The organism is Streptomyces sp. NPDC046870 (genome assembly GCF_040704595.1).
GTDB classification, from domain to species: Bacteria; Actinomycetota; Actinomycetes; order Streptomycetales; family Streptomycetaceae; genus Streptomyces; species Streptomyces argyrophylli.
The window spans coordinates 1-55985 of the sequence record NZ_JBEYXM010000011.1 but is presented as its reverse complement, the minus strand read 5'-3'; the positions used below and the strand labels follow the sequence as shown (position 1 = coordinate 55985).

The 55985-nt window shown below is 72.4% G+C and carries 51 protein-coding genes and 5 pseudogenes (1 of these 56 running past the window's edge); 28 read left to right on the top strand and 28 right to left on the bottom strand.

What is annotated here, in order from left to right; translation table 11 throughout:
- Both AB0946_RS23575 and AB0946_RS23570 read left to right on the top strand, forming a co-directional pair.
- Nucleotides 1–542: the final stretch of a LacI family DNA-binding transcriptional regulator gene (locus AB0946_RS23575; RefSeq protein ID WP_366762612.1), read on the top strand. Its footprint begins 610 nt before the window's first position; only the last 542 of its 1152 coding nucleotides appear in the window; its start codon lies beyond the left edge, outside the window; the stop codon is at nt 540–542.
- A complete protein-coding gene (locus tag AB0946_RS23570; protein ID WP_366762611.1) occupies nt 539–1459 on the top strand; it encodes a carbohydrate kinase in 921 nt (306 codons plus the stop codon). The genes AB0946_RS23575 and AB0946_RS23570 overlap by 4 nt, the downstream gene beginning before the upstream one ends.
- A gap of 159 nt (nt 1460–1618) precedes the next feature.
- On the opposite strand, the gene uvrA is transcribed toward AB0946_RS23570, so the two are convergent.
- Entirely contained in the window at nt 1619–4645 is a 3027-nt protein-coding gene (uvrA, locus tag AB0946_RS23565; protein WP_366762610.1) for an excinuclease ABC subunit UvrA, read from the bottom strand.
- A gap of 224 nt (nt 4646–4869) precedes the next feature.
- Here uvrA and AB0946_RS23560 point away from each other — a divergent pair, with 224 nt between their 5' ends.
- From AB0946_RS23560 to AB0946_RS23540, 5 genes are all read left to right on the top strand, one after another.
- Nucleotides 4870–5556 carry a maleylpyruvate isomerase family mycothiol-dependent enzyme gene (locus tag AB0946_RS23560; RefSeq protein WP_366762609.1) on the top strand — a complete coding sequence of 229 codons (687 nt, stop codon included), beginning with the start codon at nt 4870–4872 and terminating at the stop codon, nt 5554–5556.
- 73 nt (nt 5557–5629) lie between these two features.
- Complete coding sequence (locus AB0946_RS23555) at nt 5630–6286, top strand: MBL fold metallo-hydrolase (protein ID WP_366762608.1); 657 nt, start codon at nt 5630–5632, stop codon at nt 6284–6286.
- 458 nt (nt 6287–6744) lie between these two features.
- A complete protein-coding gene (locus AB0946_RS23550; protein WP_366762607.1) occupies nt 6745–7629 on the top strand; it encodes an ABC transporter substrate-binding protein in 885 nt (294 codons plus the stop codon).
- Entirely contained in the window at nt 7626–8561 is a 936-nt protein-coding gene (locus tag AB0946_RS23545) for an amino acid ABC transporter permease (RefSeq protein ID WP_366762606.1), read from the top strand. The genes AB0946_RS23550 and AB0946_RS23545 overlap by 4 nt, the downstream gene beginning before the upstream one ends.
- A 79-nt stretch (nt 8562–8640) precedes the next feature.
- On the top strand, nt 8641–9369 hold the full coding sequence (locus tag AB0946_RS23540) for an amino acid ABC transporter ATP-binding protein (RefSeq protein ID WP_366762770.1): 729 nt from the start codon (nt 8641–8643) through the stop codon (nt 9367–9369).
- Between the two features lie 11 nt (nt 9370–9380).
- On the opposite strand, the gene aroQ is transcribed toward AB0946_RS23540, so the two are convergent.
- Nucleotides 9381–9854 carry a type II 3-dehydroquinate dehydratase gene (gene aroQ, locus AB0946_RS23535; RefSeq protein WP_366762605.1) on the bottom strand — a complete coding sequence of 158 codons (474 nt, stop codon included), beginning with the start codon at nt 9852–9854 and terminating at the stop codon, nt 9381–9383.
- Nucleotides 9855–10064: 210 nt separating this feature from the next.
- On the opposite strand from aroQ, the gene AB0946_RS23530 reads away from it, so the two are divergent.
- The gene (locus AB0946_RS23530; protein WP_366762604.1) at nt 10065–11336 is read left to right on the top strand and encodes an MFS transporter; all 1272 of its coding nucleotides are present in this window, start codon (nt 10065–10067) and stop codon (nt 11334–11336) included.
- A gap of 30 nt (nt 11337–11366) precedes the next feature.
- Here the strand turns inward: AB0946_RS23530 and AB0946_RS23525 are convergent, their stop codons facing one another.
- From AB0946_RS23525 to AB0946_RS23500, 6 genes are all read right to left on the bottom strand, one after another.
- On the bottom strand, nt 11367–12467 hold the full coding sequence (locus AB0946_RS23525) for an ionic transporter y4hA (protein WP_366762603.1): 1101 nt from the start codon (nt 12465–12467) through the stop codon (nt 11367–11369).
- Nucleotides 12468–12753: 286 nt separating this feature from the next.
- Nucleotides 12754–13755: a TerC family protein gene (locus AB0946_RS23520; RefSeq protein WP_366762602.1), complete on the bottom strand. Its 1002-nt coding sequence runs from the start codon at nt 13753–13755 to the stop codon at nt 12754–12756.
- 225 nt (nt 13756–13980) lie between these two features.
- Entirely contained in the window at nt 13981–16008 is a 2028-nt protein-coding gene (locus AB0946_RS23515) for a TerD family protein (RefSeq protein ID WP_366762601.1), read from the bottom strand.
- 30 nt (nt 16009–16038) lie between these two features.
- Nucleotides 16039–16617 carry a TerD family protein gene (locus AB0946_RS23510; protein WP_366762600.1) on the bottom strand — a complete coding sequence of 193 codons (579 nt, stop codon included), beginning with the start codon at nt 16615–16617 and terminating at the stop codon, nt 16039–16041.
- Between the two features lie 171 nt (nt 16618–16788).
- Nucleotides 16789–18936: an excinuclease ABC subunit UvrB gene (gene uvrB, locus AB0946_RS23505; protein WP_366762599.1), complete on the bottom strand. Its 2148-nt coding sequence runs from the start codon at nt 18934–18936 to the stop codon at nt 16789–16791.
- A 40-nt stretch (nt 18937–18976) separates the two neighbouring features.
- Nucleotides 18977–19855 carry an MHYT domain-containing protein gene (locus AB0946_RS23500; RefSeq protein ID WP_366762598.1) on the bottom strand — a complete coding sequence of 293 codons (879 nt, stop codon included), beginning with the start codon at nt 19853–19855 and terminating at the stop codon, nt 18977–18979.
- 276 nt (nt 19856–20131) lie between these two features.
- Here AB0946_RS23500 and AB0946_RS23495 point away from each other — a divergent pair, with 276 nt between their 5' ends.
- Together AB0946_RS23495 and AB0946_RS23490 are read left to right on the top strand one after the other, a co-directional pair.
- Complete coding sequence (locus tag AB0946_RS23495) at nt 20132–21004, top strand: glycerophosphodiester phosphodiesterase family protein (RefSeq protein ID WP_366762597.1); 873 nt, start codon at nt 20132–20134, stop codon at nt 21002–21004.
- 40 nt (nt 21005–21044) lie between these two features.
- Nucleotides 21045–21599, top strand: coding sequence for a methylated-DNA--[protein]-cysteine S-methyltransferase (locus tag AB0946_RS23490; protein WP_366762596.1), 555 nt, complete (start codon nt 21045–21047; stop codon nt 21597–21599).
- 16 nt (nt 21600–21615) lie between these two features.
- Here AB0946_RS23490 and AB0946_RS23485 read toward each other — a convergent pair whose 3' ends face one another.
- The gene (locus AB0946_RS23485) at nt 21616–22047 is read right to left on the bottom strand and encodes a VOC family protein (protein WP_366762595.1); all 432 of its coding nucleotides are present in this window, start codon (nt 22045–22047) and stop codon (nt 21616–21618) included.
- A 99-nt stretch (nt 22048–22146) separates the two neighbouring features.
- On the opposite strand from AB0946_RS23485, the gene AB0946_RS23480 reads away from it, so the two are divergent.
- Both AB0946_RS23480 and AB0946_RS23475 read left to right on the top strand, forming a co-directional pair.
- Nucleotides 22147–23055, top strand: a complete 909-nt coding sequence (locus tag AB0946_RS23480) for a pseudouridine-5'-phosphate glycosidase (RefSeq protein ID WP_366762594.1) — start codon at nt 22147–22149, stop codon at nt 23053–23055.
- Nucleotides 23052–23975: a PfkB family carbohydrate kinase gene (locus tag AB0946_RS23475; RefSeq protein ID WP_366762593.1), complete on the top strand. Its 924-nt coding sequence runs from the start codon at nt 23052–23054 to the stop codon at nt 23973–23975. The genes AB0946_RS23480 and AB0946_RS23475 overlap by 4 nt, the downstream gene beginning before the upstream one ends.
- A 231-nt stretch (nt 23976–24206) precedes the next feature.
- Here AB0946_RS23475 and AB0946_RS23470 read toward each other — a convergent pair whose 3' ends face one another.
- A complete protein-coding gene (locus AB0946_RS23470; protein ID WP_366762592.1) occupies nt 24207–25001 on the bottom strand; it encodes a methyltransferase domain-containing protein in 795 nt (264 codons plus the stop codon).
- Between the two features lie 177 nt (nt 25002–25178).
- On the opposite strand from AB0946_RS23470, the gene AB0946_RS23465 reads away from it, so the two are divergent.
- Nucleotides 25179–26306, top strand: coding sequence for a magnesium and cobalt transport protein CorA (locus AB0946_RS23465; protein WP_366762591.1), 1128 nt, complete (start codon nt 25179–25181; stop codon nt 26304–26306).
- A gap of 175 nt (nt 26307–26481) precedes the next feature.
- On the opposite strand, the gene AB0946_RS23460 is transcribed toward AB0946_RS23465, so the two are convergent.
- Together AB0946_RS23460 and AB0946_RS23455 are read right to left on the bottom strand one after the other, a co-directional pair.
- The gene (locus AB0946_RS23460; protein ID WP_366762590.1) at nt 26482–27114 is read right to left on the bottom strand and encodes a uridine kinase; all 633 of its coding nucleotides are present in this window, start codon (nt 27112–27114) and stop codon (nt 26482–26484) included.
- A gap of 47 nt (nt 27115–27161) precedes the next feature.
- Nucleotides 27162–27554 (bottom strand): helix-turn-helix domain-containing protein, encoded by a 393-nt coding sequence (locus tag AB0946_RS23455; protein ID WP_366762589.1) that lies wholly within the window; start codon nt 27552–27554, stop codon nt 27162–27164.
- Between the two features lie 98 nt (nt 27555–27652).
- On the opposite strand from AB0946_RS23455, the gene AB0946_RS23450 reads away from it, so the two are divergent.
- The 4 genes and pseudogenes from AB0946_RS23450 to AB0946_RS23435 all read left to right on the top strand — a co-directional run bounded on the left by AB0946_RS23450 (nt 27653) and on the right by AB0946_RS23435 (nt 31560).
- On the top strand, nt 27653–28381 hold the full coding sequence (locus AB0946_RS23450; protein WP_366762588.1) for an NAD(P)H-binding protein: 729 nt from the start codon (nt 27653–27655) through the stop codon (nt 28379–28381).
- Between the two features lie 63 nt (nt 28382–28444).
- Nucleotides 28445–29143, top strand: coding sequence for a DUF2293 domain-containing protein (locus AB0946_RS23445; protein ID WP_366762587.1), 699 nt, complete (start codon nt 28445–28447; stop codon nt 29141–29143).
- 299 nt (nt 29144–29442) lie between these two features.
- Nucleotides 29443–29917: pseudogene (locus AB0946_RS23440) on the top strand (anthrone oxygenase family protein); the annotation flags it as partial.
- A gap of 155 nt (nt 29918–30072) precedes the next feature.
- Nucleotides 30073–31560 (top strand): glutamate synthase subunit beta, encoded by a 1488-nt coding sequence (locus AB0946_RS23435; protein ID WP_366762586.1) that lies wholly within the window; start codon nt 30073–30075, stop codon nt 31558–31560.
- Between the two features lie 74 nt (nt 31561–31634).
- On the opposite strand, the gene AB0946_RS23430 is transcribed toward AB0946_RS23435, so the two are convergent.
- Nucleotides 31635–32165, bottom strand: a complete 531-nt coding sequence (locus tag AB0946_RS23430) for a carboxymuconolactone decarboxylase family protein (protein WP_366762585.1) — start codon at nt 32163–32165, stop codon at nt 31635–31637.
- 46 nt (nt 32166–32211) lie between these two features.
- On the opposite strand from AB0946_RS23430, the gene AB0946_RS23425 reads away from it, so the two are divergent.
- Complete coding sequence (locus tag AB0946_RS23425) at nt 32212–33651, top strand: PLP-dependent aminotransferase family protein (protein WP_366762584.1); 1440 nt, start codon at nt 32212–32214, stop codon at nt 33649–33651.
- A gap of 42 nt (nt 33652–33693) precedes the next feature.
- Here the strand turns inward: AB0946_RS23425 and AB0946_RS23420 are convergent.
- The 3 genes and pseudogenes from AB0946_RS23420 to AB0946_RS23410 form a co-directional block, all read right to left on the bottom strand.
- Nucleotides 33694–34507, bottom strand: a pseudogene (locus tag AB0946_RS23420) (SAM-dependent methyltransferase); the annotation flags it as partial.
- Between the two features lie 86 nt (nt 34508–34593).
- Nucleotides 34594–34848, bottom strand: coding sequence for a DUF397 domain-containing protein (locus tag AB0946_RS23415; protein ID WP_171157330.1), 255 nt, complete (start codon nt 34846–34848; stop codon nt 34594–34596).
- A complete protein-coding gene (locus AB0946_RS23410) occupies nt 34849–35709 on the bottom strand; it encodes a helix-turn-helix transcriptional regulator (protein WP_366762583.1) in 861 nt (286 codons plus the stop codon).
- Nucleotides 35710–35913: 204 nt separating this feature from the next.
- Between AB0946_RS23410 and AB0946_RS23405 the strand changes: the two are divergent.
- From AB0946_RS23405 to AB0946_RS23395, 3 genes and pseudogenes are all read left to right on the top strand, one after another.
- A pseudogene (locus tag AB0946_RS23405) lies at nt 35914–36516 on the top strand (ATP-binding protein); the annotation flags it as partial.
- A 509-nt stretch (nt 36517–37025) separates the two neighbouring features.
- Nucleotides 37026–37472: a hypothetical protein gene (locus AB0946_RS23400; protein ID WP_366762582.1), complete on the top strand. Its 447-nt coding sequence runs from the start codon at nt 37026–37028 to the stop codon at nt 37470–37472.
- Nucleotides 37473–37746: 274 nt separating this feature from the next.
- Complete coding sequence (locus tag AB0946_RS23395) at nt 37747–39933, top strand: ABC transporter ATP-binding protein (protein ID WP_366762581.1); 2187 nt, start codon at nt 37747–37749, stop codon at nt 39931–39933.
- 19 nt (nt 39934–39952) lie between these two features.
- Here AB0946_RS23395 and AB0946_RS23390 read toward each other — a convergent pair whose 3' ends face one another.
- From AB0946_RS23390 to AB0946_RS23375, 4 genes and pseudogenes are all read right to left on the bottom strand, one after another.
- The gene (locus AB0946_RS23390) at nt 39953–40129 is read right to left on the bottom strand and encodes a hypothetical protein (RefSeq protein WP_366762580.1); all 177 of its coding nucleotides are present in this window, start codon (nt 40127–40129) and stop codon (nt 39953–39955) included.
- A 206-nt stretch (nt 40130–40335) separates the two neighbouring features.
- Nucleotides 40336–41022: a DUF899 domain-containing protein gene (locus AB0946_RS23385; RefSeq protein WP_366762579.1), complete on the bottom strand. Its 687-nt coding sequence runs from the start codon at nt 41020–41022 to the stop codon at nt 40336–40338.
- A 276-nt stretch (nt 41023–41298) separates the two neighbouring features.
- On the bottom strand, nt 41299–43068 hold the full coding sequence (locus AB0946_RS23380) for an FUSC family protein (RefSeq protein ID WP_366762578.1): 1770 nt from the start codon (nt 43066–43068) through the stop codon (nt 41299–41301).
- 217 nt (nt 43069–43285) lie between these two features.
- Nucleotides 43286–44054, bottom strand: a pseudogene (locus AB0946_RS23375) (nucleotidyltransferase domain-containing protein).
- Nucleotides 44055–44232: 178 nt separating this feature from the next.
- Between AB0946_RS23375 and AB0946_RS23370 the strand changes: the two are divergent.
- The 3 genes and pseudogenes from AB0946_RS23370 to AB0946_RS23360 all read left to right on the top strand — a co-directional run.
- Entirely contained in the window at nt 44233–44652 is a 420-nt protein-coding gene (locus tag AB0946_RS23370) for a RidA family protein (RefSeq protein WP_366762577.1), read from the top strand.
- Nucleotides 44649–45104, top strand: a complete 456-nt coding sequence (locus AB0946_RS23365) for a GNAT family N-acetyltransferase (RefSeq protein ID WP_366762576.1) — start codon at nt 44649–44651, stop codon at nt 45102–45104. Before AB0946_RS23370 ends, AB0946_RS23365 begins: the two co-directional genes overlap by 4 nt.
- A gap of 80 nt (nt 45105–45184) precedes the next feature.
- Nucleotides 45185–45379, top strand: a pseudogene (locus tag AB0946_RS23360) (GntR family transcriptional regulator); the annotation flags it as partial.
- A gap of 72 nt (nt 45380–45451) precedes the next feature.
- On the opposite strand, the gene AB0946_RS23355 reads toward AB0946_RS23360, so the two are convergent.
- Nucleotides 45452–46147, bottom strand: a complete 696-nt coding sequence (locus AB0946_RS23355) for a uracil-DNA glycosylase (RefSeq protein ID WP_366762575.1) — start codon at nt 46145–46147, stop codon at nt 45452–45454.
- Between the two features lie 221 nt (nt 46148–46368).
- On the opposite strand from AB0946_RS23355, the gene AB0946_RS23350 reads away from it, so the two are divergent.
- On the top strand, nt 46369–47040 hold the full coding sequence (locus tag AB0946_RS23350; protein WP_366762574.1) for an RNA-binding S4 domain-containing protein: 672 nt from the start codon (nt 46369–46371) through the stop codon (nt 47038–47040).
- 79 nt (nt 47041–47119) lie between these two features.
- Here AB0946_RS23350 and AB0946_RS23345 read toward each other — a convergent pair whose 3' ends face one another.
- From AB0946_RS23345 to AB0946_RS23335, 3 genes are all read right to left on the bottom strand, one after another.
- Nucleotides 47120–47578, bottom strand: coding sequence for a DoxX family protein (locus AB0946_RS23345; RefSeq protein WP_366762573.1), 459 nt, complete (start codon nt 47576–47578; stop codon nt 47120–47122).
- A gap of 141 nt (nt 47579–47719) precedes the next feature.
- Complete coding sequence (locus tag AB0946_RS23340; protein ID WP_366762572.1) at nt 47720–48412, bottom strand: class I SAM-dependent methyltransferase; 693 nt, start codon at nt 48410–48412, stop codon at nt 47720–47722.
- A gap of 62 nt (nt 48413–48474) precedes the next feature.
- Nucleotides 48475–49386, bottom strand: a complete 912-nt coding sequence (locus AB0946_RS23335) for an acyltransferase domain-containing protein (protein WP_366762769.1) — start codon at nt 49384–49386, stop codon at nt 48475–48477.
- 128 nt (nt 49387–49514) lie between these two features.
- On the opposite strand from AB0946_RS23335, the gene AB0946_RS23330 reads away from it, so the two are divergent.
- The gene (locus AB0946_RS23330) at nt 49515–49838 is read left to right on the top strand and encodes a DUF6343 family protein (protein ID WP_366762571.1); all 324 of its coding nucleotides are present in this window, start codon (nt 49515–49517) and stop codon (nt 49836–49838) included.
- Between the two features lie 48 nt (nt 49839–49886).
- On the opposite strand, the gene AB0946_RS23325 is transcribed toward AB0946_RS23330, so the two are convergent.
- The 3 genes from AB0946_RS23325 to AB0946_RS23315 form a co-directional block, all read right to left on the bottom strand.
- Complete coding sequence (locus AB0946_RS23325) at nt 49887–50267, bottom strand: tetratricopeptide repeat protein (RefSeq protein WP_014672069.1); 381 nt, start codon at nt 50265–50267, stop codon at nt 49887–49889.
- A 90-nt stretch (nt 50268–50357) separates the two neighbouring features.
- Entirely contained in the window at nt 50358–51011 is a 654-nt protein-coding gene (gene coaE / locus AB0946_RS23320; RefSeq protein WP_366762570.1) for a dephospho-CoA kinase, read from the bottom strand.
- Between the two features lie 45 nt (nt 51012–51056).
- A complete protein-coding gene (locus AB0946_RS23315) occupies nt 51057–51995 on the bottom strand; it encodes a PAC2 family protein (protein WP_132783950.1) in 939 nt (312 codons plus the stop codon).
- Nucleotides 51996–52192: 197 nt separating this feature from the next.
- On the opposite strand from AB0946_RS23315, the gene AB0946_RS23310 reads away from it, so the two are divergent.
- Nucleotides 52193–53155 carry a right-handed parallel beta-helix repeat-containing protein gene (locus AB0946_RS23310; RefSeq protein WP_366762569.1) on the top strand — a complete coding sequence of 321 codons (963 nt, stop codon included), beginning with the start codon at nt 52193–52195 and terminating at the stop codon, nt 53153–53155.
- Nucleotides 53156–53225: 70 nt separating this feature from the next.
- Here the strand turns inward: AB0946_RS23310 and rpsA are convergent, their stop codons facing one another.
- A complete protein-coding gene (rpsA, locus tag AB0946_RS23305) occupies nt 53226–54716 on the bottom strand; it encodes a 30S ribosomal protein S1 (RefSeq protein ID WP_046426488.1) in 1491 nt (496 codons plus the stop codon).
- Between the two features lie 370 nt (nt 54717–55086).
- Between rpsA and AB0946_RS23300 the strand changes: the two genes are divergently transcribed.
- Nucleotides 55087–55923: a class I SAM-dependent methyltransferase gene (locus AB0946_RS23300; protein WP_366762768.1), complete on the top strand. Its 837-nt coding sequence runs from the start codon at nt 55087–55089 to the stop codon at nt 55921–55923.
- Nucleotides 55924–55985 lie beyond the last annotated feature (62 nt).

Sequence of the window (55985 nt, the reverse complement as noted above, 5' to 3'; positions counted from 1 at the left end):
GGATCGCCCTGGTCGCGGGCCTGCCCGGGCTCAGTACCACCGGTGAGCGCGTCTCCGGCTACCGGGAGGGCCTCACCGCGGCCGGTCTGGCACACGACGAGCGTCTCCTCGTGTCCGGCAACTCGGAGTCCGCCGGGGCCGAACGTGCCACGGCCGGCCTGCTCGCCCTGCCCGATCCGCCCACGGCACTCGTCACCGCCAACAACGCGATGACCATCGGTGCGCTGCGCGCGCTGCGCCGGCACGGCCGGTCCGTACCGGACGACCTCGCCCTGTGCTGCTTCGACGACTTCGCCTGGGCCGACCTGTTCTCACCCCGGCTGACGGCCATCGCCCAGCCCAGCCGCGAGGTGGGCGCCCGAGCCGTCCGCGTGCTCCTGGACCGCCTGGCCGAGCCGGACCGGCCGGCCCGGACGGTCCGGCTGCCGTGCACGTTCGTCCACCGCACGTCCTGCGGCTGCCCGGAGGAGCCTGGCAGCGGCACCGGAGCCGCCGGGGCCACCGCAGTGTCCACGCTCGCCGAGAAGGGAACCACCTCGTGATCGTCGTCGCCGGTGAGGCACTGATCGACCTGGTACCGCAGGGCCCCGGTGCCCTCGCGGACCTGAAGCCGGCGCTCGGCGGCGGCCCGTACAACACCGCCGTGGCGCTGGGCAGGCTCGGCTCCCGCACCGCCTTCTGCTCCCGGACGTCGGACGACGCCTTCGGCGAGGCCCTGCTTGACGGGCTGCGGCGGGCCGGCGTCGATGTGTCCGGTGTCCAGCGGGGGCCGGAACCGACGACCCTCGCGGTGGCCACGCTCGACGCCGCCGGTTCGGCCGCCTACTCCTTCTATGTCGACGGCACCGCCGACCGTCTGTTCACCGATCCCGGCACGCTCCCCGCGGGTACGCGCGCGGTGTCCTTCGGCACCTGCTCGCTCGTCCTGGAGCCGGGGGCGAGCGCCTACGAGGAGCTGATGCGGACCGCCGCGGGGCAGGGGGTGTTCACCGCTCTGGATCCCAACATCCGGGCGGGGCTCATCCCGGACGCGGACGCCTACCGGGCGCGCTTCAGGAGCTGGCTGCCGTCGGTGACGCTGCTGAAGCTGTCCGCGGAGGACGCGGCGTGGCTCGGCGGCACCCCGCGCGAGTGGCTGGCCGCGGGACCGGCGGCCGTGGTGGTCACGCGGGGCGGCGACGGTCTGACCGTGTTCACCCGGGACGGTGGTGAGCATTCGGTGCCGGGCGAGAAGGTCGATGTCGCGGACACCATCGGCGCCGGTGACACGGTGAACGCGGCCTTGCTGCACGGGCTGGCCGCCCGGGACGCGCTGTCCGCGGAAGCGCTCGCCGCCCTCGGGACGGAGGGCTGGACACGGCTGCTGCGCTTCGCGGCACGGGCGGCGGCGATCACCTGCTCGCGGGCGGGGGCCGAGCCGCCGTACGCGGCGGAGCTGGGCGGTTCGGCCGCGCTGTGAGCGGTCTGCTTTCCCTGTGCTGTTGACAAGGTACGGCCGGGCCTGCGGTGTGGCGGGGGTCTGCCGACCGCCGGACCGGGCTGGCTGATGGTGGAACGAACGGTGCCCCGCGGGAAGTTCCCGCGGGGCACCGGACTTTTGATGGCGTGTCAGAACAGGTCAGGCCTTGCGGGCCCGTGTCGTCTTCTTCGCCGGCGTCGCCTTCTTCGTGGCCGTGGCCGCCTTCCTGGTCGCGGTGCCGTCGGCCTTGGCCGTCACCGTCCTCCTCGTCGACGACTTGGCCGCGGCGGTCCTCCGCGCCGTACCGCCCCGCTGGGCCTTCACCGGCTCGGCGTCACTGATCCGGTCGGCGCCGAGGATCTCGCGCAGGAACTTGCCCGTGTGGCTCGCCGGAACCCCGGCGACCTCCTCGGGCGTGCCCTCGGCGACCACCAGACCACCGCCGGCACCGCCCTCCGGGCCCATGTCCACGATCCAGTCGGCGGTCTTGATCACGTCGAGGTTGTGCTCGATGACGATGACCGTGTTGCCCTTGTCGACCAGTCCTCCGAGCACCGTCAGCAGCTTGCTGATGTCCTCGAAGTGCAGGCCCGTGGTCGGCTCGTCCAGGACGTAGACCGTGCGTCCGGTGGACCGCTTCTGCAGTTCGCTGGCAAGCTTGACGCGCTGCGCCTCGCCACCGGAGAGTGTGGTGGCGGCCTGGCCGAGGCGGACGTAACCGAGACCGACGTCGTTCAGCGTCCGGAGGTGACGGGAGATCGCCGGGACCGCCTCGAAGAAGTGCATGGCCTCCTCGATCGGCATGTTCAGCACCTCGGCGATGGACTTGCCCTTGTAGTGGACCTCCAGGGTCTCCCGGTTGTACCGGGCGCCATGGCAGACCTCACACGGGACGTAGACGTCCGGGAGGAAGTTCATCTCGATCTTGATGGTGCCGTCGCCCGCGCAGTTCTCGCAGCGGCCGCCCTTGACGTTGAAGGAGAAGCGGCCGGGCAGGTAGCCCCGGACCTTCGCCTCGGTGGTCTCGGCGAACAGCTTGCGGATGTGGTCGAAGACGCCTGTGTACGTCGCCGGGTTGGACCGCGGGGTGCGCCCGATCGGTGACTGGTCGACGTGCACGACCTTGTCGACCTGGTCGTCGCCGTCCACGCGTGTGTGCCGTCCGGGGACGGTCCGGGCGCCGTTCAGCTCGCGCGCCAGGTGCGTGTAGAGGATGTCGTTGACCAGGGTCGACTTGCCGGACCCGGAGACACCGGTGACGGCCGTGAAGACTCCCAGCGGGAAGGACACGTCGATGTCCTGGAGGTTGTTCTCACGGGCGCCGTGCACGGTGAGCTGCCGGGACGGGTCGCGGGGGCGCCGTACGTCCGGGAGCGGGATCGACTTGCGGCCCGAGAGGTACGCGCCGGTCTGCGACTCGGTGTTGGCGAGCAGCTCCTTCAGGGAACCGCTGTGCACGACCTTGCCGCCGTGCTCACCGGCGCCGGGGCCGATGTCCACGATCCAGTCGGCGACCTTGATGGTGTCCTCGTCGTGCTCCACCACGATGAGCGTGTTGCCCATGTCGCGCAGACGGACCAGGGTCTCGATCAGACGGTGGTTGTCCCGCTGGTGCAGGCCGATGGACGGCTCGTCCAGGACGTAGAGCACGCCGACGAGGCCGGAGCCGATCTGGGTGGCGAGGCGGATGCGCTGGGCCTCGCCGCCGGAGAGCGTGCCGGCCGCCCGGTTGAGCGAGAGGTAGTCCAGGCCGACGTCGACCAGGAAGCGGAGCCGCTCGTTGACCTCCTTCAGGACCCGCTCGGCGATCTTCTTGTCGCGGGCGTTCAGCTTCAGCTCGCCCAGGAAGTCCGCGCAGTCGCTGATCGACATCGCGGAGACCTCGGCGATCGACTTCCCCATGATCGTGACGGCGAGGACGATCGGCTTCAGACGCGTGCCCTCACACGAGGGGCAGGGCACCTCGCGCATGTAGCCCTCGAAGCGCTCGCGGCTGGCGTCGCTCTCGGCCTCGCTGTGGCGGCGCTTGACGAAGGGCACCGCGCCCTCGAAGGGGGTCGTGTAGACCCGCTCGCGGCCGTACCGGTTGCGGTAGCGCACCTCGATCTGGGTCTTGTGGCCGTAGAGCAGGGCCTTCTTGGCCCGCTGGGGCAGGCCCGCGAAGGGGATGTCCGTGCGGAAGCCCAGAGCGTCCGCGAGGGCACCGATCAGGCGGCCGAAGTAGTCCTTGGTGTGGCCGTGCGACCACGGGTGGATGGCGCCCTCGTCCAGGGACTTGTCCTCGTCCGGGACGATCAGCTCCGGGTCGACCTCCATGCGCGTACCGATGCCGGTGCACTCCGGGCAGGCGCCGAAGGGCGAGTTGAAGGAGAAGGAGCGCGGCTCGAGCTCCTCGAAGGACAGGTCGTCGTACGGGCAGTACAGGTGCTCCGAGAACATGCGCTCGCGCTCGGGGTCGTCCTCGGGGAGATCCACGAAGTCGAGCACGACCATGCCGCCGGACAGGCCGAGCGCGGTCTCCACGGAGTCGGTGAGGCGGCGCTTGGCGGAGTCCTTCACCGTGAGGCGGTCCACGACCACCTCGATGGTGTGCTTCTCCTGCTTCTTCAGGACCGGCGGCTCGGTCAGCTGGACGGTCTGGCCGTCCACGCGCGCGCGGGAGTAGCCCTTGGTCTGGAGGTCGGCGAAGAGGTCGACGAACTCGCCCTTGCGCTCGCGCACCAGCGGTGACAGCACCTGGAAGCGGCTTCCCTCCGGCAGCTCCAGGACCTTGTCCACGATGGCCTGCGGCGACTGGCGGGAGATCGGGCGGCCGCACTGGGGGCAGTGCGGCTTGCCGATGCGCGCGAAGAGCAGCCGAAGGTAGTCGTAGACCTCGGTGATCGTGCCGACCGTCGAGCGCGGATTGCGCGAGGTCGACTTCTGGTCGATGGAGACGGCCGGGGAGAGGCCCTCGATGAAGTCGACGTCGGGCTTGTCCATCTGGCCGAGGAACTGCCGTGCGTACGAGGAGAGCGACTCCACGTAACGACGCTGGCCCTCCGCGAAGATCGTGTCGAAGGCCAGGGAGGACTTGCCCGACCCGGACAGGCCCGTGAAGACGATGAGCGAGTCACGAGGCAGGTCGAGCGAGACATTCTTCAGGTTGTGCTCGCGCGCGCCACGGACGATGAGACGGTCGGCCACGCCGGTCCGCACCTTTCTTGAGAGAAGTGACAGGGGCGGGGCCCCCGTGCTTCTTCAGACTAGGGGGAGCCACTGACAACGCCGGTCGGATTGCCCGGTTGCATAACAACCCCCGACCCTCCAGCATGCCCGACGCCGCTATCGACCATATAGCACGTGCATTCGATTCATGGGCGGCGTTCGTCACCTTCACCCGAAGGGGTGGCCGGACTAGGGTCGGCGTCATGATGGATCACGCTCATGACCTGGCCTGTGTACGGGAAGCGACGGATCGGCTCCTCAGCGCGGTCACCACCATGGACAACGCCTCACTCGCCAAGCCGTCACGGCTTCCGGGCTGGAGCCGCGGGCATGTCCTGGCTCACCTCGCCCGCAACGCGGACGCGCTCGTGAACGTCCTCCAGGGCCGTCCCATGTACGTGAGCGCCGAGGCGCGGGACGCCGACATCGAGCGGGACGCCCCGCGCCCCTTGGAGGTGCAGGCCGCCGACGTCCGGGAGAGCGCGGCCCGCTTCCAGGCGGCCGGGGCAGCGCCCGCGGACTGGACGCGCACGGTGGAGCTGCGCAACGGGGTCACCGACTCCGCCTCCCGGGTGCCGTTCCGCCGGTGGGTGGAGGTGGAGCTGCACCACGTCGACCTCGGGATCGGGTACGAGCTGGAGGATCTCCCGGCCGAGTTCCTGGAGCGGGAGACCGGCTTTCTCACCGAGCGGTTCTCCGGCTGTCCGGACATCCCCGCGACCCGTGTCACGGACGGCACGCGCGCGTGGACGACCGGGGGCGCGGCGGACGAGCCCGGGATCACGGTCACCGGCCGGCCGGCGGACCTGGTGGGCTGGCTCGCCGGGCGCCGCGACGGTACGGCGCTGGAAGTACGGGGCGGGGCGCTGCCGAAACTGCCTCCGCTGTAGGACGGGACCGGACGCACCGGGCGCGGCCCGACCCGGCCGTCCACCAGGACTGCCGCGCTATAGGCTGACCTTCATGACGTACTCCGGAGAGGTCAGGGTCGGCGGACCGGCGGATGTGCACGAGCTGAAAGACCTGATGATCACCAAGATCGCGGTCGGCCCGATGGACAACAACGCCTATCTGCTGCGCTGCCGGGCCACCGACGAGCAGCTCCTGATCGACGCCGCCAACGAGGCGGGGACGCTCCTCGGCATGATCGGTGACGACGGCATCGCGTCCGTCGTCACCACGCACCAGCACGGCGACCACTGGCAGGCGCTCGCCGAGGTCGTCGCGGCCACGGGCGCGCGTACGTACGCCGGCCGCGACGACGCCCCCGGCATCCCCGTGCCCACCGACGTCCTCGTCGACGACGGCGACGTCATCAGGGTGGGCCGTGTGGAGCTCACCGCACGCCATCTGGTCGGGCACACCCCCGGATCGATCGCGCTGGTCTACGACGATCCGCACGGCCATCCGCACGTCTTCACCGGCGACTGCCTCTTCCCCGGCGGTGTCGGCAACACGCGCAAGGACCCGAAGGCGTTCGCCAGCCTGATCCACGACGTGGAGACGAAGCTCTTCGACGTGCTGCCGGACGAGACGTGGGTCTATCCGGGGCACGGCAACGACACCACGCTGGGCGCGGAACGGCCGCATCTGCCGGAGTGGCACGCGCGCGGGTGGTGACCGGGGGCGCCGGCCGGCCCGTTCCGGCCGACCCGCGTCCCGATCAGCCCGCATTCCCGACCGGCTCACGTCCCAGGGCGCGCCCCGGCGCAACTTTCGTACGCGCGCCCAGGCACGGGAGCTCAGCACGAGCCGAGCATGCGCCGTGCACGCGCCCGGCGTGCGCGACCCCTTCGCGCGCCCCGTGTGAACCTTTCGCACGCACCGGACCCCCGTGCGCACTCCCGGAGACCGGCCGACCGCAGTCAACTGGTAGGGCCCCGCGCAGGACGACGGCTCCTGGGCGGTAGGGGCCGCCGGTCTACAACCCCGCCCTCGGCCGGCGGCCCGGGCTCATCCCGCACGCGCGTGTGCACTGCGGGCAGCCGCGTTCACACGGCTGCAACACCCGTTCCCAGCATGCGGACATCCACCGCCGTGACCTGGACAGACGCCGCGTTCGCTGCCAGTCTCCCGCCATGCATCCTGCCCCTCGCGCCCTGCGCCGCGCGGTCGCCGCCGTCACCGTAGCCCTGCTCGCCACCGCCGTCGGCTGCGCTCCGCAGCCCGAGGAGAAGGCGTCGGCCGCCCCGTCCGGGTCGGCCGCGAAGAGCTGCGCCAAGGGCGCGCTCGCCACCAAGACGGCCGGGAAGCTGACGATCGCGACGGACGAACCGGCGTACGAGCCCTGGTTCAAGGACGACAAGCCCGCCAACGGCAAGGGGTTCGAGTCGGCCGTCGCCTACGCCGTGGCGAAGCGACTGGGGTACGACAAGAGCGCGGTCGTCTGGCAGAGCGTGCCCTTCAACAAGGCGTTCGCGCCCGGGGTGAAGACGTTCGACTTCGACATCAACCAGGTCTCGATCAGCGCCGAGCGCAAGAAGGCCGTGGACTTCTCCTCCGGTTACTACGACGTGCGCCAGGCGGTCATCGCCCTGAAGGGCGGCAAGGCCGCCGGGGCGAAGAGCATCGCGGACCTCAGGAAGCTGAAGCTGGGCGCGCAGGTCGGCACAACGAGCCTCGACTACATCACCGACGTCGTGAAGCCGGCCCAGGACGCGGCCGTCTACGCCAAGAACGACCAGGCGAAGTCCGCGCTGAAGAACGGCCAGGTCGACGCCATCGTCACGGACCTGCCGACCGCGTTCTACATCACGGCCGCCGAGGTGACGAACGCCAAGATCGTCGGCCAGTTCGAGAACCAGACCGGCACACCCGAGCAGTTCGGGCTCGTCCTGGACAAGGGCAGTGCGCTGACCTCCTGCGTGAGCGGCGCCGTCGACGCCCTCCGCAAGGACGGCACGCTGGCCGGGATCGAGAAGCAGTGGCTCTCGGACGCCGTCGACGCCCCGGTGCTCAAGTGACGGTCACCAAGGGAGAGTCGGCCCGGGAAGGGGCGGACGACGAGGGGGACATGAGCGGCGGCACCGGTGACGGTGTCCCGGACGACGGCTACGCGCCCTCCGAGCGGCGTCTGGCGCGCGAGCGCTACAGACGCACGCGTGCCCGACGCGCCACGGCCGTCGCGGCCCTCTCCACGCTCGTCACGGCCGCCCTGCTCTACCTGGTCGTCGTCAACGCGCCGGGCTGGCCGCGCACCAAGGAGACCTTCTTCAGCGCGCACTACGCGCGCGAGGCGTTGCCGAAGGTCCTCGAAGGGCTGTGGCTGAACGTCCGCCTGCTGCTGATCTGCGGCGTCGCCGTCCTGGTCCTGGGCATGCTGATCGCCGTCGCGCGGACCCTGCGCGGTCCGGTCTTCTTCCCGCTGCGGGTGCTGGCGGCGGCCTACACCGACTTCTTCCGCGGCCTGCCGCTGATCATCAACCTGATGATCGTGGTCCTGGGGGTGCCGGCGCTGCGGTTGCAGGGCGTGACGGTCGATCCGGTGCTGCTCGGCGGTACGGCCCTGACGCTGACGTACTCGGCGTACGTGGCGGAGGTGTTCCGGGCCGGCATCGAGTCGATCCACCCCTCACAGCGTGCCGCGGCGCGTTCGCTCGGGCTCACCAACCGGCAGGCCCTGCGCCACGTCGTCCTGCCGCAGGCGGTGCGCCGCCAGGTGCCGCCGCTGCTCAACGACCTGGTGTCGTTGCAGAAGGACACCGGCCTGGTGTCCATCGGGGGCGCGGTGGACGCCGTGCGGGCGGCCGACATCATCGTGGGCCGCAGTCTGAACTACACGCCGTACATCGTCGCGGGGCTGGTGTTCGTGGCGCTGACGATTCCGATGACCCGGTTCACGGACTGGGTGACGGCCCGGATGGACCGGCGGCGGGCCCAGGGAGGGTCCCTGTGAAGACCCGGGAAGGAGTGCTGTGAGCACGCCCGAGAACACGCCTGAGACCACGGCCGTGAGCGGCACGCCGGTGCTGCGGATGGAGTCGGTCCGCAAGACCTTCGGCGGCTCGGTCGTCCTGCGGGACGTCGCTCTGGAGGTCGCCCCGCACACGGTGACCGCCCTGATCGGCGCCTCCGGCTCGGGCAAGTCCACACTGCTGCGCTGCGCCAACCTGCTGGAGGAGATCGACGACGGCGCCATCTGGCTGGACGGCGAGGAGATCACCGACCCGCGCGTGGACCAGGACGCGGTACGGCGCCGGATCGGCGTCGTCTTCCAGGCGTACAACCTCTTCCCGCACATGACGGTGCTGGACAACATCACGCTCGCGCCGCGCCGGGTGCACGGCGTCCCTCGTACCGAGGCCGAGGAACGGGCCAGGGGGCTGCTGGAGCGCCTGGGGCTGGGCGGCAAGGCCGACGCCTACCCGGACCGGCTCAGCGGCGGTCAGCAGCAGCGCGTGGCGATCGTACGGGCCCTCGCGGTGCGGCCCCGGCTGTTGCTGCTGGACGAGATCACGGCCGCGCTCGACCCCGAGCTGGTGGGCGAGGTACTGGACGTGGTGCGCGGCCTGAAGGACGAGGGCATGACCATGGTGCTGGCCACGCACGAGATGGGCTTCGCGCGGGACGTCGCGGACCAGGTGTGCTTCCTGGACGGCGGGGTCGTGCTGGAGCGCGGCACCGCCGAGCAGGTCTTCGGCGCCCCGCGGCAGGAGCGCACACGGCGTTTCCTGCGGCGGATCGTGGAGGCGGGCAGGCTGTAGTACCGCGCGGGTCACGCGTCCGCTCGTGCCGCCCCGACCAGCGCCGCGACCCGCTCCACGCCGAACGCATAGCCCTGCACTCCGCATCCCGCGATCACACCGTCGGCGCGCAGCGAGACGTAGGAGTGGTGCCGGAACGATTCCCGCCGGTGGATGTTGGAGATGTGCACTTCCAGCACGGGCATGCCGTCACAGGTGTTGAGCGCGTCCAGGATGGCGACCGACGTGTGCGAGTAGGCGCCGGGGTTGATGACGATCCCGCAGTGGCTCAGCCGCGCCTCGTGGATCCAGTCGACCAGCTCGCCCTCGTGGTTGGACTGCCGGAAGTCGACCGTGCCGCCGTGCGCGGCCGCCGCCTTGGCGCACAGCGCCTCCACGTCGGCCAGCGTCTCGTGGCCGTAGATCTCGGGCTGGCGCTGGCCGAGGAGGTTCAGGTTGGGCCCGTTGAGGATCATGATCGGGGCGTTGGCCAGGGTGCGGGGCACGGTTCCTCCGGTCCGTTCGGGGCGGTCCGTCCACGACCGCTGCTCGCACCCGGTGTATCACGCCGGTCGGCGCGGAAAGCGGGCCCCGTGCGCCGGTCGCCGCGGCGCGCACCCAGGCCCCGTGATCACCTCCGCGCGCCCCCGTAACCCATGGTCACTGTGGGTAGTTGACGCGGCATGCACGATGTACGCACCGTAAGAGCCCCGTCCATGCCACGGCTCGCCGCCGCCTCGCTCGCCGGGACCGCGATCGAGTTCTACGACTTCTTCGTCTACGGGACCGCGGCGGCCCTGGTGCTGGGGCCGCTGTTCTTCCCGACGTTCTCGCCGGTCGCCGGGACGCTCGCGGCCTTCGGGACGTTCGGGGTGGGGTTCGTGGCCCGGCCGCTCGGATCGGTGATCTTCGGGCACCTCGGGGACCGGCGCGGCCGGCGTCCGGTGCTCGTCGTCTCGCTGCTGCTCACCGGCGCCTCGACGGTCGCGGTCGGCTGCGTGCCGTCCTACGGCACCATCGGCGTGGCCGCGCCCGTGCTGTTGCTCGTGCTGCGTTTCCTGCAGGGGCTGGGGCTCGGCGGTGAGTGGGGCGGGGCGGTACTGCTGACCGCCGAACACGCTCCCGCCGGACGGCGTGCCCTGTGGTCGAGCTTCCCCCAGATCGGGCCGGCGCTCGGCTTCGTCCTGGCCAACGGGGTGGTGCTCGCGCTGTCGGCGGGGCTGTCCGACGCGGAGTTCGCCCGGTGGGGCTGGCGCGTGCCGTTCTGGGCGGCCGGCGCCCTCGCCCTGGCCGGCCTGTGGCTGCGCTCCTCCCTCAGGGAGAGTCCACGCTTCCTGGAGATCGACGACCACGCGCGCGTGCCGCTCGTGGAGGTCGTACGGCACCACGGGCGGCTGGTGCTGCTGACGGCCGGCGCGCTCGCGGTCGGTTACGCGGTCTTCTACGCGGTGACGACCTGGTCGCTGGCGTACGCGACGGAACGGCTCGGCGTGAGCCGTACGGTCATGCTGGTGTGCGTCATGGGCGCGGTGCTGGTGAAGGGCGCCTGCACGCCGGTCGTGGCGCTGCTCGGCGACCGGTACGGGCGCCGGCCGCTGTGCCTGACGGGGTGCACGGCCTGCGTCCTGTGGATGCTCCCGATGGTCGCCCTCCTGGCGACCGGCGAGCCGCTGCTGATGTTCGTCGCCATCCTGGGCGCCCTGCTCGCCTTCGTCACCATGTTCGCGGTGATCGCCGCGTACCTGCCGGAACTGTACGAGGCCCGGGTGCGGTGCACGGGCGCCGCCGTGGGCTACAACCTCGGCGGGGTCTTCGGCGGCGCACTCACCCCGATCGTGGCCACGGCGCTCGCTGAGCGGGGCGGGCGGATTCCCTGGGGCGTGGGGGCCTATCTGACGGGTATCGCGCTGATCAGCCTGGTCTGTTTCGCCTTGCTGCCGGAGACGCGGCCGGTGCCCGTGCCGGCCGTCGAGCCGGTCACGGGCTGACCGGACGCGCCGGGGCCGCCTCCGTTCCCGCTACGGGTTGATCGCCAGTTCCAGGTAGGCGGCGAACAGCACCAGGTGCACGCCTCCCTGGAGGGGTGTGGCCCGGCCCGGCACCACGGTCAGGGAACTGACCACCACGGTCAGCGCGAGCAGCAGCATGTGGGTCGCGCCGAGGCCCAGGACGAGCGGCCCGCGCAGCCACACGGACGCGAGCGCCACGGCCGGGATGGTCAGGCCGATGCTGGCCATCGCGGAGCCGAGCGCCAGGTTGAGGCTGGTCTGCACCCGGTCGCGGCGAGCGGAGCGCAGCGCGGCGATGGTTTCGGGCAGCAGGACGAGCAAGGCGATGATCACACCGACGACGGCGTGATGCAGGCCCGCCGCGGCCACGCCCGACTCGATCGTGGGGGACACGCCCTTGGCCAGACCGACCACGCCGATCAGCGCCAGCCCGAGCAGGCCGAGGCTGGTCCAGGCGGTGCGCGCGGACGGGGGCCGGGCATGGTCCTCGGCGGTGATGACCTCGCCCTGCCGGGTGATGGGCAGGAAGTAGTCGCGGTGGCGCACGGTCTGGGTGGCCACGAACAGCCCGTAGAGGATCAGTGAGGACAGCGCTGCGAAGGTCAGCTGGATGGTGGAGAACTCTGGTCCGGGCTTGCTGGTGGTGAAGGTCGGCAGCACCAGGCTGAGTGTGGCCAGAGTCGCCACGGTCGCCAGCGCCGCGCCGGTGCCCTCGGGGTTGAAGACGGCTGTGCCGTGCCGCAGGGACGCGACGAGCAGGCAGATCCCGACGACGCCGTTGCAGGTGATCATCACCGCGGCGAAGACGGTGTCCCGGGCCAGGGTGGCACTTTTGTCGCCGCCGTCGGCCATGAGGGTGACGATCAAGGCCACCTCGATGATCGTGACGGCGATGGCGAGCACGAGGGAACCGAAGGGCTCGCCGACCCGGTGGGCGACCACCTCGGCGTGGTGCACGGCCGCAAGGACGGCACCGGCGAGAACGAGGGTCACCAGGCCGACGACCGCGCCGGGCAGGCCCCGGCCCCAGGTGAAGACCAGCAGGACGACCGCGAGCACCGGCACGAGGATCGTCCATTGTCGGGTGAGCGACCGGAGCCGAGTGATCATGCGGCGATGGTCGCAGAGGCGTACAAGATTCGCATTCCGTTCTTTCCGGATACCTCTCATCCTTTCCGGTGCGGGGCCCGGTGCCGGTGGGACCGGGCCTCCGCCTCGCTGTGGGCTGCCGAGGGGCGACAGGACCCCGCGGTGGGGCGACGGGAACCCGCGAAGGGGCGACAGCGACCCCGGAGGGCTGAGAGGCCTCGCCGGGGGCTCATGCTCCCCCGGCGAGAACCGACGCCCCCGTTCGCTGTGCGGCTATGCGGGATCGTGGGCGTCCGCCACACCCGGGTCAGACATCGACGCTGCTCTTGCGAGCACCCTCGCCGTCGGCGTGCGCCCCCTCGACGGCCGCCTGCTTCCTGGAGGCCAGCAGGCTGGTGACCGTGGTGACGGCCAGGACCGCGCAGATCACGCCGAGCGAGACCGGGATGCTGATCTCGGGCACGTGGACACCTGACTCGTGCAGGGCGTGCAGCACCAGCTTGACGCCGATGAAGCCGAGGATGATCGACAGTCCGTACGAGAGATGGACCAGCTTCCTGAGCAGCCCGCCGATGAGGAAGTACAGCTGACGCAGACCCATCAGGGCGAACGCGTTCGCGGTGAAGACGATGTACGGGTCCTGCGTGAGGCCGAAGATCGCGGGGATGGAGTCCAGGGCGAACAGCACGTCCGTGGTGCCGATGGCGAGCATCACGACCAGCATCGGGGTCATGACGCGCTTGCCGTTCTGCCGGATCCACAGCTTGGTGCCGTGGTACCGGTCGGCCACGCCGAACTTGCGCTCCGCGGCCTTCAGCAGCTTGTTCTCCTCGAACTCCTCGTCGGCCTCGTCCGTACGGGCCTCCTGGATGAGCTTCCAGGCGGTCCAGATCAGGAAGGCGCCGAAGAGGTAGAACACCCAGGAGAAGCTGGCGAGGATCGCGGCGCCGGCGGCGATGAAGACGGCCCGCAGGACCAGGGCTATGAGGACGCCGACGAGCAGGACGCGCTGCTGGTACTGCGCGGGCACCGCGAACTTCGCCATGATCAGGACGAAGACGAAGAGGTTGTCGACGCTCAGCGACTTCTCGGTGATGAAGCCCGCGAAGAACTCACCGGCCGGCTGCCCGCCGCCGAAGACGAGGAGACCGAGACCGAAGAGACCGGCCAGGGCGATCCAGACGGCTGTCCAGATGCCCGCTTCCTTGATCGACACCTCGTGCGGCTTGCGACCGATGAAGAAGTCGACCGAGATCAGGGCGGCGAGACCCGCGATGGTGAGGGCCCACAGGCCCATGGAGACTTCCATTGCACCTCCGGCATTACGTGACTACGGCAAACACATCAGCGTTGTCGCTGCCGGAGGTCTCTTCCACCCGTGATGGGCCGGCGCCCCGGGACCGGACCGGTCCGTACTGACGGGTGCGCCGCAGTCAGGGAGTACTCCCCTCCGTACGGAAGACTGTACCCCAATCACCAAGGAAAGGTAAAGTGATAGGTAAAGAAAACACCAAGTTAGCAGGTCAGATGGATTTTACCAGCGCTTGGCACGTGCTCTGACGACCTCGGTGAGCACGTCGTGCAGGATCTCGTCGGCGGCCGGGGCCGGTGAGGGTTCGTAGGTCCACGCGTGACCGATCCAGGGATCGGCGAGGTGGTCGTCGGGCAGCGGGGTGAGTCGCAGCAGCGAACGCCACAGGGGATCGAGCAGGGGGCCGTACGCGGTGGCCTCCTCACGGTCGGCGACGAGCAGGAGGTGGACGCCCACGGCCGGGCCCTCGTCGGCGAGGTAGCGCAGCCGGGTCACCGAACGGTCGTCGAACCCGTGCGGGAAGTCGTTGACGATCAGGAGCTGCTGGGCGATGTCCACATCCGACGGCAGCGACTCGGCCGCCCCGCCGCGCACCGCCATCTGCACCAGGTCGACACGCCGGGTGAGCCCCTCCAGTGTCTGTGCGACACCCGCCGCCCCGGTCGCGGGCGGCGCCGCCAGAGCCCCGGTCCGCGTCAGCGGCAGCAGCGCACGGGCCCCGGCACCGGCAGGGTCGAGGACGCGCACGGCGAACTCGCCGGCCGGGTGTACGGCGAGCAGACGCGCCGCGAGAGCGACGGCCACGGACATGGCCAGGTTCCGCAGCTCGGCGGAGTCCGTGAGGTGAGCGGCGCCGCCCGCGGACGGACCGCTGTCGATCCACAGACCCCTCTCCAGAGGCAGTCTGACCAGCAGGGGAATGCGCAGGAGCGCGCTGTCGGGCAGGTGCAGATCGCCGAGCCGCAGCGCCATCGGCGGCTCGGCGGGGACCCGGTAGGCGTGCCAGACGGGGCTGTCCCAGCGGGCGCAGGCGGGCGGGAGCGCGGGCTCGACCACCTCCGCCTCGGCGACGAGCTGGGCGAGGTCGCGATCGAAGGCCGCCCGTACCTGGCCGGCCAGCTGGGTCCTGCGGGCGTGCGCCGCCTCACGCGCGGCACCACCCCCCGTGCCGAGTCGCGTGCGGGGGTCGGCGAGGGCCTGGTCCAGCTCCTTCTCCAGGCGGGAGTCGGCGAAGTCGATGGCGCTCCGGTAGGCGGCCGTGGTGCGGGCGAGGTCCTCGAACATGCCCCAGACCTGGTTGTACAGCCGTTCCTCCATCGACCAGCCCACGGCGTCTCCGGCTACGGGCCGGGCGGGCTCTCCGTCGGCGACCGAGGAGACCGGGGGCGGGGACGCAAGGGCGCGGCTGCGGCGCGGGTGTGTGTAGTCGACCGGGCCGCCGGGCTCGTCCGGATCGGGGCCGCCATCCCCGTCGGGGGTCTGCGGGTCGTACGGACGCGGCGGCCTCGCCGGCCCCGATGCGGACGACTCGGACGCGGCGGCGGGCTCAGAAGCCGCCGCGGGCTGAGAAGCGGTGGGGGGCTGAGAGGTGGCGGGCTGAGAGGCGGACGCCTGTCGACGGGTGGACGAGGTCTGCGGCGCCGAAGCGGAGGTGGTCCGGGGACCGGGGTCGGTCGGCGGCACCGATGCCGTACCGGGCAGGGACCGGCCCGCCGCCTGCTGGATGGCCGTCGCGAGGTCGTCCGCGTCGGGCAGTCCCCGGTCGGCGAGGAGCGCGGGGAGGCCGCTCGCATAGCCCTGCCCCATCGCGCGCACTTTCCAGGCACCCTGCCTGCGGTACAGCTCCAGGGCGATCACGGCCGTCTCGGTGTGCAGGCCGGTGAGGGCGTAACAGGCCAGTTCGGTGCCGTCGGGTCCGCTCACCGTGGTGTGCGGCGCCGGGACGGCACCGAAGCCGAGGGGGCCTGCCGTGCCGGTCGGCAGGGCGAGGAACACATCGACGCGGTGCACGGCCTCGGGCAGGGCGTCCAGGTCGACGGCCAGGCGGTGCCCGGCGGCGGCCTGCCGGGGCACCTCGACGCCCGGCAGGACGGGGGCGCCGGAGTGGGCCACCCACTGGGGGCCGTGCACCGTGCCGTGCTCGTCGCCGAGTGTGAGGCCGGCCACGACCGGTACCCCGGCCGAGATCCGGATCTCCAGCCGGACATGGGACAGCGGGTGGTTCTGCCCCCGCACCAGCTCTGCCCCCATCGCCGCCACCCCCCCTGCTGACGACGGGCCCTACAGGTGCGGCAGGATCGCCGGCATCAGGTCCTGGAAGGTACGGCCCCTGGCCGGGGCGCCGATGGCCGTCATCGTCCAGCCGGAGCCGGCCCGGTGCACCTTGGCCATGATCTGGGCGGTGTACTCGCCGCCGCCGGCCAGGGTGTAGCGGGCGAGTTCCTGGCCGTTGGTCTCGTCCACGAGACGGCAGAAGGCGTTCTGCACCTCCTGGAAGGTCTGGCCGGTGAAGGAATTGACCGTGAAGACGATCTGGTCGATGTGGACCGGAACGCGCTGCAGGTCCACCAGGATGGCCTCGTCGTCCCCGCCTTGGCCGGCACCGCCGATGAGGTTGTCACCGGTGTGACGCACGGAACCGTCGTCGCTGACCAGGTGGCGGAAGAAGACGACGTCCTGGGGTTCCGCACCGGCGAAGAGGACCGCGGAGGCGTCCAGGTCGATCTCGCGGGTGCGGGAGCCGAACAGGCCGCGCCGCTTGGCCGCCTGCCAGCCGAGGCCCATGCGGACCGCCGTCAGGGTGGCCCCGTCCTTCTTCTCCAGGCTGATGGCCTGACCCTTGGACAAGTTGACGGACACGGCTGAATCCCCTCTCGACGGTCCCCTGTTGCCGCGCCGAGCCGTTGCTGCCCACCGCGCGGTTGTTCAGAACCCTACGCAGGGCCCCGGACGGTGCCGACCCCCGGCCCGGGCTTTGTGTCGGGGTTGCAACACTTGGCGTTCGGGCCGAAGGCCGGTACCGGGCGAGACTCAGGCCAGACCGGCCTCCCGCATCTGGCGCAGCTCCTTCTTCATCTCGGAGACCTCGTCGCGCAGCCGGGCCGCGATCTCGAACTGCAGCTCCGCGGCGGCGGCACGCATGCGCTCGGTCATCTCCTCGATCTGCTCCGCCAGCTCGGCCGCGGGACGGTCCGTGGGCACCGTCTTGCCCTTGGCGTTCCTGGCGGCCTTTCCGCCCTTCGCGCCCTTGGCCGCCTTGTCGCCGAGCGCCGGAACGGGGGCCTTCGCTCCCTTGCCGTCCTTCGTCTTGCGGTACCCGGAGCCGAGGAGCTGTTCGGTGTCGACCTCCTCGCGGGCGATCTGGGCGACGATGTCGTTGATCTTCTTGCGCAGTGGCTGGGGGTCGATGCCGTTCGCCTTGTTGTAGGCGACCTGCTTCTCCCGGCGGCGGTTGGTCTCCTCGATGGCCTTCTCCATCGCCGGGGTGATCTTGTCGGCGTACATGTGGACCTGGCCGGAGACGTTGCGCGCCGCTCGGCCGATGGTCTGGATCAGCGAGGTGCCCGACCGCAGGAAGCCCTCCTTGTCGGCGTCCAGGATCGCCACCAGGGACACCTCGGGCAGGTCGAGGCCCTCACGGAGCAGGTTGATGCCGACCAGGACGTCGTACTCACCGGCGCGCAGTTCGCGCAGCAGCTCTACGCGGCGCAGGGTGTCGACGTCGCTGTGCAGGTAGCGCACCTGGATGCCGAGTTCCAGGAAGTAGTCGGTGAGGTCCTCGGCCATCTTCTTGGTCAGCGTGGTGACGAGGACCCGCTCGTCCTTCTCGGTGCGCTTGCGGATCTCGTGCACCAGGTCGTCGATCTGGCCCTCGGTGGGCTTGACCACGACCTCCGGGTCGATCAGGCCGGTCGGACGGATGATCTGCTCGACGAAGCCGTCCGAACGCGACAGCTCGTAGGGGCCGGGGGTGGCCGACAGGTAGACGGTCTGCCCGATGCGCTCCTGGAACTCCTCCCACTTCAGCGGACGGTTGTCCAGGGCGGAGGGCAGGCGGAAGCCGTGGTCCACGAGGGTGCGCTTGCGGGAGGCGTCGCCCTCGTACATCGCGCCGATCTGCGGGACGGTGACGTGCGACTCGTCGATGACGAGCAGGAAGTCGTCCGGGAAGTAGTCCAGCAGCGTGTTGGGCGGGGAGCCCGGCAAGCGGCCGTCGAAGTGCATCGAGTAGTTCTCCACGCCGGAGCAGGTGCCGATCTGGCGGAGCATCTCGATGTCGTACGTGGTGCGCATCCGCAGGCGCTGGGCCTCCAGGAGCTTGCCCTGCTTCTCCAGCTCGCCCAGGCGCTCGCCCAGTTCCTTCTCGATGTCGTTGACGGCCCGCTCCATGCGCTCGGGCCCGGCGACGTAGTGGGAGGCGGGGAAGACGTAGAGCTGCCGGTCGTCGCTGATGATCTCGCCGGTGAGCGGGTGCAGCGTGGACAGCGCCTCGATCTCGTCGCCGAACATCTCGATGCGGACGGCCAGCTCCTCGTAGACCGGGAAGATCTCGATGGTGTCGCCGCGGACCCGGAAGGTGCCGCGGGTGAACGCCAGGTCGTTGCGCGTGTACTGGATGTCGACGAAGCGGCGCAGCAGCTCGTCCCGGTCGATCTCGTCGCCGACCCGGAGGGTGACCATGCGGTCCACGTACTCCTGCGGAGTACCGAGGCCGTAGATGCAGGACACCGAGGCGACCACGACGACGTCACGCCGGGTGAGCAGCGAGTTGGTGGCCGAGTGGCGCAGGCGCTCGACCTCCTCGTTGATCGACGAGTCCTTCTCGATGTACGTGTCCGACTGCGGGACGTAGGCCTCGGGCTGGTAGTAGTCGTAGTACGAGACGAAGTACTCGACGGCGTTGTTCGGCAGCAGCTCGCGGAACTCGTTGGCCAGCTGCGCGGCCAGAGTCTTGTTCGGCGCCATCACGAGGGTGGGGCGCTGGAGCTTCTCGATCATCCACGCGGTGGTGGCGGACTTGCCGGTGCCGGTCGCGCCCAGGAGGACGACGTCCTTCTCGCCGGCCTCGATGCGCTTGGCCAGCTCGGCGATGGCCGCCGGCTGGTCGCCGCTGGGCTGGTAGGGGCTGACGACCTCGAAGGGCGCCACCGTGCGTTCGATGTGGGAAACGGGCCGCATGACATCAACCGTACGACCCCGCACTGACAACGGGTTCCGATCAGCGGTTCTGCGGGGTGCGGGAGGCGTGGTGCTCCGGCCGCCGCACGGGGCGGTGCCCGTCGTGGACGGCGGGGCGGCGCTCGGCGTGGGGGGCGACGGCGGCGGCCGGAACGCCCGGTTTCTGCTCGACGGCCCTCCAGTCGGGGCGGCCCACGAGCATCAGCGGGTCGAAGATCACGACGACGCCCGCGAGGAGCAGGAAGGCGAGCGGTCCGATCAGCATCGGGGCCAGCGCGGACGCGGCGGGCGCGCCCCCGGCGGTGCGGGAGGCGCCGTCGAGGTGGACGCTCAGGGCGGCCATGCCGGTGTAGTGCATGCCGCTGACCGCGAGACCCATGACGAGGCTGGCTCCGACGCTCCACAGGAAGCCGCGCACCTGTCCGGCGGCCCACAGGGCGGCGGTGGCGGCCACGACCGCTATGACGACGGAGGCGGCGACGGTGAAGGTGTTGTAGGTGAACCGTCCGTGGAAGTGGACGCCCGCCATACCGAGGTAGTGCATCGAGGCGACACCCAGACCGGTGATCGTGCCGCCGGTGAACAGGGAGGTGCCGGTGGCCCCCCGGTAGCCGACGATGAAGATCCCGACGCCGACCATGACGATGGCGAGGCCGAGGCTCGCGTAGGTCATCGGCTTGTCGTAGTGGAGCGGTGCCTCCTTGACGCTGAAGCCCATCATGGCGACGAAGTGCATGGTCCAGATGCCGGATCCGATCGCCGCCGAGCCGAGGGCCAGCCAGGCGGGTCGCCGTGCGTGCGTGACCAGCAGGGACCGTGTGGTGCAGCGCAGGCCGAGGGCGCCGCCGAGGCACGCCATCAGGTAGGCCACCAACGGGGTGACGGCCCCGTAGCTGAATCCGTCGACCGTGCCTTGCATCCGCGGCTGCCCTTCCCGCCTTCTTCTGTCCCGGTGAACCCGAATACGCCCCCGTCCCAGGACCGCACGGGGGCAGGGTTGTCGCTGAGAGTATGACCCCCATCGGATGGGTCGAACGATTTTCCGGCAAAGAAACACGGCCTTGCCGCAGTTGTGCGGCATCGGTGAGTGGACTTGGACATCTCCATGCATTGTGTGGCCGCCGTGCGCCGGGTGTCGTTGACTCAGTGCTGTCAGTCTGTTGCTGTGGGTATCCGCTCGATGCGAGGAGTACGCATGTACGCGCGCGTAGTCGCCGCCCCGGTAGCCGCGGCCCTGGGGACGGTGACCGCCCTGCTGAGCCCCCCGTCCGACGCCCGGGCGGGCGAGCACGGCGTGCCCGCGGTGATCGCCCACCGGGGCGCCTCCACCTACGCACCCGAGAACACGCTGCCGGCCGTCGACAAGGCCGCCGAACTGGGCTTCTCGTGGGTCGAGAACGACGTCCAGCGCACCAAGGACGGCGAACTGGTCGTCCTGCACGACGAGACCCTGCGGCGCACCACCAACGCCGAGGAGGTCTTCCCCGGCCGGGCGCCGTGGAAGGTGCGGGACTTCACCGCCGCCGAGATCGCCCGGCTGGACGCGGGCAGCTGGTTCTCCCCCGTCTACGCGGGCGTACGCGTGCCGACACTGAAGGAGTACATGCGCCGGATCGAGCACAACCACGAGAAACTCCTCCTCGAGATCAAGAATCCGGAGCTGTACCCGGGCATCGAGCAGCAGACGCTGAAGCTGCTGGGCAACGAGGGCTGGCTGGACCGTGGACACCTGGGACGGCTGATCGTGCAGAGCTTCAGCGCCGAGAGCGTCCGGACCGTGCACGAGCTGAAACCGGCGGTCGTCACCGGCTACCTCGGTACGCCCACCGTGGCGCAGCTGCACGGGTTCACGCGCTTCACGGATCTGATCAATCCCTCGTACGGGTCACTCTCCCGGGAGTACGTGGCCTCCGTGCACGCCCTGGACGGACCCCACGGCCGGCCGCTGGAGGTCCTCGCCTGGACGGTGGACGACGCGGCCACCGCACGTGAAGTCGCCGGCTACGGGGTCGACGGGATCATCAGCAACAAGCCCGACGTGGTGCGGGCGGCGCTGGGCTCCGACTGACCCGGGCGGCGTTGTCAGTGGCGGGTCGTACCGTAGGCGCATGGACAGCCTTGGGCAGGATGAGCAGCGGGTCGTGTGGGCCGTCGTCGGCACGGACATCGGCCCGCTGATGCTGGCGGCGACCCGCGACGGCCTGGTCAACGTCGTCTTCCACGCCTCGGACGCGGTGCGTGACCGGGCGCTGGAGCGGCTGGCCGCACGGCTGGGTTCCGAGCCCGTGCAGGACCCGGACTCGCCGCTGCTGAGCGAGGCCGCAAGCCAGCTGCGGGCGTACTTCGCGGGCCGGCGGCACGACTTCGACCTGCCGCTGGACTGGTCGCTGATCTCCGGCTTCAACCGGCAGGTCCTGCGGGAACTGGCCTCCGGTGTGCCGTACGGCACCGTGGTGGGGTACGGCGATCTGGCGGGCCGCGTCGGCCAGCCCGGCGGGGCCCAGGCGGTCGGCGCGGCGATGGGTGCCAATCCGCTGCCGGTGGTCGTCCCGTGCCACCGGGTGGTGGAGAGCGGCGGCGGCATCGGTGGTTTCGGGGGCGGACTGGAGACCAAGCGGAAGCTGCTCGCCCTGGAGGGCGTGCTGCCGGAGCCGCTGTTCTGACCGGTTTGGGGCGCCGCTAGTCGTCGTAGTGCCGGGCCTCGAAGACGTTGCCGTCCGGGTCGCGGAAGTAGAAGCTGCGCGTGGCGTCGCCGCGGGCACCGGACAGACCGTGGTCGATGCCCGACACGGGGACGCCGTGTTCCTCCAGGCGGTCCTTCAGGGCGTCGAAGTCCTCGGCCGGCAGCGACAGGCAGACGTGGTTGACGGGGTGGCCCGCGCTGTCCGCGGAACCGGGCAGCATCCTCATCTGCCCGGCGAAGCCGTGCGGGGCGAGGTCGAGGATCGTGTCCTCGTTGACGCGTACGGAAGGGAAGGCCACCGTGCCCTCCGCGAAGTCGGCGACCCTGACCGGCTCCAGACCGACGGCCGTCTCGTAGAAGGCGGCCGCGGCGACCGGGTCGGCAACCCACAGGACGACGTGGTCGAGGCGCGTGGTGTTGTTCCTCATGCCCACCAGGCTGGTGGCCCCCGTGACGGGTCACAAGCGTTTATCCGTGCTCGCCGCCCGCCAGAGACTAGGAAGGACCGACGGACGGGAGGCGGGCACGTGGTGCTGGTGGTGTCGGAAGAAGTCCGGGAGGCGATCGACGCGGGGCGGCCGGTGGTGGCTCTGGAGTCCACGATCATCGCGCACGGCCTGCCCCGCCCGCGCAACATGCAGGTGGCGTTGGAGCTGGAGGAGGCGGTGCGGCGGGAGGGTGCCGTGCCGGCGACCATCGCCGTGCTGGACGGGCGGCCCCGGGTCGGCCTGGACAAGGACCAGCTGGAGCGGGTCGCCAACGAGGACGGCATCCGCAAGCTGGGCCATCGTGACCTGCCGCTCGCCGTGGCGGCGGGGGCGAGCGGGGCGACCACCGTGTCGGCGACGGCGCGGCTGGCCTCCCTCGCGGGGGTGCGGGTGTTCGCCACCGGTGGGCTCGGCGGGGTGCACCGGGAGTGGACCGTGACGCAGGACGAGTCCGCGGACCTGGGGCTGCTGGCACGGACCCGGATCACGGTGGTGTGCGCGGGCGTGAAGTCGATCCTGGACGTACCAGCGACGCTGCAGCGGCTGGAGACACTGGGCGTGGCCGTCGCCGGGTACGGCACCGACCGGTTCCCCGGCTTCTACCTGTCGGACTCGGGGCATCCGGTCGACTGGAGGCTGGACACTCCGGAGCAGGTCGCCGCTGTCATGCGCGCCCAGGACGCGCTGGACGCCCCGGACTCGGCGCTGATCGTCGCCCATCCGGTCCCGGAGACGGAACAGCTGGATCCCGAGTTGCACGCGCGTGTGCTCGCCGACGCGCTGCGCGTCTGCGCGGAGCAGGGTGTCACCGGGCAGGCGGTGACCCCGTTCCTGCTGGACCACCTGGTCCGGCACACGGACGGTGCCTCGCTGAGCGCCAACCTGGCGGCGGTGCGCGGGAACGTCCGGCTCGCGGCGCGGATCTCCACGGCCTGGGCCAGGGGGTGACCGCGGGGCGGAACGGCGCGCTGCTGGTCGTCGGCGACGTGGTCACGGACGTGATCGCCCGGCATCGGGGGCCTCTCGCGGCCGGCACCGACACGGCCGCCGCGATCCGGAGGCTGCCGGGCGGCGCGGGCGCCAACGTGGCCTGCTGGGCCGCCCACGCGGGCTGCCCGGACGTGCGGCTGCTGGGGCGGGTGGGCACGGACGCCGTCGCGTGGCACGAGCGGGAGCTGGTCGCGGCCGGGGTACGGCCCCGCCTCGTGGTGGACCGGGAGGCAGCGACCGGCACCGTGATCTGCCTCGTCGACACGGGTGCGGCGGCCGAGCGGACGTTCCTGACGGACAGCGGGGCATCGCTGCGGCTCGGCCCCGCCGACTGGTCGGACACGCTGCTCGACGGGGTGGCCCGGTTGCATCTGTCGGGCTATCTGCTGTTCACCGGGTCGAGCCGGGCGCTCGCGGAGACGGCGCTCGCGGCGGCACGCGCGCGTGGTGTACCGGTCAGCCTGGACCCGGCTTCGGCCGGCTTCCTGGTCGAGCTGGGGGTGGACCGCTTCCTGGCGTTCGCCGAGGGGCTGGACGTGCTGCTGCCCAGCCGGGACGAGGCATGCCTGCTGACCGGGCTGCCGGATCCGGCGGACGCGGCGGCGAAGCTGAGCCGTCTCGTGCCGCTGGTGGTGGCCAAGGCGGGTCCGGAGGGAGCGCTGGTGGCCCGTTCCGGCGCCGCGCCGGCCCGGGTTCCGGCCGTGCCGGCGGACCCCCGGGACACCACGGGCGCGGGTGACGCCTTCACCGGTGCGTTCCTGGCCGCCCTCCTCGCGGGCGCGGCCCCGGAGGAAGCTGCGGCACGGGGTTGCCGGGCGGGTGCGGTGGCGGTCGGACGAGTGGGCGGCAGACCACCGCATCCGGGGGACGGGCCTTGAGCGGACGGGCGCAGGCCGGCCGCCTCCGCGAGATGTGGAGGCCTGCGCACGGTGACTCGGCAGGAGGCCCTGTGCGGGATGCCGGGCCCTGTCGGCGTCGGCAGGCACGCGGACGCCAGGACCTGTCGGCAGGCACGCGGACTCCAGGCTCTGCGGACAGCGAGGCCGGCAGGCACGCGGAGCCGTCGGTCGCCGAAACGGTCCGGCAGCCGCGGCTGCCCGCTCCCCCGGCTACTCCTTGCGCCCCCATGCCGAGATCATCGGCGCGGTGGTCAGGTCCATCGTGCCGGTCTCCACGTTGGCCAGGTGCTCGTCGATCTCCGCATCGGTGGCCAGGCCGGCGGCGACGAGCCGGCCACGGATCTGACGGACCGTCGCGGCCTCCAAGGCGGTGCAGGCGGGCGAGGCCACGGGGAAGTACGCGTCGGCCTCGACTCCGCGTAGTCCGGCCTCGCGCAGCAACCGCGGGAGCTTACGGCCGTACGAGAGGTCGGCGCCGCGGTCGGCGAGCAGCTTGCGGAAGCCTTGGCGCAGCCGGTTGGCGAGCCGCTGCTCGGGGCCGTACTCGTCGGGGCAGGTCAGGGGCTGGAGGGCGGGGTCGGCGTCCTCGATCAGCAGGCGTCCGCCGGGCCGCAGGGCTTTGATCATGTTCCGCAGCGCCCGTTCCCGGTCGGGTACGTGCACGAGGACGAGCCGGGCGTGGACCAGGTCGAAGCCCTCCCCCGGAGGCTCCTCGGCGCCCACGTCGTGGACGCGGATCTCCACCGGCGGGCGGTCCGCGGCGGTGAGCCGGGAGGTGTCGATGTCGGTGGCGACGACCTGACCGGCCGGTCCGACCTTCCCGGCGAGCCAGGACGCGACGGAGGGGCCGCCGGCCCCCACTTCCCAGCAGCACCAGCCGGGGCCGACGCCGAGTCCTTCGAGGTGCCGGAAGGTCGTGGGATCGAAGAGGGCGGTGAAGGCGTCGAAGCGTTCGCCCGCCTCGTTCTGCCGGTTGTCCAGGAGGTATCCGTCGGAGCGCGCCATGGCCCCATCATCCCGGTCAGCCGGTCCGTCCGGCTCGGTCGCCCCTTCGTCCACAGGCGGGAACAAAGCGGAACTGCCTGCTCCCACAGGCTTGCCCGCGCTTCGCCCGGGGCTGGCAGACTTGCCGGGCAAAGGCGCGAAAGCGTCGCGCGAGGAGATCCACACGGGGAGATCCAGATGTCCATGGCAGTGAATCTGCGGAAGGTCACGGGGCTGGGCAGGGTCGGCGGCCTGCGCAAGGTGGCACGGCTGGCCCGGCGCCGGTCGCGCGTGGACCTGAGCCACCCCGCCAGGTCGCCGCTGGGCTCGTCGGTGGTGAACTGCGTGACGTATCAGGACGGTGTGCGCGTGCCCGGGTGCGCCGACCTGGTGGACGCCGTGCGGCTCGTGCGCAAGACCGGCGAGGGCTTCGTCTGGCTCGGGCTGCACGAGCCGACGGACCGTGAGTTCACGGGCATCGCCGAGCTGTTCGACCTGCACCCGCTGGCGGTGGAGGATGCGATCGAGGCACACCAGCGGCCGAAGCTGGAGCACTACGGCGACACGCTCTTCGCGGTGTTCAAGACCGTCTGTTACGTGGAGCACGAACAGCTGACGGCGACGAGTGAGGTGGTGGACACCGGCGAGATCATGGTGTTCGTCGGCGAGGACTTCGTGATCACGGTGCGGCACGGCCGGCACGGCTCGCTGGGGCCACTGCGCGAGGAGTTGGAGGCGGCCCCGCACCAGCTGGCCAAGGGACCGGCGGCCGTGCTGCACGCGATCGCCGACCATGTGGTGGACGACTATCTCAGCGTCACGGACGCGGTGCAGGCCGACATCGACCAGGTCGAGACGGACGTGTTCTCGGAGAACGGCGGGCGTCTGGACGCGGGCCGCATCTATCAGATGAAACGCGAACTGCTGGAGCTGAAGCGGGCGGTGGTGCCGCTGAGTCGTCCGCTGGAGGACCTGGCGACCCGGCCGATACGGGTCGTCGCCCCGGAGATACAGACGTACTTCCGGGATGTGCTCGACCACCTGATCCGGGCCAAGGAACAGATCGCCGCGTTCGACGAGCTGCTCAACTCCATCCTGCAAGCACATCTCGCGCAGGTGACGGTGGCGCAGAACGAGGACATGCGGAAGATCACGTCCTGGGCCGCGGTGATCGCGGTGCCGACGATGGTGTGCGGGGTGTACGGCATGAACTTCGAGCACATGCCGGAGCTGCACTGGCGGTTCGGGTACCCATTGATCGTGGCCGTGACGGCGGGGGCGTGTCTGGCGGTGTACCGGGGCTTCCGCCGCAACGGCTGGCTCTGAGCGGCGGGGGTGGCGGGTCCAGGGGGCTGCCGGGACCCGGCTGCGAGGTGCCGGTTCCCACGGACACCTGGGCTCGGGGCCGCCGCCGGACAGGGTGAGGAGCCTGTTGTCCTCGACCGGCGGGGTTCCGGCGACGCCCCGGGTCTCGGCCGGCTCTCCGGACCGCGCTTCCGGATCAGCCGCTCCAGGCGGGGTGGCGCGGGTCGTCGGCCCGCACCAGGACGTCCGCCGTGCCGGCCGGGTCGGTCTCGGCCTCGTAGTGCTCGAAGGCGGGGAGGGTCCAGTGCTCGGCCTCAGGCGTACGGCGGCGGAGGGCGCCCGGGGAGAGGAGGAGGTGCACGGTCAGATCGAAGGGGAACCAGTGGCGCAGCAGGAGGGGGCCGTGGAGCAACAGGATGCCGCCGGGCGGGAGCGGGACGTAGGGACTGCGGGTGGCCCGGTCCGTGGCCGGATCCCACAGGTCGGGCAGGATCCGCCCGTTGCCTCCGGGGTCGAGGGGCCCGAAGACCTCCCGCCACAGGGCGCCCGTGTCGAACCATCCGTCGTAGTAGGACTCCGCGTCGCGCCGCCCGTGCTCCAGGCGGAGCGAGGCGGGCCGCAGGAAGCCTTCGGTGCCGATCACGAGCGAGGGCCGGCCGCGCACCCGCAGCGCCTCGCCAACACGCGTGGCGAGGTCTCCCGGACGAGCGGCCGGCGCCCCGTCGAAGCCGACGCGCTGCCAGGCCGCGCCGTCGGACGGTCCCGCACCGGCCAGCCGGTCGGCGATCCGCTCGGCCAGCCGTTCCCAGGTGATCGCTTCCAGTCGCACACGCCCATGATGCCGGGTGGCGGACGAGAGCGGCGCGGGTACCGGCGTCAGGCGGGCCGCCCGGCCGCGCGACGGGCCGCGAGCAGCGCGGGGAGGTGCGTTTCGCTCCACGTGCGGGCGGCGTCGAGGAGGGGAACCAGGGTGCGACCGAGGGGAGTGAGGGCGTACTCGACGCGGGGCGGGTTCTCGTCGTACGCGGTGCGGGTCACCAGACCGTCACGCTCCATGGCGCGCAGGGTCTCGCTGAGGACCTTGGGTGTGACGGCCCTGAGCGGGACCCGCAGCTCACCGAAACGGCGTGGGCCGTCCTGGAGACAGCGGATCACCATGCCGGACCACTTGTCGCCGACCCGGATGGGCATGGCGGACGACGGACAGAGGGGGTGGAACATGCCGGGATCGAGAGGTGCGGCACGGTCGTGGGCCGTCGCGTCGGTCATCCGTCGAGGGTAGCGCCGATTCCGTTGCGGTAACCGGGGGTCCGGCCCCTAACGTCCTGGTCCGATCGCGGGCGACCGCGCTGGACTTGGAGGTAGGGATGAGCGGGATCGTGGTCTTCGGTGCCGGGGGCCGGGCCGGTCGGGCGGTGACGGCCGAGGCACGTGCCCGTGGGTACGCGGTGACGGCCGTGGTGCGGGATCCGACGAGACATCCGGATCTCGCAGCGGAGGGTGTCACGGTGGTGCGGGGCGATGTCACCGATCTCCGGTCGGTCACGGGGGTCGCCGCCGGACATGCCGGGGCGGTGCACGCCGTTTCGCCGTTCAGCGGACCGGAGCAGGGTTTCGACACGCTCGATCCCGGGTTCTTCGTGAAGGCGGCGGACGCACTGCTCGAAGGACTCGCCGCCGCCGGCGTGGGCCGGCTCGTCGCGGTGGGCCTCGGGGCGAACCTGCTCGGCGCGGACGGGCGGCCGGTGATGGACGACCCGGGCGCGTTCCCACCGGCGATCCGGCCGTTCGCGCTGGCGCACACGGCCGGCCTGCACCGGCTGCGGGAGCGCGGGGACGGACCCGTGGACTGGGTGATGCTGACGCCCGCCGGATACCTGGAGCACGGCGGTGTCCGGACGGGGCGGTACCGGGTCGGAGGGGAGCGGTTGCCGGTCGGCGGTCCCGAGCCATGGCTGTCGTACGCGGACCTCGCGGTGGCGGTGGTCGACGAGATCGCGCAACCGGTGCGGCACCGTACGCGGGTGTCGGTGTTCAACTACCGGGACGGGAACACCAGTTCCGAGATGCGGGACAGGAAGGGGGGAGCTGACTGACCGACGGGGGAAGGAACGCGGGCGGCGTGGGAGGTGGGGGCGGTGACGGGGAAAGTACCGCGCATGGCGCTTCCCGCAACTCCCCACTCCCCCGGCCGCCTTGTCGCCATCCAGCCACTGAGGCGCAAGCGGTGTGCCGGTTGCCGGCGCGGTCCGCTGTCGCTGCTGGTGCTGGAGGACGGGGCGCCGCGCTGCCTGGACTGCGCCGACCTCGGCCACCTGGTGTTCCTGCCACGCGGCGACACGGCCCTGACCCGCAGATCGCGGGAGGAGAGCGGGCTGTCGGTGGTGGTCGTGCGGTTCAACCGGCGCAAGAGCCGCTACGAACGCCAGGGCGTGCTCGTGGAGGAGCCCGCGCTGGCCCGGGCCGAGGCCCGCTGTCTGGCGGACGCGGAGGCCCGGCGCCGGCGGCGGGCGCGGGACGCGCGGCGCCGGGCGGCGGAGGACGAGCGGTTCGCGGCGGCGTTCGCGGCCGAGATCCTCCGGCTGTTCCCCGGCTGCCCGGCCGAGCGGGCCCGCGCCATCGCGGCCCACGCGTCGGTGCGGGGCAGTGGACGGGTGGGTCGCAGCGCGGCCGGGCGGGCACTGACCGAAGGGGCGGTGATCTCGGCGGTCGTGGCGGGCGTACGGCATGGGGACACGGCGTACGACCAGCTCTTGATGAGCGGGGTCCCACGGTATGAGGCGCGGCGCCGGATCGCGGGGACCGTGGGGAGCGTGCTGCGGGCGTGGCAGGGGGTTGGTACGGAGGACGCGGGGTGAGGAATGGGCTGGGGGTGAACGTGGACGGGGTGGGTCCGGTTGGCGCTCGCAGGGCCGCGGGCGTCGGCGGAGGGCCCGTGTGACGGCGGGCCTCGGCTGGGCCTTGGCGACGCCTTCCCGTGCCGACGGGGCGCCTCCCCCTGGTGGCGGCACCCTCGGCGTCCAGCCGTATCCGGGTGGGGCGTGGCAGCTGTGGGAGTGGCCAAGACGTGCCCGCGGGTGGATGGGGTGCGGTGACGGGTGAGCGGGATGTCGGTGCCGGGCCGCGGTCCGGGCGCGACGGAATGGGGGGTGCGGGGATGATCGGCGGGCCGTTCTTCGTGCTGGTCGTGGTGGGTGTTCTCGGGACCGGGCTGGTGGCCGGGGTGTTCTGCGGGTTCTCGGCCCTCGAGATGCGGGGACTCGCGGCCCTGCCGCCCGCGCAGGGCGTGGCGGCGATGAACGCGATCAACGCCGCGGCGGTGCGGCCGGCCTTCATGACCGTGTTCGCCGGGTCGGCGGCGTTGTGCGCGCTGATCGCGGTGGTGACGTTCGTGGTGTGGCCGCAGGAGGGGAAGGTGGAGCTGCTGCTGGGGAGCGCGCTGTACCTGGCCGGCTCGTTCGGGCTGACGGTCGTCGCGAACGTGCCCCGCAACGACCGGCCGGCGGCTCACCCCGGGGGCGCCGGAGGCCGCGGTGTACTGGCCGGCGTATGTGCGCGAGTGGACGTTCTGGAACCACGCCCGGACGGTCGCCTCCGCCGCGGCGGCCCTGTTCTCCATACCGGCCCTCGCCTGGGCCGCCCCGGCGGCGCGGCGTCGGGAGAAAGCGCTGTCCGCCCCCTGCGCGGGCGTCCGCGGAGACGTATCGTGGCCGCAAGAGCGCCGCCCGACGACGCACGGCCCTTCGCACACCCGGTGCCTCCGGTGCCCGTACGCGAGGAAGACGCCATGGCCGATCCCAAGGGGTTCATGACCACGCCGCGCCAGGAGTGGCCGCGGCGGCCCGTGGAGCAGCGGGTGCGGGACTGGGACGAGGTGTACGTCCCGGGCGCGCTCCTGCCCATCATCAGCAAGCAGGCCGACCGCTGCATGGACTGTGGCGTCCCGTTCTGCCACCAGGCCTGCCCGCTGGGCAATCTCATCCCCGAGTGGAACGACCTGGTCGCACGGGAGGACTGGCGGTCGGCGAGCGACCGGCTGCACGCCACGAACAACTTTCCGGAGTTCACCGGGCGGCTGTGTCCGGCGCCGTGCGAGGCGGGGTGCGTGCTGGCGATCAACCAGCCGGCCGTCACCATCAAGAACGTCGAGTGCGCGATCGCCGACCGGGCGTGGGAGGAGGGGTTCACACCCCCCCGGCCACCCGAGCGGCTGTCCGGGAAGACGGTCGCCGTCATCGGCTCCGGGCCCACCGGGCTGGCCGCGGCACAGCAGCTGACCCGGGCGGGACACACGGTGGCGGTGTACGAGAAGGACGACCGGATCGGCGGGCTGATGCGGTACGGCATCCCCGAGTTCAAGATGGAGAAACGGCACCTGGAGCGGCGGATCGAGCAGATGCGGGCCGAGGGGACGAAGTTCCGTACGTCGACGGCGGTCGGCCGGGACGTCCCGGCGGCCGAGCTTCGGTCCCGGTACGACGCGGTGGTGATCGCCACGGGTGCGACGGCATGGCGGGAACTTCCGGTGCCGGGCCGTGCGTTGGACGGGATACACCAGGCGATGGAATACCTGCCGCTGGCCAACCGGGTGTGCGAGGGGGACCTGGAGGAATCGCCGCTGTCGGCCGCCGGCAAGCACGTCGTGATCGTCGGCGGCGGGGACACCGGGGCGGACTGTCTGGGGACCGCGGTGCGCGAGGGGGCCGCGTCCGTGACCCAGCTGGACATCTACGCACAGCCGGGTGCGGAGCGCGACGAGGACGCCGAGCCGTGGCCGACGTACCCGAAGATCTACCGGCTGTCGGCCGCGCACGAGGAGGCGCGGGACCTGCGGACGGCACCGGCGGCGGACGCGGACGCGCGGCTGTTCGCGGCGTCCACGCTCCGCTTCACCGGCGACGAGAGGGGGCATGTGCGGTCACTGCACCTGGTGGAGGTCGACGAGCGGCGGCTTCCGGTGCCGGGTACCGAGCGGACGCTCCCCGCCGACCTGGTGCTGCTCGCCCTCGGGTTCTCCGGGCCGGACCAGGGGGACGGTCTCATCGAGCAGCTGGGGCTGGCGTTGCAGCCGCGCGGCACGATCGCCCGGGACGACGGTTTCGCGACCAACGCCCCAGGGGTGTTCGCCGCCGGGGACGCGGCGCGCGGGCAGTCGCTCATCGTGTGGGCGATAGCGGAGGGCCGGGCGGTCGCCGCGGCCGTGGACCACTATCTGACGGGGAGTTCCCGGCTCCCGGCCCCGGTCCGGCCCACGGACCGGCCGATGGTGGTCTGACACAGCGACGGGGAGACGGACGACGGAGAGACGGACGGGAACGGGTGCGGCCGGGTACCGCCGGGGGGCTGGTCTCAGCGGGCGGCGCGTTCGTCGGTGCCCGCGATCTTTCCGGTGGCCAGGGCCACGCGGTTCCACGTGTTGATCGTGAGAATCAGGGACAGGACGTGGGCCAGTTCCTGGTCCTCGAAGTGGGCGGCGGCCTCGGCGTAGACGGTGTCGGGGACGCCGCCGTCGGCGACCAGGGTCACCGCCTCCGTCAGGGCGAGGGCGGCCTGTTCCCTCGGGGTGAAGAAGTGCCGGGCCTCGCGCCAGACGGCGACCATGTGCAGCCGGTCCTCGTTCTCGCCGGCCTTGCGGGCGTCGCCGGTGTGCATGTGCAGGCAGTAGGCGCAGTGGTTGAGAAGGGAGGCGCGGATCTGGACCAGTTCGACCAAGGCCGGTTCGAGCCCCTCGCGGGCGGCGGCGTCCAGGCCGACGATCGCCCGGAACACCTTCGGGGCGGCCTTCGCGAAGTCCAGGCGGCTACGGGTGGCCTCGGCCGCGGCGATGCCGTGCGGGAGGTCGACGGTGGGGGCAGCGGCGGTGGTCGTGTTCGTCGTCATGTCTCCAACCTAGGGACCGAAAAGACTGGCAGTAGGGTGCATTCCCATGACGGAATCGTGGGTCAATTCCGCGGAACGGATCGGTGCTGATCTGCATCTGGAGCTGTCGGGCCCGGGTGGCCGGCGGGCGGCGCTGACCAGGGCGCTGCGCGAGGCCGTGCGCGGCGGGCGGCTGGCGCCGGGCACCCGGTTGCCGCCGTACCGGTCGCTCGCCGCGGACCTGGGGGTGGCCCGCAACACGGTGGCCGACGCCTACGCCGAGCTGGTCGCCGAGGGCTGGCTGACCGCCCGGCAGGGTTCCGGGACGCGGGTGGCGGAGCGGGCCGAGCCGCTGCGTGACACCGTACGAACGCCCGTCGCGGCACCCCCGCGCGCACGGGGGCCGGTGCACGACCTGCGGCAGGGGACGCCGGACGCGTCGGCTTTTCCGCGTGCGGCGTGGGCGGCCTCGTACCGCCGGGCGCTCCAGGCGGCGCCGAGCGAGGCGTTCGGGCCGGGCGACCCCGCCGGACGCCGCGAACTGCGCGAGACGCTGACGGAGTACCTGGCTCGCACGCGGGGGGTGCGTACCGAGCCGGACCGGATTGTGATCTGCTCGGGTTTCGCGCACGCGCTGCGGCTCCTCTTCGGCCGGGGCGTCCGGGACGGGCCGGGTGCGGGCGGGGTGCTGCGTGGTCCGCTGGGCGTGGAGGCGTACGGGCTGGGGTTCCACCGGGACCTGCTCGCGGCGGCGGGCGTGCGCACCGTGCCGCTGCCGCTGGACGAGCACGGGGCGCGGGTGGACGCGCTGGGGCGCGAGCGGGCGGTGCTGCTGACGCCCGCGCACCAGTTCCCGACCGGTGGTCCGCTGCACCCGGAGCGCCGCGCGGCGGTGATCGACTGGGCACGCGCGCGGGGGGCGGTGGTGCTGGAGGACGACTACGACGGCGAGTTCCGGTACGACCGCCGGCCCGTCGGCGCGCTGCAGGGGCTCGATCCGGAGCGGGTGATCCACGTCGGGTCGGTCAGCAAGAGCCTGTCGCCGGCGCTGCGACTGGGCTGGATGGTCCTGCCGCAGCGGTACGTGGAGCCGGTGCTGGCGGCGAAGGGCGAGCGGGAGGGGTGGGCGAGCGTGCCGGACCAGCTCGCTCTCGCGGACTTCGTCGCCTGTGGGTCGTACGACCGTCATGTGCGGCGCATGCGGCAGCGGTACCGGCGCAGGCGGGACCGGCTCGTCGCGGCGCTCGCCGCGCGGGCGCCGCACATCGAGGTGGCGGGGATCGCGGCCGGGCTGCACGCGGTGCTGCGGCTGCCGCCCGGCACGGAGCGGTCGACGGTGAAGGCCGCCGTGTGGCAGGGCGTCGCGCTCGACAGTCTGGCCGCGTTCCGGCATCCGCGGAGTCCGACGGATGCCGGTGACGGCCTGGTGGTGGGTTACGCGTCCCCGGCCGAACACGTCTACGGGGCCGCGCTGGAGGCGCTGTGCGGGGTGCTGCCGCCGGGGTAGGCGGGGACCGCCCGGGGAAGCCGGGGCTGGGACTTCGGCCTGCGGCTTGCGTGCCACCGCCCCGTACCCGGGGATCATGCCGTCGTCCTGGCCCGGGACCGGGTCGCCCGGTTCGGGGTGCCACTTGTGGACGCCCTCGGCCCCGGGGTCGATCGGTTTCGAGGCCGGTGAAGAAGCGGGCGAACTCCCCGCGGGAACGCAGGGCGAGGGTGACACCGGCGGCCTTGAGCTTCTCGACGGCCGCCGCCGGCTCCTCGGGGGTGAAGTCGGCCGTGGCGTGGGTCGTCATCAGGTGGCTGCCGGACGGCCGGGCGGACAGCCGACCCCCGTCCCTCTGGGCCGACGGCCGGGAGACGAGGGCGTGCGCGCCGTCCCCGTCGGGGATGACGTGCCCAGCAGGGCGACCGGCCGGTCCGGGTCCAGGAGGCGCCGGGCGCCCTCGGTGATCGCGTCAGGATCGCGGGCATCGGCCTGCGGATACCCGGTGACGCCCTCCGGGATGCCGCGCAGCAGGGCACCGGAGTGGGCCGGCACGATCGGGTCGTTGTCGCGGTGGACGGCCCGGGCGTCGGGGGCGATCCGCTGGGCGACTGGTGCAGGTTCGGCTCGGCGGGTGTGCCGGTGCCGATGTCCGGGAGCTGCCGTACGCCCTGCCGGGCCGGCCGGCGCGTGGCGCGCTGCGTGAAGGGTGACCCGGGCCGTCACCGGGGCACCCGGGGGTCGAGGGCCGGCAGCTGCCGGCCCATCGACTCGTCGACGGGGTGGTTGTCCTCGCCGCCGAGATACCAGTCGTACATCGCGCGGGACGCGGCTTGCCGGCGTCGGTCCCGACGGCCGTCGGGTTCCGCCCCGTCATGCGGCACTCCGTGGGCGTCACACGCGATGAGTGATCAACTTGCTGGCACAGTTAGGGAATTGACACAGGAACAACACACGTCGACGTCAGGACAGGAGGAAATCGGCCTCCCCTGCCTTGGCGCCCTCTATGAACGCGGTCATCTCAGCCGTGGTGTAGATCAGGGCCGGCCCGTCCGGGTCGGTCGACTGGCGTACGGCGATCCGCCCGTCGGCCAGCTTCATCGCCTCCAGGCAGTTTCCGCCGTTGCCGCCGCTCCAGGGCTTGTGCCACCCCTCGCTTCCCAGCTCCCGCGCGGGCATGCCGTTGTAGACGTGTCCGCGCGGCTTGATGCGATCCATTCACAGCTCCTTGCGGAGATCCCGGAGGATCTCCTTCGTGCGTTGTGCAGTAGCGGCCTGCGCCGCCATGCGGTCCATGACCTCCAGGTGGGTCGCCACCTCGGTGCGCGCGTCGAGGTAGACGGCGCCGGTCAGGTACTCGCTGTAGACCATGTCGGGCAGTTCCGGCATGGCGAATCGGAACAGCACGAAGGGCCCGTACGTGCCCGGGTGCGGCCCGTTGGCGAACGGGGCGACCTGGAGCGTCACATGGGGCAGCTCCGTGGCCTGGAGCAACTTGTCGATCTGCGCGCGCATCACCTCCGGGCCGCCGACCGGGCGGCGCAGGGCGGTCTCGTCCATCACCACCCAGAAGCGGGGGGCGTCGGGACGGGTGAGCAGTTGCTGGCGTTGCATGCGCAGCGCGACGTGCCGCTCGATGTCCTCCGGGCTCGTCTGGCCGACGGCACCGGACTTGAGCACCCCGCGCGCGTAGTCCTCGGTCTGCAGCAGGCCGGGGACGAAGTGCGGTTCGTAGGAGCGGATGAGGCCGGCCGCGCCCTCCAGGCTGACGTACATCGAGAACCAGCCCGGCAGGATGTCGTGGAACCGCTGCCACCAGCCGGGCTTGTTCGCCTCCTCGGCCAGCTGGACGAAGACCTCGGCCTCGTCGTCCGGAACGCCGTAGGCCCTCAGCAGCAGTTGGAGGTACGGGATCTTGAGGGAGACCTCGGCCATCTCCATGCGGCGGACGGTGGCGGGGGCGACACGGAGGACGCGGGCGGCCTCCTCGCGCTTCAGTCCGGCGCGTTCCCGCAGGTCCAGCAGGCGCCGGCCGAGGACCACCTGGCCCACCGTCGGCGCGGACCGCGGTTCGCTCACGCTCCCACCTCCACCGAAAAGTTCGCTGACAGCCCTGCGGCGCCGCTCGAAGGTTCATTCGAAGACCGGGCCGGACCTCCGACGACTCCAATTGGCGCCGCGCGACGTGCTGTTGCCAGCAGTCTGCCACGAGCCCTGACCGAGTCACACAGCACTCTGCAATTTTCAGAGTGACTCTTGCCAAGTGTCCATGGCAGGGCGATAGTGGCAGGCGTGATTCCGTCCGCGCCTTTAGGAACAGACGCCGCCGCAGACCGTTCCGGTCTCGGCGCCGCTGCGGGTTCCCCCGCGCGAGCCGGTTCGAACGCGGGGGAGGCGGCGACCTCCCCGGGGGGCACTGCCGAACGCAGGTTCCGCTTCGAGCTGGCCGCACACCCGGGCTCCGTCGCCCAGGCCAGACGCCTGACGCGGGCCCGGCTGTCCGGCTGGGCGGTGTGCGCGGACACCTGTGACAGCGCTGCCCTGGTCATATCCGAGCTGGTCACCAACGCGATCGTGCACACCGCGAGCGGCCGGGTCGTGTGCGAGCTGCACGACCACGACGACATGGTGCGCATAGCCGTACGTGACGAGGGCTGTGCTCCTGGCGAACCCCACCCTTCTCCGCAGCGACCTGACGAGGAGCACGGGAGGGGGTTGCTCCTCGTCGACGCGCTGTGCCGGGCCTGGGGTGCCCAGGAGCACGGCCCCGGCCTGCTGGTCTGGGCAGAGCTGCCCCGGCAGGACGACACCGCCCGGGACACCGCCGAGCCGCGCGACGACCTGGGCTGGGGGGCCCGCCCCAAGCCGGGCCGCCCGGACGACTCCGACAACGACCGGCCGGCCGAGGCGAGTGGGCGGGTGGCGCAGGACGAGCGGCGGGGTACGGCACCGGGGCGGCACGGGGACGCCGTACGGGAGGGACGCCGGGGCGCGGCCCCCGGGCAGCAGGGGGACGTGGCCTTCGGGCAGCACGGGCACGCGGCCGGGGAGCGCCGCCGGGACGCCGTACCGGAGCAGCAACGGCGGACTCCCCGGCTGAACGGGCCGGGCACGGCGGGACAGCCAGGGCCCGGGGGGACTGGGCAGCTCGGCTCCGGTGCGTTCGGTCCCGGGGCGCTTGGGCAGCTCGGGTCGGGTACTCCCGGACCGCACGGGCGGGGGGAGCCGGAGCACCATCAGCACCTCCCCGCCGGGCCACCGGCACACCGGCTGCCCGAGCAGCACGGCTACGGGGAGGCGGAACAGCACCCGCACGCCGCGCACCCGGAGCAGCACCCGACACCAAGCCAGGCCCCGCACCACGCACCGGCGTTCCCTCTTCGCGGGGAGCGGCCGTGACCGGCGGGCGGCCCGCCGGCGGCGGTGCCGGCCAGGAACACGCCCTCGGCCTGGACACGCTGGTACGGCTGCAGCGCCGACGCCCGGCCCCTGATCCGGCCCACCGCCTGTCCCTGCCGGACGGCATGACGGCCCCGCTCGGCTGCGACGCCGTCGCCGTGCCCGACCGCCTCGGTCCGCTCGTCGTACCCCGGCTGCCACGGCTGGGATGCGTGTACGCCGACGGCTCCCACTGGTGGTGGATCGTCCCGTCGGACTCCGACTACGCCCTGCCCTGGCCGTCCCCGGCCCACTACGCCGTCGGCGCCCTGGTCACCGGCACCGCGCGGCTCATCCATCGCCCGGAGGGCACGGTCCCGTACACCCCGCCGATCCCGCTGTATCTGGCCCTGTGCCGGGTGACGGGAACGGCGCCGGACTGGTCGCGGGCCGTCTCGGCGTAGCCGTCGCCGCCCGGGCACGGCCGTTTCCGCCGTCCCTGCGCGCTGTCCGGCGCCACCGGCGCCGCCCCGGTCCGGCCGTCACTCCCACCGCCCGGCCCGCAGGTCCGCCAGCACCGGGCCGGGGCCAGGTCCTCCACGCCACCCAGCGCCCGCCCGCCGCGCCGCTCACGCGGATCGTGCTCCCTCCGCGCCCCTCGTGCGTCCGCTCGCGCCCTGCCGAGCCGGGGTCCACGGCCGGAATAGTGGCCGTTCCGTCGGGGTGCGGGAGGTCACGGTGAGGAAGAGGCGGGAAGCGTCCGAGCCGGTGGTGTCGGCGTCGGAACGACTGCTGTTCGGCGGACCGCTGCGGTACGACATGGGCTGGAACCAGCATGCGGACGCCTTCCTCACGCTGTCCTTCCGGGCGATGCTGACCCGGCTGCCCGGCATGCTGTCGTCCAGTCTCCGGCTGGCCCGGCAGGCGGACGCGCGCGCCGCGCGGGTGGTACTGGCCGCCGAGGCGGGCCGGGGCGTGGCCCAGGCGGTGAGCCTGCTGGCCGTGAACGACGCGCTCGGCAGGCTGCTCACCGGCCCCGGCATCGAGCAGCGGCTGCGCGCGGCCGCCCCCGCCCTCGTCGTGATGGCCGCCGTGACCCTGGTCGCCGCGCTGCTGCGGGCCGCCTCCGTCTACGCCACCGGACGGCTGGAACCCAAGGTGGAGCGGGTGGCGACCGAGCTGTACCTGGAGCGGGCGGCGAACGTCGAGCTGGCCGCGATCGAGGACCACGCCTTCCACAAACTGCTGGACACGGCCCAGTACGGCGCCCGGTCCGCCCGGCACATGATCGGCTACAGCACCCGGGTGATCAACGCGATGATCTCGCTGGTCGCCGCGGCGGGCGTGCTCGCCGTGCTGCACCCGGCGCTGCTGCCCCTGCTGGTCACCATGACCCTGCCCAGCGCCTGGAGCGCGCTGACCAACGCCCGGCGCCGCTACGAGTCCTTCCACACCTGGGTCCAGCACGCGCGGGCGGGTCAGCTGATCAGCGGCCTGCTCACCGAGCCGGCCGCCGCGCCCGAGATCCGGGTGCACGGTGTGGGTCCGTTCCTGCTGCGCCACTTCCGGTCCATGTCGGAGACCGCGGAGGCGGAGCAGGCCCGGCTGTCCCGGCTGGCCGCGCGGACCGGTCTGATCGCCGCGGCCTGGACGGGCCTGGCGACCCTCGCCACGTACGCGACGCTGGGCGCACTGCTGCTGGCCGGCACGATGGCCCTGGCGGTGGCCGGTACGGCGGTGATCGCGATCCGCACGGGTGCGGCGAGCCTGGACACGCTGGTGCTGGAGATCAACCAGCTGCACGAGGAGGCCCTCTTCGTCGGCGATCTCGAGCGGCTGTACGCCGCGGCGGCCGAGCGGGCCATCCCGGCGGGCGGCGAGCCGCTGCCGGAGGACCCCAAGGAGATCCGCTTCGAGAACGTGACCTTCAGTTACCCGCACGACGAGCCCCCGGCCGAGCGGCACCCCGCCGAGCAGCACCCGGCCGGCGACCACGCGACCGCCCCGCCTGCGACCGTCCCCCACCCGGCCGCAGAACGCACGCCCGCGGAGCGCACGACCGGTGAACACCCGGCCAGGGACCACCAGCCGGCCGGGGGACGCCGGACCGGCGAGGAACCGGCCGGCGTGGATGCGACCGGCAAGGACCCGTCCGGCCGGCGTGCGGCCGGCGGGCGCCCGGCCGTTACCCCCCGCCCCGCCCTCGACAACGTCACCCTCACCCTCCCCCTCGGCCGGATCATCGCCCTCGTGGGTGAGAACGGCTCGGGCAAGACGACGCTGGTCAAGCTGCTGGCGGGGCTCTACACACCGGACCGGGGCCGGATCCTGTGGGACGGTGTCGACGCGGCCCGTGCCGACCGGCGGCTGCTCGCCGAGCGTATCGCGATGGTGGCCCAGGACTTCAAGCGGTGGCCGTTCACCGCCCGGGTGAACGTGGCCGTCGGCCGCTCCACCGCGCCGATGACCGAGGAACGGCTGGCCACGTCGATCGCCGAGGCGGGCGCCGAGGACGTGGTCGCGGACCTGCCGCGCGGCCTGGACACCCTGCTGGCCCGGAACTTCAGCGGCGGACACGAGCTGTCCGGCGGCCAGTGGCAGCGGCTCGGCATCGCCCGGGCCGCCTACCGGCGCGGGAGCATCCTGATCGTGGACGAGCCGACGGCGGCGCTGGACGCGCGGGCCGAACTGGAGGTGTTCGAGAAGATCCGGGCGCTGGCGGGCGGCGGGCAGACGGTCGTCCTGATCACCCACCGGCTGGCCTCGGTCCGGCATGCCGACCTGGTGCACGTGCTGGAGCACGGGCGGCTGGTGGAGTCGGGCACCCCGGAGGAGCTGCTGTCCAGGGGCGGTGTCTACGCGGAGCTGTACGCCCTCCAGGCGCAGCAGTTCACGGTGCGGGTGCCGGCCCCGGAGCCGGGCTGAACCGCCGCCCCGGCACCACTCATTCGACCGCCTCGCCGCCGCGGACGATCACGAGGAAGGTGTCCGTCGCGAGGTCCATGACGACCTCGGCGGGCAACCCTTCGAGTCGCCGGGCGTGCGCGAACTCCTCCGCGGGCCAGGAGCCCCGGGGACCACCGGCGGGAAAGCGTTCGAGCACCGTTCGCCCGTTCACCATCTCGCACCTCCAGAAAGCGTCGTACGTGTAGGGAGTTAACGCCCTGGAGAGGGGAAACGGCTCGGTCAGTGACGGGACTGAGACATTGTCGGAACGGGGCCGGCGCGGAGGGTGAGGGTCCGCTCACCTTGTGACACGAACCGCACGCTCCGTATCAGGGACCGCACTACGCGTGTCGGCGTTCGCACCTGGGGTATCACTGCGCATCAGTAGTCGTATTCGTCATGCAGCCGGAGCCGCTCCGTTCCGTCCGGGCTGCGGCCGAGGGCGGTCAGGTCGAGCAGTGCCGAGGTGGTGCCCAGTCCGTCCAGCCCGTCGTCGTACACCGAGTAGGTGTGGAAGACCCGGTCGTGGTCGCGCAGGAAGCAGCTGAGCCCCGGGCGCTCGACCAGCCCGCCGTCCGCCTCGACGGTGGCCTCGAAGTCACGGTTGAAGTCACGGTCTCGGCCGGAGCCGCGGTCACGGTCGCCGTCGTCGGCGCTGTGCGCCGAGGAGTACCAGGGCACCGCCCAGCCCATCCGTGCCTTGAAGGGCAGGATCCGGGTGAACGGTGCCCGGGAGACGGCCGCGAAGGAGGTGTTCCGGGCGCGGAGGTGGGCGAGGTGGCCGACCTGGTCCAGGAAGGCCGCGCAGCACGGACAGCCGGTCTCCCACTCCGGGGCGAACATGAAGTGGTGGACGACGAGCTGGGCGCGTCCCTCGAAGAGGTCGAGCAGGGTGGCCTTGCCGTCGCCGCCCTCGAAGACGTACTCCGGGTCGACCTCGACCATGGGCAGCCGCCGCCGCTCGGCGCCGAGTGCCTCGCGCGCCCGTCTGACCGCCTCCTCCTTGCGCAGCAACTCCTCGCGCGCCGCGCGCCACTGCTCGCGCGAGACGATCTCCGGGTACGACATGGGTCCTCCTGTCCGACGGTCGGTTCAGGGTGGTGACCGCCGGCGGCAGTGGAACTCATCGCGCGGGAGGGTGGATTTTCCGGCCAACTCCTGCCTGGTTTCCGGCCAGGAGCGGACTCCGGTGCCGTAACTCCCGGGGCGCCGCCCGTGGCCGCGCGCGGCCGGCGCGGGCAGCCGGGTCCTCAGCTCCCTCAGGGCCGCGGGTACTTCGAGCGGGATGGCGGCGCCGAGGGCGAGGAGGAGGTCGGGGCCGAGGAGTCCGGCGCGGTAAAGGAGCTAAGCGGCAGCCGCCGTGCCCACCGGCACCCGCATGCCCCGCCGCTCCAGCTCACCCAGCGCATCCCGGAGGCGGCGGAGGTGGCGGGGGGTGAGCCGGCCGGTCTCGTCGAGGTGCACCGCGCAGGCCGTGGTCGTGTCCACGAGCCGTTCCAGCACCTCGACGACGGCGTCCGTGCCCTCGGTGTGGCGGGCGAGGGCGGGCAGTTCCGCGGCGGCGACGGCGATGGCGGTCCGGGCCTCGGCGAGGGTCCGGTAGGCCTCCCGGCGCAGCGCCCATCGCTCGGCCCGGTCGCCGGACTCGCCGAGGACGTGCACGAGATAGGCGTCGGCGGCGCTGCCTGCCGCGGCGAGCCGGGCCCGTACGCCGCCACCCCGCTCCCCCGGCATCGGCAGATGCCCCACGACCAGCACGAGCGCGCAGGCCAGCAGGGTCTCGCCGATCCGGCTGACCGAGGCCTGCGGCTCCCCGCCGACCATGACCAGGGCGAGGACGAGGACGGTGACGGCGGCGGTGAGCGCCGCGAAGTGCCGGGTGGCGACCGGTATGACCGCGCCGCAGACCGCCACCAGCGCGACCAGCCCGGCGGGGCGGGGCAGCAGCGCGGCGAGAGCGGCGAACACCAGGGCGCCGAGCACGGTCCCGGCGGCCCGGCACAGCACCCGTGAGGCGAGCGGGCCGAGGTCGGGCTTGACGAGGAAGACGGCGGTGGCGGGCAGCCAGTACCAGTGCTCGTGCTGTCCGTACCAGCGGGCGTGATGCAGGGCTTGGGCGATGGCGGCGCTGGCGCCGAAGCAGAGGGCCACGCGCAGCCCGTACTCGCGCCCGCCGGTGCCCAGCGCGGCCCGCACGGCGTGCCGGAAACCGCGGCGGCGGCCCAGCAGGCCGCGGTGGGCGCCGTCGCCCCGGTCGAAGGCGTCGGCGGCGTGCAGCAGGGCGTCGTCCAGGGCGCGCAGGGCGGGCGCCGACCGGTGCGGTGCGGGCAACGGGCCGGTGCCCCTGTCACCGCGGACGGCGGCGGCGAGCCGCCGGGGGCCCTGCGCCGCCCGCGCGGGTACGGCCTCTCCCGCCCAGTACAGGGCGGTGGCGGCCTCGGCCAGAGGCAGGGCCGCCGCGAACCGGGCGTGCAGCCGGCGTTCGGCGGCGGAACCGGTGTACCGGCGCAGCCGGGGCCCGGCGAGGGCGTCCTGGGCGTGGTCGAGCGCGGCGGTCAGCGCGGCCCGCCGGGCGGTGGCGTCCTCCCCGCCCACGGCGTCGAGGAGCGCGGCGATGGCGTCGTACACCGCGGCGACGGCGTCTCGCTCGCCGTCGAACCGGAAGTCACCGGCGATCGAGCCGGGGGTGGGCAGGGCCAGGCGCAGCGCCAGCAGCCAGCCGGCGCCGGCCAGGAAGGCCAGGGCCCGCTGCCAGCCGCTCTCGGCCGCGGGCATCCCGGCGCCGATGGCCGCGGCGACGAGCAGCTGCGTGCCGGCGGCGGAGGCGACGGGCCCGACCGCGCTGACGGCGCCGGCGAACAGCCCCAGCGCGGTGAGGGCGAGGGTCAGCGGTACGGCGGCGAGCCCCTGCCCTGCGTACGTGCCGAGGAACAGTCCCAGTGCCCCGGCCAGCGCGGGCACCCCGAGCCGCTTCACGGACGCGCGCCGGCTGCCGGGCCGGTCGTTGATGCCGGCGAGCATCGCACCGATCGCGGCGAGCACCCCGGAGGCCGTCTGCCCGCCGAGCATCCCGGCCAGCAGCAGCGGCCCGGCGGCGAGCGCTCCCCGGCACACGGCACTCCAGGGAACGGGACCGCGCTGGGCACGGAAGGCATGAGCGAGCCAGAGGGGTACAGCACGCCGCGACACGGGGCTCCTGTTCACACGAGGGCGGGGGTGGGCCTTCGGACGACGGTGGCCGGTGGAGGTGTCTCCACGGTAGATCGCGTTCCCCTCGCGAACGGCACGCTCACGTTTCGGGCGGGTGAAAGGTGCCGGGTGCGGGGTTTCTTTATGAACGCAACGCCCTGGCGACGATGGCCTCGGCCGCCGTCACCGCATCCACCAGGGCGCCGGGCTCGGCCCGCAGCGCAGCCACGACCGCGTCGACCTCCCGCAGCCCCGCCCGCTCCAGGAGGCGTTTGTCGTTGGTCACCCATGCGCCGCGGGCCGCGAGGACGGCGTGGGCGGACTGGACGGCGGCTGTGGCCAGGGCGCCGACGGTTTCGGTGAGGCGGGCGTGGGGGGCGTGGTGGTTCCTTGCGTAGGAGAGGGTGGCGCGGGCGGTGCCGGACCAGCGGTCGAAGGCGGTGCGGCGGAGTGCGGGTGGGTAGGCGGAGGGGCGCGGGAGGTCGCCGCGCAGGACCTGGTTGAGCGCCAGTTCCGCGACGACCAGGTAGGTGGGGATGCCGGCCAGGTGGAACAGCAACGGCTCGACCCGGAAGCGGCCTTCCTCCGCCTCGGCCAGCTCGTGTGCGACGACGTCCAGGTCACGGTAGTGCACGTCGACCCGGCGTCCGTCGATGGTCAGCCAGGCCCCAGCCGTTGAAGACACCGCCGCCCCAGCCGCCGATTTCGGAGACCTCGCCCGGCCAGCCGAGGGCACGGAGGTCGTCGGGGTCGAAGGGGCCCTGGTAGTAGACGGCCAGGTCCCAGTCGCTGTCCGGGCGGTGGGTGCCCTGGGCGCGGGAACCGCCGAGGGCCACGGCCCGTACGGTGGGCAGCGCGGCCAGGCGGTCGGCGGTGCCGGCGAGGAAGTCGGCGTCGGAGGACTGCGGCATGCACCCAGCCTGGCGCAGCCGCGCCCCGGGCCGCTGCCGGAATCCGGGCGGGCGTTCGTGGGGGCGCCCGTGTGGTTCCGGGTGACGGTGTCCGTGTAATTCGGGTGCGCGCGGACCCGCCGAGGTCCGATCATCGGGAGTCGCCCGCCGCCCGTTGCCGTTCGAGGAGCCGCTCACCGTGATCCGGCGCGTCACCGCCCCCGCCCTCTTCCCGCCGCCCACCTACTCCCACGCCTCCGTCGTCGAGGCCGGCACGAAGCTCGCGTTCCTCGCCGGGGCCGTGCCGCTCGACGAGCGGGGAGAGATCGTCGGCCCCGGCGACCCCGTACGGCAGGCCGAGCAGGTGATTGCCAATCTCCGGGAGCAACTCCGTGCCGTCGGCAGCGACCTGGAGCACGTGCTGTCGACGGACGTGTACGTCGTGAGCGGCGAGCCCTCGGTGCTGTCCGCCGTGTGGGAGGTGGTGGAGGCCTCGGGGCTGGGCACGGGACCGCACTCCTCCACCCTGCTCGGCGTCGCCTGTCTCGGCTACACCGGTCAGCTGGTGGAGATCACGGCCACCGCCGTGGTGCCGGAGCGGGCGGGAGACGGCCGATGACGGAAGCGGTCGTCCTGCGCCGTGCCGTCGCGGCGGACGCCCGCGCCGCCGCCGACGTCTATCTGCGCTCCTTCGACGCCGCCCTGCCGACGGTCGTCCGGCCGCACACCGACGACGAGGTCCGGGGCCACATCCGGGACGTCGTGGTGCCGCTCCGGGAGACCTGGGTGGCCGAGGCGGCCGGGGCCGGGGTGGTCGGCCTGATGGTCCTGGACGGGGAGTCGCTGTCCCAGCTGTACCTGGACCCCGAGTGGCGGGGGCGGGGCATCGGCGACCGGTTCGTGGCGCTCGCCAAGCAACGCCGTCCCCAGGGCCTCAGCCTGTGGACCTTCCAGGTCAACGAACCCGCCCACCGCTTCTACGAGCGGCACGGATTCCTCGCCGCCGAGTACACGGACGGCAGCGGCAACGAGGAGCGGGAGCCGGACGTCCGGTACGTCTGGCGCCCGTGACGGTCTTCTACGGTGCCGGGCGCCCACCCCACCCGCGAATGCCCGAGGCGGCTCATCCCGCCGGCCGCCCCCCTTAGGCAGCGGCCGCGTCCCGCGCGGCGAAGGAGGACGACGCCGAGGCCATCACGGACGTCAGCACGCGGTTCCGCGACCGCGCCCTCACCATGGCCGGCAACAGCCTGCTGATCTGCGTCACGGAACCGTTCGACGGCCGCCTGCGCCGGCTCACCCGACGCACCGGGGAGCGGCTCCGACTCCTCACCGAACACCGCGAGTCCGGCTCGGTCCCGGCGGACGTCACCGCTACCGACGCCGGCTGAGGTAGCCCGGGCCCGTCTCCGCGAGCTCTACGGCAGCCCGGCCGCCTGCGCCGCCGTGCGCAGTACCTCGCGGAGCATGCCGCCGGTGAGCCGGCCGGTGAAGGTGTTGCGCTGGCTGACATGGAAGCAGCCGAAGAGGTCCAGGCCGTCCAGTGCGACCCTGGTGCCGTGGGCGAAGGCCGGGCGGGGGCGGGGCACGGTCCAGCCCGCCGCCGCGAACGCGGGCAGCGCGGCCTGCCAGCCGAAGGCACCGAGCACGACCACGGCCCGCAGGGTCGGCCGGAGCAGCGTCAGCTCCTGGACCAGCCAGGGACGGCAGGTGTCGCGCTCCCCCGGGGTCGGTTTGTTGGCCGGCGGAGCGCAGTGCACGGGCGCCGTGACCCGCACGCCGTACAGCTGAAGCCCGTCGTCGGCACTGACCGAGGTGGGCTGCGAGGCCAGCCCCACGTCGTACAGCGCCTCGTACAGCACGTCTCCCGAACGGTCCCCGGTGAACATGCGGCCGGTGCGGTTGCCGCCGTGCGCGGCGGGGGCCAGCCCGATGATCGCCAGCCGCGCGTCGGCCGGCCCGAAGCCGGGAACCGGCCGTCCCCAGTACGTCCAGTCGGCGAACGCGGCCCGCTTCGTACGGGCCACCTCCTCGCGCCATTCGACCAGCCGGGGGCACGCCCGGCAGTCCGCGACCCGCCGGTCGAGCCGGGCCAGGGCACTGCTGTCGTCCATACGGCCACGGTATGCCCCGGGGGCGGGCGGTCCGCCGCAGGGAGGCCGGGGCGGCGGGACCCGCTGCACGGCCGGCGCCCGGTGCGCCCGCTCTCGGCGCCGGGGCACCCTCGGTGGGGTTCCGGCTCCGCCGGTGCTCCGGGTGCGGTGGCTCCAGGGCCCGCCGCGGCCACCGCGAAAACGCTTCCGGGTCCGCGGGTCCGGGGCGTTAAGGTCGGTGCATGGCTACCGATGACGCGGACGAGAACGTGGACCGTGGGACCGTCGAGGAAACCGGCGAGCCGGGCGCGACCGGTCCCGCCCCCGACGGCCGGCCGCTCGATCCCGGGATCGCCGCCGCGGTGGCCGCCGCCGAGGCCGCCGGGCCCGCCGGCGGCGAAACCGTCCGCATCGACAGCTGGATCTGGGCCGTCCGCCTGATCAAGACCCGTTCCCTCGGCGCCACCGCCTGCCGGGGCGGGCATGTGCACGTGAACGGTGAGCGGGTGAAGCCCGCCCACTCCGTGCGCATCGGCGACGAGGTGCGGCTGCGGCACGAGGGCCGGGAACGGATCGTGATCGTCAAGCGCCTGATCCGCAAGCGGGTGGGCGCACCCGTGGCCGCCCAGTGCTACGTCGACAACTCCCCTCCGCCTCCGCCCCGCGAGGCCACCGCCCCCGCCGGCCTCCGCGACCGCGGCGCCGGCCGCCCCACCAAACGGGACCGCCGTGAACTGGAACGCCTCCGCGGCGTCACCGGCCCGGGCATCCCGGCGGGCTTCCCCGGTCTGACCGATCCGGGCGGCCCCGGCGCGTCCGGCGGACCTGGCGGGACCGGTGGCCGTGGCGGACGCGGTGGCTCCGGTGGACGCGGTACCTCCGGCGGCTCGGGAGGACGGCCGCGCGGACGCTGAGCCGACGAGGCCGCGCTCGCGCCGGCCCGTCGGCTGCCGAGCCACCCGAAGCGCCCTCACCCGGCCCACGGCTCCGGCGTCACCGTCGGCCCAGCAGCCGCAGCAGTTCCCTGTTGTGCGCCCGGCGGGTCCAGGCGATCAGGGCGAGGGGGACGATCAGGATCAGCGGGGTCGCCGCGTTCTGGCCGTCGAACGCGGTGACCTGGACGGTGAACGCCCCCACCATGAGCGCACTGAGGGCGATCGCCGCCACGGACTGCAGCACCGGGACCAACAGGGCGAGCGCTCCCGCGAGTTCGAGCGCGCCGATGGTGTACATGGCCCCGCTGCCCCAGCCGATCCTGTCGAAGGACTCGACGGCCGTGGGGTGCGCCATGAGTTTGGGCAGGGCGCTCGCGATGCCGTAGAACAGCGCGAGCAGCACCTGCACCACGCGCAGGGCGACCCGGGCCCCACGCGCCCGGCCGGTGAGCGCGCCGGCGCGGACCCCGGCGGGCGTCGTCATCGTGGAACTGGCGGGCACGGTGGTCTTGGACATGACGGCTCTCCTGGTGAAGCGGTCCCGATTGCTGTCACCGAGGTAGACCGGCCGGCGCTGTGGAACTCATCGGCCGACGCATCACCGGTCGAGGACGCTCGCCGTCCGGTTCTGGACGCAGGAACCCGTGTGCCGAGGTGACTACGCCGAGGGCACCGCCCGGACCCACATCCCGTCCGGTGTCAGATACCTGTCCACCTCCAGTCCCGCTTCCGCCAGCGCCGACTCGAACTGCTCTTTCGTCAGGGGTCTGGAGAGGAACGTCTGCGTCCAGACCGCGTCCGGGAACACGTACTCCGCGTGGACCGAGTTCACCCCCTCCCCCACCGGCCGCACCGAGGCGATCCGCACGGTGAAGCCGCTCGGGTCGACACGCTCCCTGGGCACGTCGGTGTGATGGTCCGCGCCCTCGCGCTGGATCAGCACACATCCGCCGTCCGCCACATGCCGGGCGCAGGTCCTCAGGATGCCCCTGCGCACCTCCTCGTCGCCGGCGTGCACCAGGAACGACGCGAGCATCACCACGTCGAACCTCTCGCCCAGGTCGAGGTCCTCGATGGAGCTGTGTACCGTGCGCGCTCCGCGGATCCGGGCCAGCATGTCGGCCGACTCGTCCACCGCCGTCACCGTGAAGCCGCGCTCCAGCAGCGCATGGGTCACCCGGCCCACCCCGCTGCCGAGTTCCAGGATGTGCGCCCCGGCCGGTACCGCCGCGGCGATGATGTCCGGCTCCTCGCCCACCGGCAGACGCGCGTACAACTCGACCGCGCAGCCGTCCGGGGTGATCGCGCCCGGTCCCGTGCCCTCGTAGCCCTCACGCATCTCGATCCTCATGCCCGGACAACGGCCCGCGCCCGCACGCCCGTTCCCACCCTCCCCCGGTTCACTCGTTCGAGCTATTCAGTCCGGAACGGGAACCATCCGTGCCCGATGTACCAGTGGCCGCCCGCCCGCAGATGGTCCCCGACCGCCCGCTCCACGGATGTCCGGCGGGGCAGCGTGGCAACCGGCAGGTCCGGGTCCCCGAAGACGAACTGGACGGGCTCGGTGTCGGCCGGCTCGCTCTCCTCACGGGCGATGCGGAACCGCTCCTGGAAGCGCGCGATGTTGGAGTCGGCGGGCAGATAGCGCCGCAACTGCGGGTCCAGCAGCCAGGAGTGGCACAGCACCGCCACCGGCCGCTCCTCGGGGAAGTGCCGGGCGAAGAACGCACGGGCCAGCACCAGGGAGCGGTCGCAGGCGGACGGGGTCAGCGGGCCGTGGAAGTCGGGGATGTGCAGGTTCAGGCAGGGCGTTCCGGGCGCCGCGTCCAGTCCGGCCGGCGCCGTCACCCGCGCGTCGCGGTCCCCGAGCCTCGCCCGCTCGAACTGCAGCCGCCCCAGCTGGTACAGCTCGCCGCGGAAGTGCCGGACCAGCCAGCGCAGGGACCGCGTCCCGGTCCTGCCGTGACGTCTGCGGTGAAGGGCGAGGTGACGGCCGAGGTCGGCCAGGGTGCGCCGGGAGATCTCGGCCGGGATGCCGCGCGCCCGGTGGTACGCCCGGGTGCGGGGCAGCGCGGCGAGGAGGACGTGCACGGCGAAGGTGTCCGTCGAGCCGGCCGGGGCCGAGGCGAGCAGGCCGGGCAGGTCGGGTGTGCGGCCGGTGTCCTCCGGCTCCCGGAAGAGCTCCTCGACGCATTCCGCCAGGAGCCGGAGCGTGCCGGGATCACCGGTCAGCCCGCGCCACTGGGCGACCAGTTCGTTGACGTCCTCGTGCGGCACGGCCAGGTCGAGGAGCAGTGCGGGCAGGTCGTCGGCGTCCGGCAGCACGGGCGGTCCCCCTTCGGCCTCGACGGACGGCCCCGGCACGCCCTCTCATCGAGGGTTCCCGTCGCCTCGTCGAGTGTTGATGCACGTCGTCGTCGAAGAGTACGTTGCAGGGGAGGAGTGGTGGTCCGATGCGTACGGGCAGTGAACCGGCGACCGCGCGCAGTGCACTGCGGGCGCGGTTCTGGCTGAGCCTGTGGGGGCTGGGCTGGGCGGTCTTCGGCACGGCGGCGTTCGCGCTGGCCGGGCGTCCGGGCTGGGCGGCGGCCTGCGGGGTGCTGTGGCTGCTGGTCACCGTGGACATGACCGTGATCCTCCGGCACATCCGGCAGGGCCCGCACTACCAGCCGGGCCGGGACGTACCCCCGTACCGGCCGCCGGACGGCCCGCCGTGTCCGGGGCGGCCGGAACACCGCCACCTGTACCGGGGGATGTCGCGACACCGCCATCCGTGACCGGCCGACGCCGTCGGTGACCGCCGGCCGCGTCACGCCGCCCCTTCGTCACTCCTCGAAGCGTGCCGCCTTCAGGTACTGCGGGTTGGGGTCCAGCGCCGCCGCCAGCCGGAAGTGGCGCTTGGCCTGGTCGGGGCGGCCCTGACGCTCATAGGTGCGGGCCAGCGCGAAGTGCGCGTACGCATTGTCCGGCTCGCGCTCCAGCACGATGGTGAACTCGAGCTCGGCGGGACGCAGTTGCGCCGCGGCGAAGAAGGCGCGGGCGCGCAGCAGCCGGGCGGCGGTGTTCTCGGGGTGCGCGGCGATGACGCCGTCGAGCAGCTTCACCGCGCCCCGCGGGTCCCGCGCGTTGAGCAGTTGCTCGGCGGCACGGAAATCGATGACGTGCGTTTCCGGAGTACGTCCGGTGGAACCGCTGGTCTCGGGCACGGCAGAGTCCTTCCCTCACTCCCGGGCTTCAACGCCCCGAGCCGGGCCGCTATTCCGTACCGGCACGTCCTACCGGACGTTTCGCACCTTCTATCCCGTACTGTCCGCGCCGTCGTCGCCCTCCGTGTCCTTCGGGGCGCCGCGGGTCTGTCGTGCCCGGCGCGCGAGGTCGTCCCAGACCTCGGCGACGCGCCTCTTCAGCGCGTCCAGGGGTACGTCGTTGTCGATCACGATGTCCGCGATCTCCCGGCGCTGCTCACGGGTCGCCTGGGCGGCCATCCGCGCGCGTGCGTCCTCCTCGGTCATCCCGCGCAGCCGTACCAGCCGGTCGAGCTGGGTCGTGGGGCTCGCGTCCACGACGATCACGACGTCGTAGAGCGGGGCGAGGCCGTTCTCGGTGAGCAGGGGCACGTCGTGGACCACCACGGCGTCCTCGGCCGCGGCTCTCTCCAGCTCGCGGGAACGGGCGCCCACCAGGGGGTGCACGATCGAGTTGAGGAGGGCGAGCTTGTCGGGGTCGGCGAAGACGACGGAACCGAGCCGGGGCCGGTCGAGGCTGCCGTCGGCGGCGAGGACGTCCGTTCCGAAGGCGTCGACCACCGCCGCGAGACCGGGCGTGCCGGGCTCGACGACCTCGCGCGCGATACGGTCCGCGTCGATCAGTACGGCCCCGTGCCGCACGAGCAGCCGCGACACCTCGCTCTTGCCGGCGCCGATCCCGCCGGTCAGGCCCACTGTCAGCATGAGCGGAAGCTTAGGCCCTGGCCCCGCCGGCGGGACCGGCGGAGGTCAGTTGTCGCCCTCGCGCTCCGCCAGGAACCGCTCGAACTCACGCCCGATCTCGTCGGCCGACGGGATCTCCACGGGCTCGGCGAGCATGTTGCCCCTGGTCTCGGCGCCCGCCGCGGCGTCGTACTGGTGCTCAAGGCCCTGGACGAGTGCGGTCAGCTCCTCGTCGCCCTCCTGGATCTGCCGGTCGATCTCGGTCTGCGTGCGGTGCGCGTCGGTGCGCAGCGCGTGGGCGACGCCGGGCAGGACCAGGCCGGTGGCCGCCGTGATGGCCTCCAGGACGGTCAGCGCGGCGTCCGGGTACGGCGAACGGGCGATGTAGTGCGGGACGTGCGCGGCGACGCCCAGGACGTCGTGCCCGGCCTCCATGAGGCGGTATTCGAGCAGCGCCTCGGCACTGCCGGGCACCTGCGCCTCCTCGAAGGGGCTGCGGTGGCCGGGGACCAGGTCGGTGCGGTTGCCGTGCGGGGTCAGGCCCACGGGGCGGGTGTGCGGGACGCCCATGGGGATGCCGTGGAAGTTGACGGACAGGCGGACGCCGAGCCGTTCCACTATCTGCCGCACGGCCGCCGCGAACCGCTCCCACTCCACGTCGGGCTCGGGGCCGGACAGCAGCAGGAACGGGGCGCCGGTGGTGTCCTGGACGAGGCGGACCTCGATGGCCGGGGTCTCGTAGCCGGTCCAGCGGTCCCGCTTGAAGGTCAGCAGGGGCCGGCGGGCCCGGTAGTCCACGAGCCGGTCGTGGTCGAACCGGGCCACGACCTGGTGGGGCAGTGAGTCGAGCAACCGGTCGACGATCTGGTCGCCGGTCTCGCCCGCGTCGATGTATCCGTCGAAGTGGTAGAGCATGACAAGGCCGGCCGACTCCTGGGCGAGCGCCATGTCCACCACGGCGAGGCCCTTCGGCTCCCATGCGTACAAACCCTGCGGATCAAGCACTGTGACCGCTCCTCCTCGTGTTCCCCATGGACAACGTGCCCCGGAACAGGGGAATTCCCGCGACACGCCGCTGATCAGCGATCTCCCACGCGGGACACCTTGACGGTCCGTCACCTGGTCCGTACCTTCACGACAGCCGAGTTCAGCAGGCCGGTCGTCGTTCACGTATGAGGAACGGCTCGACAGGAAGGCACTCCATGCGCCTCCGCACGCCTCTCACTTCCCTGTTCGCCGCCGCGCTCGCCGCCGGCGGACTGCTCGTGACCGCCGCCGGCCCGGTCTCCGCCGCCCCCACGACCGAGGTGACGACCGCCGCCCAGCTGAAGGCCGCGCTCGGCGCCGCCGGACCCGGCGACACGATCCACCTGGCGGACGGCACCTACTCCGGGAACTTCAAGGCGACGACGCCGGGCACGGCGTCCGCCCGCATCACCCTCACCGGCTCCCCCAGGGCCGTGCTCACCGCCGGCGGTGGCTACGGCCTCCATCTGAACGGCGCCTCCTACTGGACGGTCCAGGGCGTGACCGTGACCGGCGGCCAGAAGGGCATCGTGATCGACACGGCCCGGGGGGTCGTGGTCGACGGCGTCACGGTGCACGGCCTGGACATGGAGGGCGTGCACTTCCGCACGTCCAGCACGGACGGCGTGATCAGGAACTCCAGGATCTACGACACGGGCAACGACGGACGCGGCATGGGCGAGGGCGTCTACGTCGGGACCGCGAACACGCTGTCCGACAGGAGCGACCGCATCCAGATCCTGGACAACACGATCGGCCCCGGCGTGGGCGGCGAGAACGTCGACATCAAGGAGGGCACGACCGGCGCCCGGATCATCGGCAACACCTTCGACGGCTCCGGTCTGACCGGTGCCAACTACGACGACTCCTGGGTCGACGTGAAGGGCAACGACGTCCTCGTCCAGGACAACACCGGCACCGGGACCGGCAACGACGGCTACCAGACCCACACCCAGCAGCCCGGCTGGGGCTGCGGCACGGTCTTCAGGGGCAACCGGTCGGACCTGACGGCCGCCACCGGGACGACCCGCCTGGCGATCAACGTCACCAACCTCGGAGCCGGCTGCACGACGACGGTCCACAGCAGCAACACGGTGACGGGCGGCAAGGGCCTGACCAACATCGCGGTGACCCCGTAGAACACCGAGGGGCCGCACCTCGAAAGGTACGGCCCCTCAGCCGGCTATCGGCTAAGCCCAGCGGCTAGCTTCAGCTCTGTCCACCGGCCAGCTTCTCGCGCAGCGCGGCCAGCGCCTCGTCCGAGGCCAGCGCACCGGAGGTGTCCGCGCCCTCGGAGGAGTACGAACCGCCGGTCGCGGCCGGAGCCGCAGCCTCGCCACCCTCGGCCGCGGCAGCGGCGTCGGCCTCGCGGGACTTGATGACCTGCTGCTGGTGCTGCTCGAAGCGGGACTGCGCCTCGGCGTACTGGCGCTCCCACTCCTCGCGCTGCTTCTCGTAGCCCTCGAGCCAGTCGTTGGTCTCGGGGTCGAAGCCCTCGGGGTAGATGTAGTTGCCCTGGTCGTCGTAGGACGCGGCCATGCCGTACAGGGTCGGGTCGAACTCGACCGCCGACGGGTCGGCACCGAAGGACTCGTTGGCCTGCTTCAGCGAGAGGCTGATGCGACGGCGCTCGAGGTCGATGTCGATGACCTTGACGAAGATCTCGTCGTTGACCTGGACGACCTGCTCCGGGATCTCCACGTGGCGCTCGGCCAGCTCGGAGATGTGGACCAGACCCTCGATGCCCTCGTCCACGCGGACGAACGCACCGAACGGAACCAGCTTCGTGACCTTGCCGGGCACGACCTGGCCGATCTGGTGGGTGCGGGCGAACTGCTGCCACGGGTCTTCCTGGGTCGCCTTCAGCGACAGGGAGACGCGCTCGCGGTCCATGTCGACGTCCAGGACCTCGACGGTGACCTCCTGGCCGACCTCGACGACCTCGGACGGGTGGTCGATGTGCTTCCAGGACAGCTCGGAGACGTGGACCAGACCGTCGACGCCACCCAGGTCCACAAAGGCACCGAAGTTGACGATCGAGGAGACCACACCGGAGCGGACCTGACCCTTCTGGAGGGTCGTGAGGAACGTCTGGCGGACCTCGGACTGGGTCTGCTCCAGCCAGGCACGGCGGGACAGGACCACGTTGTTGCGGTTCTTGTCCAGCTCGATGATCTTGGCCTCGAGCTCCTTGCCGACGTACGGCTGGAGGTCGCGGACGCGGCGCATCTCGACCAGGGAGGCCGGGAGGAAGCCACGGAGGCCGATGTCGAGGATGAGACCACCCTTGACGACCTCGATGACGGTACCGGTGACGATGCCGTCCTCTTCCTTGATCTTCTCGATGGTGCCCCAGGCACGCTCGTACTGGGCGCGCTTCTTCGAGAGGATCAGGCGGCCTTCCTTGTCCTCCTTCTGGAGGACCAGGGCCTCGATCTCGTCGCCGACGGCGACGACCTCGTTCGGGTCGACGTCGTGCTTGATCGAGAGCTCGCGGCTCGGGATGACACCTTCGGTCTTGTAACCGATGTCGAGCAGGACCTCGTCCCGGTCGACCTTCACGATGACGCCGTCGACGATGTCGCCGTCGTTGAAGTACTTGATCGTCTCGTCGATCGCTGCGAGGAAGGCTTCCTCGTTACCGATGTCGTTGACCGCTACCTGCGGGGTGGTGGCGGTGGTCTCGGTGCTGCTCGTCATGTGGGAAAGGGCTCCGGTACGGACATTGAAGTCGTAGGTACTGCTTACGCCGGGAGCCCGTTTCGCTCTGCAGAAGCCGGACAGCCAAGGAAGCGCCACTTTGAGCACCGGGTGCCCGGTGGCGCCTCGACAACCGAGGGGACATACAACAGATGCGAGCGCAGCCTGCTACGTCTGAGGTGCGCAGGCCCGCAGCGCAACTTGTAGCATACGGGGGCAGCCGGACATGGTCAATGCGCGAAGGCGCACACCGGGGGCAGATCGCCGCATTTCCGGCAGAAGAAACGTCCCGACAGGCCACGCGGGCCGGGGGGACCGCTTCCGCACGGACCCCCGGCGGGCTGGACGGAAGAGTACGACGAGGGAGCCGATCATCCAAGAGCCGGAAGCGCACGGACCGGAGGGGGCGGACGGGTTCGAGCCCGAGGCCACGCGGCGTGCAGCGGACGTCACGGAGAGCGCGCGGGCCAACCGGGGCTGGTGGGACCGCAACGCCGACGAGTACCAGACCGAGCACGGCACGTTCCTCGGCGACGACCGCTTCGTGTGGGGCCCGGAGGGCCTGGACGAGGTGGAGGCCGAGCTGCTCGGCCCGCCGGAGGAGCTGAAGGGCAGGGCGGTCCTGGAGATCGGCGCGGGCGCGGCGCAGTGCGCGCGCTGGCTTGCCGCCCAGGGCGCGCGTCCGGTGGCCCTCGACCTGTCGCACCGCCAGTTGCAGCACGCGCTGCGGATCGGCGGGGCGTTCCCGCTGGTCTGCGCCGACGCCGGCGCGCTGCCCTTCGCGGACGGCTCCTTCGACCTGGCGTGCTCCGCGTACGGGGCGCTGCCGTTCGTGGCCGACCCCCGGCTGGTGCTGCGCGAGGTCCGCCGGGTGCTGCGGCCGGGCGGGCGGTTCGTGTTCTCGGTGACGCACCCGATCCGCTGGGCGTTCCCGGACGAGCCGGGCCCGGAGGGCCTGTCGGTGTCCTCCTCCTATTTCGACCGCACGCCCTACGTCGAGCAGGACGAGCAGGGCCGCGCGGTCTACGTGGAGCACCACCGCACGCTCGGCGACCGGGTACGGGACATCGTGGCCTCCGGTTTCCGGCTGGTGGACCTGGTGGAGCCGGAGTGGCCGGCCTGGAACACCTCGGAGTGGGGTGGCTGGTCACCGCTGCGCGGGAACCTGATCCCGGGCACGGCGATCTTCGTGTGCGAGCGGGAGTGATCACCCCGGGTGGCGCGGGCGCCGCCCGGCCCCGAACGGCCGGCACACGCGCGTGTGCCGGC

Excerpts from the sequence above, each read along its gene's own strand:
- AB0946_RS23330 (WP_366762571.1), top strand. The coding sequence starts at position 49,515 with ATGCGTACGGGCAGTGAACCGGCGACCGCGCGCAGTGCACTGCGGGCG.
- AB0946_RS23310 (WP_366762569.1), top strand. The coding sequence starts at position 52,193 with ATGCGCCTCCGCACGCCTCTCACTTCCCTGTTCGCCGCCGCGCTCGCC.
- rpsA (WP_046426488.1), bottom strand. The coding sequence starts at position 54,716 with ATGACGAGCAGCACCGAGACCACCGCCACCACCCCGCAGGTAGCGGTC.
- AB0946_RS23340 (WP_366762572.1), bottom strand. The coding sequence starts at position 48,412 with ATGAGGATCGAGATGCGTGAGGGCTACGAGGGCACGGGACCGGGCGCG.
- AB0946_RS23365 (WP_366762576.1), top strand. The coding sequence starts at position 44,649 with ATGACGGAAGCGGTCGTCCTGCGCCGTGCCGTCGCGGCGGACGCCCGC.
- coaE (WP_366762570.1), bottom strand. The coding sequence starts at position 51,011 with ATGCTGACAGTGGGCCTGACCGGCGGGATCGGCGCCGGCAAGAGCGAG.
- AB0946_RS23355 (WP_366762575.1), bottom strand. The coding sequence starts at position 46,147 with ATGGACGACAGCAGTGCCCTGGCCCGGCTCGACCGGCGGGTCGCGGAC.
- AB0946_RS23465 (WP_366762591.1), top strand. The coding sequence starts at position 25,179 with ATGTCCATGGCAGTGAATCTGCGGAAGGTCACGGGGCTGGGCAGGGTC.
- AB0946_RS23470 (WP_366762592.1), bottom strand. The coding sequence starts at position 25,001 with ATGGCGCGCTCCGACGGATACCTCCTGGACAACCGGCAGAACGAGGCG.
- AB0946_RS23385 (WP_366762579.1), bottom strand. The coding sequence starts at position 41,022 with ATGTCGTACCCGGAGATCGTCTCGCGCGAGCAGTGGCGCGCGGCGCGC.
- AB0946_RS23490 (WP_366762596.1), top strand. The coding sequence starts at position 21,045 with ATGGACAGCCTTGGGCAGGATGAGCAGCGGGTCGTGTGGGCCGTCGTC.
- AB0946_RS23485 (WP_366762595.1), bottom strand. The coding sequence starts at position 22,047 with ATGAGGAACAACACCACGCGCCTCGACCACGTCGTCCTGTGGGTTGCC.
- AB0946_RS23430 (WP_366762585.1), bottom strand. The coding sequence starts at position 32,165 with ATGACGACGAACACGACCACCGCCGCTGCCCCCACCGTCGACCTCCCG.
- uvrB (WP_366762599.1), bottom strand. The coding sequence starts at position 18,936 with ATGCGGCCCGTTTCCCACATCGAACGCACGGTGGCGCCCTTCGAGGTC.
- AB0946_RS23520 (WP_366762602.1), bottom strand. The coding sequence starts at position 13,755 with ATGGAAGTCTCCATGGGCCTGTGGGCCCTCACCATCGCGGGTCTCGCC.
- AB0946_RS23455 (WP_366762589.1), bottom strand. The coding sequence starts at position 27,554 with ATGACCGACGCGACGGCCCACGACCGTGCCGCACCTCTCGATCCCGGC.
- AB0946_RS23350 (WP_366762574.1), top strand. The coding sequence starts at position 46,369 with ATGGCTACCGATGACGCGGACGAGAACGTGGACCGTGGGACCGTCGAG.
- AB0946_RS23530 (WP_366762604.1), top strand. The coding sequence starts at position 10,065 with ATGCCACGGCTCGCCGCCGCCTCGCTCGCCGGGACCGCGATCGAGTTC.
- AB0946_RS23345 (WP_366762573.1), bottom strand. The coding sequence starts at position 47,578 with ATGTCCAAGACCACCGTGCCCGCCAGTTCCACGATGACGACGCCCGCC.
- AB0946_RS23415 (WP_171157330.1), bottom strand. The coding sequence starts at position 34,848 with ATGGATCGCATCAAGCCGCGCGGACACGTCTACAACGGCATGCCCGCG.
- AB0946_RS23500 (WP_366762598.1), bottom strand. The coding sequence starts at position 19,855 with ATGCAAGGCACGGTCGACGGATTCAGCTACGGGGCCGTCACCCCGTTG.
- AB0946_RS23550 (WP_366762607.1), top strand. The coding sequence starts at position 6,745 with ATGCATCCTGCCCCTCGCGCCCTGCGCCGCGCGGTCGCCGCCGTCACC.
- AB0946_RS23560 (WP_366762609.1), top strand. The coding sequence starts at position 4,870 with ATGATGGATCACGCTCATGACCTGGCCTGTGTACGGGAAGCGACGGAT.
- AB0946_RS23390 (WP_366762580.1), bottom strand. The coding sequence starts at position 40,129 with ATGGTGAACGGGCGAACGGTGCTCGAACGCTTTCCCGCCGGTGGTCCC.
- AB0946_RS23495 (WP_366762597.1), top strand. The coding sequence starts at position 20,132 with ATGTACGCGCGCGTAGTCGCCGCCCCGGTAGCCGCGGCCCTGGGGACG.
- AB0946_RS23555 (WP_366762608.1), top strand. The coding sequence starts at position 5,630 with ATGACGTACTCCGGAGAGGTCAGGGTCGGCGGACCGGCGGATGTGCAC.
- AB0946_RS23540 (WP_366762770.1), top strand. The coding sequence starts at position 8,641 with ATGGAGTCGGTCCGCAAGACCTTCGGCGGCTCGGTCGTCCTGCGGGAC.
- AB0946_RS23435 (WP_366762586.1), top strand. The coding sequence starts at position 30,073 with ATGGCCGATCCCAAGGGGTTCATGACCACGCCGCGCCAGGAGTGGCCG.
- AB0946_RS23425 (WP_366762584.1), top strand. The coding sequence starts at position 32,212 with ATGACGGAATCGTGGGTCAATTCCGCGGAACGGATCGGTGCTGATCTG.
- AB0946_RS23525 (WP_366762603.1), bottom strand. The coding sequence starts at position 12,467 with ATGATCACTCGGCTCCGGTCGCTCACCCGACAATGGACGATCCTCGTG.
- AB0946_RS23515 (WP_366762601.1), bottom strand. The coding sequence starts at position 16,008 with ATGGGGGCAGAGCTGGTGCGGGGGCAGAACCACCCGCTGTCCCATGTC.
- AB0946_RS23450 (WP_366762588.1), top strand. The coding sequence starts at position 27,653 with ATGAGCGGGATCGTGGTCTTCGGTGCCGGGGGCCGGGCCGGTCGGGCG.
- AB0946_RS23445 (WP_366762587.1), top strand. The coding sequence starts at position 28,445 with ATGGCGCTTCCCGCAACTCCCCACTCCCCCGGCCGCCTTGTCGCCATC.